Source organism: Acidiphilium sp. JA12-A1 (assembly GCF_000724705.2).
GTDB lineage: Bacteria > Pseudomonadota > Alphaproteobacteria > Acetobacterales > Acetobacteraceae > Acidiphilium > Acidiphilium multivorum.
The window spans coordinates 1-50,387 of the sequence record NZ_JFHO01000034.1; the positions used below are offsets into that span (position 1 = coordinate 1).

A 50,387-nucleotide genomic window follows, 5' to 3' on the forward strand; every position below is an offset into this window, starting at 1 on the left:
GCCCACGTCATCGGGCGGCGCGGAACCCCGCCGTCGCGCTGCCCCGCCGCGCCGCCTGGCTGCTCGCCCCGGTGCCCGAGGCCAGCGCCGTCGCCGGCCGGCTGCGCGACCTGCTCGAAACCCCGGAAGCCCGCGCCCTCATCGCGTCCGAACCGCGCGCCGGCCGCCTGCTTCGCCCGCTCTGCCGCGCGCTCGGCCTCCGGCTGCCCGCCTGCCTGCGTCTGCCGCCCCGATCGAGGCCCGCCGTCGCGCCCGCCAAAGCTCGCGCCGCTGCGCCGACTACCGCCACGCCGCATCCCGCGCCGGCGCCGCGCCTGTCGCCCCGCCGGCCCGTCCGGCCCGGCCCGCTTCACACCCGCGCGCCGCCGGTCCCGTCCTGATCGCCTTCAGGTCGCGGCGATACCGCCGCGCTCCCCGGACATCGCGGCGAAACCGCCGCCCGGCTGCATCCCTCGGGGCGCGGCCCGCATCCGCCTGCCGGGCCGGAACGCCGCCCGGTCAGTCGTTCGACCCGCCGAGGCTCGTGCCGCTGGCCGGCCCATTCTGCCCGGCATCGGGGTTCGGCAAAGGCTGCGCGCTGATGCCCTGGTCGGGGCTGTAGTGCGGCGCCGCCATGCCGCCCACCTCGCCGGCGGGCGAATAGGCGAGCCAGTCGGGCAGGCTCCTCTGGATCTGGTATTGCAGCTCGACATTCATGCTGCTCATCATCGTCTTGGTCAGGTCGTAGAGCGCGGCGCGCATCCGGTCCGGCGACTCGTTCGTCGGCGCCGTCTCGCTGCGCGAGACGGTCGCCTCGGCATAGCCGACGCGCTGGCCGTTGCTGGTCCGCACGTTGAGATCGACCGTCATGGTGCCCACCAGCGTGTCGCCCACCTGGTGCAGCGAGGCCTGCCGGATGACGAACGAGGCCGAGCCGGGGCTGCCATTCGCCACCAGCCGCTCATGCGCCATGCGCTCCAGCACGCGCGCCGGCGGCTCGGGGGCGAGGTCGATCATCTTCGCCGCGTCCGGTCCGGGCCGGTAATCGTCGCGGATGCGGATGCTGGCGACCTTCAGGGTGATCGGCGGGAGGTAGGAATAGTCGAGCCGGGCGAAGGTCGTCGGCGCCGGCGCCTCGGTGGCGCAGGCCGACAGCGCCAGCGGCGCCAGCACGATCCCGGCGAGGGCGAGGCGCCTCATGACGCGCCTCCCGGCTCGCCGGCCGAGGCGGCAGCGGCGATCTCGCCGCGCGGGAAGCGGAAATCGACATTGCAGAATTCGCACGTCATCGTGATGTCCCCGTCGATGGTCATGTGATCGAGATCGTCTCCGGAAAACCCGCCCAGCACGTCCGAGAGCCGGGCGCGCGAGCAGCGGCAGCCATAGGCGAGCGGCCGCGGCCGGTCCACCGCGACGCCCTCGCCGTGAAACAGCCGGTAGAGCACGCGCTCCGGCGGCAGCGTGTCGTCCAGCAGTTCCTCGTCGGTGATCGTCGCGGCGAGGATCTTCGCGGTGCGCCAGGCTTCCTCCTGCTCGGCCTCGCTCACCGCGGGGTCGATGCCGCCGGCGCCGGCGATCCGCTCGATCACCAGCGCCGCGGCGCGCCAGCCCGCCGGCGTCTCGGCGGCGGCGAGGTGGATCTGGCAGGGCAGCTGCTCGGAGGTCTCGAAATAATGATGCGCCATGTCCGCGAGGCTCTCGCCCTCGAGCGAGACGATGCCCTGGTGGCGCTCCATGTCCGGCCCCTGGTCCACCGTGAAGGCGAGGTAGCCGTCGCCCATCATCGCCCGCGCGGTGGCCTCTTCCGGCAGCGCGATCTCGTCGGACAGGCGGGCATAGCCGCGCAGCGCCCCGCCATCGGTGCAGTCGGCGAGCAGCAGCGGCACGGCGCCGTCGCCCTTGGCCTGGAGCGAGAAACTGCCGGTGAATTTCAGCGCGGTGGCGAGGCTGGCGACCAGCGCCAGCGCCTGGCCGAGCAGGGCGCGCACGTCGGGCGCGTGGTCATGCCGGGTCAGCAGCGCGTCGGCGAGCGGGCCGAGCCGCACCAGCCGGCCGCGAACCGGCTGATTCGGGAGGAAAAACGGCGTGACACCGCGGGGCACGGCAATATCGGGCACGTCGGGCCGGGTGCGATCGAGAAAGGGCGGCAATTCGGTCATGGCCGTTAAATAGAGGCACTGCGCCCGTTTTGCCATCGCCGGCGGCGCGGCGCGCGATGCTGCGATGCAAAATCGCCGGCGGCGCGGCGGGTCGACCTCACGAAACCGCTTGCCCGACGCCGCCGCGCAAGCTAGCGAGGCAGCATGGCTGAGCATGATGATGGCGATCTGATCGCCGCGATCCGGGGGCTGGCGCGGGCGAACGTTCTTGTGGTGGGCGACCTGATGCTCGACCGCTACGCCTATGGGCGCGTCGAACGGATCAGCCCGGAGGCGCCGGTGCCGATCCTGACCGTGACGCGCGAGATCGCGATGCCGGGCGGGGCGGGCAACGTGGTGCGCAACCTCACCGCGCTCGATGCGGCGGCCGCCTTCGTCTCGGTGGTGGGCGACGACCAGGAAGGCTCCGACCTCACCGCGCTGATCGGCGGCCAGCCGAATGTCGAGCCCTGGCTGCTGGTGGAAACCGGCCGGGCGACGACGGTGAAGACGCGCTACATCGCCGCCGGCCAGCACCTGATCCGCGCCGACCGCGAACTGGTGATGCCGCTGACCGACAAGCTCGGCGAACGCCTGCTCAAGATCGCCTCCGACGCGATGGCGGCGACCTCCGTCACCGTGCTGTCGGATTATCGCAAGGGCGTGCTGGCGCCCACGATCGCGCGCAACCTGATCGCCAGCGCCCGCTCGATCGGCCGCACCGTGATCGTCGATCCCAAGGGGGCGGACTGGTCGCACTATGCCGAGGCCGACGTGATCACGCCGAACCGCCGCGAACTCGCCGAAGCGGTCGGGCGCGACCTGCCGGACGAGGCCGCCATCGTCGGGGCGGCGCGCGAGGTGATCGGCCGGTTCGGCTTCGGCGCGGTGCTCTGCACCCGCTCCGAGGACGGGATGAGCCTCGTGACCGTCGATACGGTCCGGCATTATCCGGCCGAGGCCGCGGAAGTCTACGACGTCTCCGGCGCCGGCGACACGGTGGTCGCGGTGCTCGCGGCGGGGCTGGCGAGCGGCCTGCCGCTCGAGATCGCGGCGCGGCTGTCGAACATCGCCGGCGGCCTCGTGGTGGGCAAGGTCGGCACCGCCGTCGCCCGGCCGGACGACCTGGTCGACGCGGTGAAGCCGGCCTCCGGCGCGCTGCGCAAGGTCGTCACCAGGCAGGCCGCCGCCGAGGCCGCCGAGCGCTGGCGCCAGCGCGGCTGGCGCATCGGCTTCACCAATGGCTGTTTCGACCTGCTGCACCCCGGCCATGTGCACCTGCTCGAACAGGCGCGCGCCGGGTGCGACCGTCTCGTCGTCGGCCTGAACGCCGACAGTTCGGTGCGCCGGCTCAAGGGCGCGACGCGCCCCGTCCAGCCCGAGGCGGCGCGCGCCGCCGTGCTCGCCTCGCTCGCCAGCGTCGACCTCGTCGTGATCTTCGAGGAGGACACGCCGCTCGACCTGCTCTCGGCGATCCGGCCCGATGTCCTGGTCAAGGGCGCGGACTACACGCACGATACCGTGGTCGGCGCGCGCGAGGTCGAGTCCTGGGGCGGGCGCGTCATGCTCGCCGAGCTGCTGCCCGGCCATTCCACCACGGCAACGGTCACCCGCCTGCGCAGCTGAACGGCGCCGGCGCGCTTGCATCCCGCGCCGTCCCGCCCCCATATCGGTGTCTGGTCCTGTTAACCGGGCGCCGTTCCCGGAACGATCCGGCGGACACGGACATGTGCCGGCTTTGCCGAAAGCCCGCGCTGCGGTGGTCCCGTCCGGTCGCGTCGCGGCGCCGCATTCCGGAGTGTCGCCATGGCCGTCAATTCCCGGCAGTTCCGCATTCACCCGAGCGTTCCCGTCGACCTGTCGTCCTGGCCGACAGCCATCGACCCGCTCTTCGATTCGAAGCACGACTACCGCGCGGAACTGGATGACCACATCAAGCGGCTCAGCGAGATGCAGCAGCTGCTCTACGCCTCGAACCGCCATGCCGTGCTGATCATCTTCCAGGCGATGGACGCGGCCGGCAAGGATGGCGCGATCAAGCATGTGATGTCCGGCGTCAATCCGCAGGGCTGCCAGGTCTTCAGCTTCAGGCACCCGAGTGCCATGGAACTCCAGCACGACTTCCTCTGGCGCACGACGCGCAACCTGCCCGAGCGGGGGCGGATCGGCATCTTCAACCGGTCCTATTACGAGGAGGTGCTGATCGCGCGCGTGCATCCCGAGATCCTCGCCAACGAGGGCGTGCCGGAACCGCCGTCGGGGGTCGGCTCGATCTGGGAGCACCGCTACCGCTCGATCAACGATCTCGAACGCCACCTCTCCGGGAACGGCACGAAGATCGTCAAGATCTTCCTGCACATCTCGAAGGAGGAGCAGTTGCGCCGGCTGATCGCCCGGATCGACGATCCCTCGAAGAACTGGAAGTTCAGCACCGCCGACGTCGAGGAGCGGAAATTCTGGAACGACTACATGGCGGCGTATCAGGACTGCCTGAACGCGACCAGCACGGTCGAGGCGCCCTGGTACGCGGTGCCGGCGGATGACAAGCGCAACGCCCGCCTCATCATCTCGAACATCCTGCTGGATACGATGCAGGAGCTCGACATGAACTATCCCGAGGTGAGCAGCAAGCGGAAGAAGGAGCTCGCCCGCATCCGCGAGGATCTCGCGAAATCCTGACGCGCCGTCAGGCCTTCCTGCGCTCGCCACCCAGATAGGCGGCCTGCACCTCGGGCGAGGTCAGCAGCGTCTTCGCGTCGTCCTCGATGACGAAGCGGCCGACCTCGAGCACATAGCCGCGATCGGCGAGTTTCAGCGCGCTGCGGGCGTTCTGCTCGACGATCAGGATGGTGACGCCGCTGTTGGCGATCTCGCGCAGGGTGCGGAAAATGCCCTGGACGATGATCGGCGCGAGGCCGAGGCTCGGCTCGTCGAGCAGCAGCAGGCGGGGCTTCGCCATCAGCGCCCGGCCGATCGCCAGCATCTGCTGCTCGCCGCCGGACATCGTGCCGGCGAGCTGGCCGCGGCGCTCGGCGAGGCGGGGGAACATCTGCAGCACGAAGTCGAGCGAGCCGGCAACCTCGCCCGCCGGGCGGGTGAAGGCGCCGAGGCGGAGATTCTCCATCACGCTCAGCGTGCCGAACACGCGCCGCCCCTCGGGCGACTGGGCGATGCCGAGGCGCACGATCCTGTCCGCCCCCAGGCGGGTGATGTCGGTCCCCTCGAAGACGATCGAGCCGCCGCGCGGCGTCAGCAGCCCCGAGATCGTGCGCATCAGCGTGGTCTTGCCGGCGCCGTTGGCGCCGAGGATCGCCACGATCTCGCGCGTTTCCACCCGCAGCGAGACGCCCTTCAGCGCCTCGATCTGACCGTAATTGACCTTGAGGTCGGCGATTTCGAGCAGGCTCACGATACGCCCTCCTCCTCGTCGTCATCGCGCCCGAGATAGGCCTCGATCACCTGCGCGTCGTTGCGGATGTCGTCCGGCCCGCCCTCGGCGATCTTCTGGCCGAAATTGATCACCACGATCTTGTCGGCGACGCTCATCACCACGTTCATGTCGTGCTCGACCAGCAGTACGGTGATGCCGCTGTCGCGGATGCCGAAGATCGTCTCGCTGAGAGCGGCCGATTCATTGTCGTTCAGGCCGGCGGCCGGCTCGTCGAGAATGATCATCTTGGGATCGGCCGCCAGCGTGCGGGCAAGTTCGACGCGGCGCTGCACGCCGTAGGGCAGCGAGACCGCGCGGTCATGCGCGAACCGGTCGAGATCGAGCCGGCGCAGGATCTCGTGCGCGCGCTCGGCCAGTTCAGCCTCCTCCCGCCGCTGCGACGGCAGGCTGAGCAGCCCCTGCCACCATTGCTGGCGCACCCGCAAATGGCAGCCGGCGCGGACGTTTTCCAGCACCGACATTTCGGGAAACAGCCTGATCGTCTGGAAGGTCCGCATGATGCCGGCGGCGGCGACGAGATGCGGGCGGCGGGCGGTGATGTCCTGCCCCTCGAAGCGGATGCTGCCCTCGGTCGGCCGGTAGACGCCGGTGATCATGTTGAACACGGTCGTCTTGCCGGCGCCGTTCGGCCCGATCAGGGCGACGATCTGCCCCTTGTCGACGGTGAAGGAGAGCCTGTCGACCGCGCGCAGCCCGCCGAAGCGGATGCCGACCCCATGGAGTTCGAGCAGCGCGCTCATGCCCGCGCCCCCCGCCGCGGCCACAGGCCCTGCGGGCGCAGCACCATCACCAGGATCATCGCGAAGCCGAAGACCAGGTAGCGGTATTGCGCGAAGTCGCGGAAGACCTGGGGCAGCACGAACATCAGCGCGGTGCCGAGCAGCACGCCGGGAATCGAGCCCTGGCCGCCGACGATGACGATGGCGAACAGCGTCACCGATTCGGTGAACTTGAAGGAGGACGGGCTGACCGTGGAGAGCTGCACGGCAAACAGCGTGCCGGCGAGCCCGGCGAGCCCGGCGCCGATGGCGAAGGCGAGCGTCTTCACCTTGCGCGGATTGACGCCGATCGTCGTCGCGGCGAGTTCGTCCTGCTTGAGATAGCGCAGCGCGCGGCCGAATTCCGAGCCGTCGAGATTGCGCATCAGCACCAGCACGATGCCGAGCACCACCCAGTCGAGCCAGTACATCGCGCTCTGGCTCTCGATCGGCAGGCCGAACAGCGAGGGCACGCCGATGCCGGTGATGCCGTCCGACCCGCCGGTGAGGCCGAACAGGTCGTTCTGCATCGCCAGCACGAAGATCGCGTTGAAGCCGATGCTGGCGACCAGCAGATAGTCGCCGCGCAGGCGGATCAGCGGGGCGGCGAGCAGGGCGCCAAAGGCGGCGGCGAGCAGGATGGCGAAGGGGATGGTGAAGAAGATCGGCCAGTTGAAGGTGACGTTCAGGATCGCCGTGACATAGGCGCCGATGCCGAAATAGACGGCGTGGCCCATGTCGAACATGCCGGCGCGGCCGAGAATGATGTCTTCCGACAAGGCGACGATGCCATAGATCGCGAAGATCGCGGCGACCGAGACCCAGGCGCTGTTCAGCGCGAGCGGCAGGAACAGGCCGAGGATCCAGACCGCGATGCCGGTGTTGCGGGTTGCGGACGCGCTCATCACACCTTCTCCGCGACGCGTTCGCCCAGGATGCCCGAAGGCCGGACCAGCAGGATTCCGATCAGCAGCGCGAAGGTGATCGCGTCCTGCCAGGAGCTGGAGATGTAGCCGGCGGCGAAGGCGTTGAAAAGGCCGAGCAGGATGCCGCCCAGCATCGCCCCCGGAATGTTGCCGATGCCGCCGAGAATGGCGGCGATGAAGGCGTAGAGCCCGTAGGTCCAGCCCATCGTGAAATAGACTTCGCGGTAATAGACGCCGATGAACAGCCCGCCCACCGCGCCGAGCGCCGGGCCGATGACGAAGACGCTGGCGATCACTCGGTTGACATTGATGCCCATCAGCCGCGCGGCGTCCTGGTCGATCGCCGCGGCGCGGATCGCGGTGCCGAAGCGGGTGTGGTTCACGAACAGGTAGAGCGCCGCCATCAGCAGGAAGGAGACGATGATGATCATCACCTGCACGAAGCTGATCGAGGCGCCGGCGATGTGATAGGTCGTCGTCGGCAGCAGGCCCGAGGGGAACACGCTGACCTGGGGGCTCCAGATCAGCATGATTCCGTTCTCGATCAGCAATGACGCGCCAAGTGCCGAGACCACGGCGGCGAGGCGATCCGCCTTGCGCAGCGGCCGGTAGGCGGCGAGTTCGAGCACGACGCCGGCCACCGCCACCACCACGATCGCCGCGACGAAGGCGAGGATCAGCAGGGCGGCGCCGGGATGGCCGGCACCGCCGAGCGAGGTGAGGAAGGTGAGGCCGATGAAGGCGCCGAGGATGCAGAGATCGCCATGGGCGAAATTGATCAGGCGCATCACGCCATAAACCATCGTGTAGCCCAGCGCGATGAGCGCGTAGATGCCCCCGACCGTCAGGCCGTTGAAGACCTGCTGGATGAACGTTCCCATGACGAAACCTCCCCCCGGCGCGACCGGCCCGTCAGCCGGCCTTGGGCGCCGGATAGACGATCTTGTAGCTGCCGTCGGCCTGCACCTCGAAGGCGGTGAACGGGCTGCCGACGCGCTCGCCCTTGTCGTTCCAGCGGAACTGGCCGGTCAGGCCGTCGAAGCTCTTCATCGTGTGCAGGTAGTGCTCGAGCTTCGCCGGCTTGACGCTCTTGGTCTGCTCGATCGCCTGCATCACCGCGCGCATGCCGTCGGCGTTGGTGAGGGTGAAGACCGAGGGCGGGCTCTGGTGATATTTCGCCTTGTAGGCGGCGACGAAGGCCTTGGCGGTGGGGTAGGGGAGCTGTTCCGGACCGGGCACGTTGACGATGATGGCGCCCTTCGCCGCGGAGCCGGCGATCTTGCCGAAGGCGACGTTCTGGTTGGCGTCGCCGCCGACGAAGGTCGCGGTGATGCCGAGCTGGGCCATCTGCGCCTTGATCAGGCCGCCATCCGAATAGTAGCCCGAGAAATAGATCGCATCCGGCTTCAGCGCCTTCAGCTTGGTCAGCACCGGGGTGAAGTTCTGCGAGCCGGCGGTGATGTAGGCCTTGTCGATCACCTTGCCATGGTCGGCCTTGATGTTCTTGATGACCGCATCGGCGAGGCCGGTGGCGAAGCTCGAATGGTCGGTCAGCACGGCGATGCGCTTGAAGTGGCGGACATCGATCAGGTATTTCGCGGTGAACTTCGCCTCCGCGCTGTTCGGCGCCGCGTTGCCGAACCAGGTCTTGTAGCCGCGCGAGAGCAGCTTGTTGCTGGTGCCGTCCGAGGTCTGGATGACGTTCGAGCGCGCATAGATCGGCTCGGCCGCGAGTGCCGCGCCGCTGGTGTAGGAGCCGATCACGGCGATCACGCCGTCATTCACGAGCTGGCGCGCGCAGATGGCGGCCTGGGAGGCCTTGCCCTCGTCGTCGCAGACCTTGACCTCGATCTTGCGGCCCAGCAGGCCGCCCTTGGCGTTCTGCTGGTCGGCGAGGAGCTTCACGGCCTTCTCGATGCCCTGGCCCTCATCGGCATAGGTGCCGGTGATGGGCGCCTGCACGCCGATCTTGATCGGCCCGGAGGCCGCGTGGGCAATGCCATACGGCGCCGCCAGAGCAACGGCCGCCGCGAGCCCGATCCCCATCTTACGAATCATCCTGATCTCCTTTTTTGATTGATTGGTCCGAGCCTGTCGCAACAGGATCGGCTTGGCAACCTTCCAGCCACGGATCGACCGCCCGGTCGGCCGCCAATCCGGCGGCCGGGCGCAAGCGGCCCGACGGCCTTCCAGCAGGAAATGCCGGTTCGACGCAACCGGCGATGCCGTAAGTGCCGCCCGGGAGCCACCACAAGCCGGCGAGGGACGGAAACCCGATCCACATCCTGCGGGCGAGGCGGAAGATTTTTCACGAATCCGCGATGTCGGCAAATCTGCGCGAAAGGTCGAGAAGTTTCTCATGGTTAAATATAATCGGCCAAACTTGGACGCGACCCAGCCGCCCGATTTTGATGGAGGGGACCGCTTGCCAAGCCGAACGAACCTGAGTAATAGCGCCTTCACGGAGCGCGGGCGTAGCTCAGGGGTAGAGCACAACCTTGCCAAGGTTGGGGTCGAGGGTTCGAATCCCTTCGCCCGCTCCAGTTTTCAAACATATTTCCGGTATCCGAAGCGAACGAGTTGCGATGATGTCGCTCGTCGTTTTCGCGCGCCGTCACATCCTGGCGCTGTCACCTGCCCGTGGGACAGTTTCATCACGTCGGCAGAATGCCCGGCGCGCGGCGGGGCGGCCGCGCGCCAAGGGGCGATGCCTGTAACCCCGGCGCCGGGGCGGCGCGTCAGCCGCGCAGCGTCGCCCCGGTTGCCTTGGCCACCGCCGCGACGATCCTCGCCGAAACGGCCTCGATCTCCGCGTCCGTGAGGCTTGCCTCGCGCGGTTGCAGGGTGACCGCGACGGCGAGCGACACCTTCCCCTCCGGCAGTTTCTCGCCGGCGTAGCGGTCGAATAACGCGACGTTGGCGATCAGCGTGCGCTCGGCGCCCTTCGCCGCGCGCAGCACGGCCTCGGCCGTTACCGTGGCATCGGCGATGAAGGCGAAGTCGCGGCGGAGCGGCTGGAACTGCGGCAGCGACGGCACGGCCTTGCGCCGCCGCTTCGGATCGGCGATCGCGCCCAGATCCAGCTCGAACGCCACGCTGCCTTCCGGCAGGTCGAGCGCGGCGCATAGCGACGGGTGCAGCGCGCCGAACCAGCCGAGCCGGGTCTTCGGCCCCTGGCGCAGCGTGCCGGAGCGGCCCGGATGATAATGCGCCGGCGCGTCGGCCGTCACCGTCACCGCGTCGAGCGGGACGCCGAGTTCGCCGAGCACGGCGATGGCGTCCGCCTTGGCATCCCACAGATCGGCCGGGCGCGCCGGCTCGACCCAGGACAGCGGGGTCCGTCCGGCGCGCAGCCCCGCGGCGACGAGATCCTGCCCGTCTGGCGAGACGTCGCGATAGGCCGGGCCGATCTCGAAGAGCGCGAGGTCGCCATGGCCGCGGGCGGCATTGCGCGCGGCGGCGAGGGCGATGGTCGCCAGCGGGGTCGGCCGCATCTGGTCGAGATCGGCGGCGATCGGGTTCTTCAGCGCAAGCGTGGCGGGGGTTCCGCCGAATCGCCCGGCGGTCGCGCGGTCGAGGAAGCTGAAGGTCACGCATTCGGCCATGCCGCGCGCGGCGAGAACGCGGCGGGCGCGCACCGTGCGGGCCTGGCGCGGGGTGAGCGAGGCGGAGGGCACCGGTGCCGCGCCGGGCAGCGAGACCGGCTCGATCCGGTCCAGCCCATCGATCCGCAGCACTTCCTCGATCAGGTCGACTTCCGGCTCGATCGTCCGTGCGCCGAGGCGCGCGGCCTCGGCGGTCGCCGTGGCGAGGCCACCATGCTGGTCGAGCGCGCTGCCGCCGGGCAGGTCGGCCGCCGCGATATCGTTGCGCCAGCTCGGCACCGCGACGGTGATCGACGCCGCATCGCGGGCGACGCCGGTAAAGCCGAGCCGGTCGAGGATGTCCGCGGCGCGGTCGGGTGTGACGGTCGAGTGGCCGAAACTGGCGAGGCGCTCGAAGCGCATCGTCGCGGTGCGGTGCCAGTCGGGCTTCGCCCCCGCCTCGGTGATCTCCGAGGCGGTGCCGCCGCACAGCTCGATCACCATCGCGGTCGCCGCATCGAGGGCGGCGGGCAGCAGCGCGAAATCGATGCCGCGCTCGAAGCGCTGCCGCGCGTCGGAATGGATGCCGGTGCGCTGGCCGGTGAGGGCGATCCGCACCCGGTCGAACAGGGCGCATTCGATGAACACGTCCCGCGTGGTCTCGTCGCACCCCGTCGCCTCGCCGCCGACGATCCCGGCGAGCGACTGCGCGCCCGCCGCATCGGCGATGACGCAGTCATCCGCCGTCGCGGTCACGTCCCTGCCGTGCAGGCCGCGGAAGCTTTCCCCCGCGCCGCGCCGCAGGGTGAGTGCGTCGCCGGCAATCTTGCCGACGTCGAACACATGCAGCGGCCGGCCGAGATCGAGGGTGAAGAAATTGGTGATGTCGACCAGCGCGTTGATCGGCCGCAGCCCGACCGATTCGAGGCGACGCTTCAGCCAGTCCGGGCTTTCGCCGTTGCGCACGCCGCGCACGGTGCGCCCGAGCACCCAGGGGCAGGCTTCCGGATAGGCGTTCTGCCAGGCAATCGCGCTCGCCCCGGCTGCGGCGATAGGCGGCGGCGCCCAGGGCTTCAGCGTGCCGAGCCCGGCGGCGGCGAGATCGCGCGCGACGCCGCGCACCGCGAAGGCATCGCCGCGATTGGGTGTGACGCCGATCTCGATCACCGGATCGTCGAGCCCGGCCCAGCTGGCATAGGGCGTGCCCACCGGCGCGTCGTCCGGCAGGTCGATGATGCCGTCATGGCTGTCGCCGAGGCCGAGTTCGCGCTCGGAGACCAGCATCCCGGCCGAGGGAACGCCGCGGATCTCGCCGACCTTGAGCGTGATGCCGGTACCCGGCACGAAACTGCCCGGCGGCGCGAAGACGGCGCGCATGCCGGTGCGCGCGTTCGGCGCGCCGCAGACCACGCTGACCTCGGTGCCGTCGCCGGGATCGACGCGGCAGACCCGCAGTCGGTCGGCGTTCGGGTGCTGCGTCGCCTCGATCACGCGGGCGATGCGAAACGGCGCGAGGCTGGCGCCGCGATCGGCGATGCTCTCCACCTCCAGCCCGATGGCCGACAGCGTTTCGGCGATGGCATCGAGCGAGGCATCGGTGTCGAGATGCGTCTTGAGCCAGGAGAGGGTGAATTTCATCGTGCGTCCCCTTCGTGCAGGGTCACCGGCGCCAGCGGCGAGGTGCCGTAATGCGCGAGCCAGCGCACGTCGCTCTCATAAAAAGTACGGAGGTCGGGGATACCGTGCTTGAGCATGGTGATGCGCTCGACCCCCATGCCGAAGGCGAAGCCCTGGAATTCCCGCGGGTCGAGCCCGCAATTCGCCAGCACGTTGGGATGGATCATGCCGGCGCCGAGGATTTCCAGCCAGTCGCTGCCGCCGCCGATCTCGCCCGACTTGCGGTCCCAGGCGATGTCGACCTCCATCGAGGGTTCGGTGAAGGGGAAATAGCTGGAGCGGAAGCGGGCTTTGAGGTCCGGCCGCTCGAAGAAGGCGCGCAGGAAGTCGATCAGGCAGCCCTTGAGATGGGCGAGGGTGATCCCGCGGTCGATCACCAGCCCCTCGCATTGGTGGAACATCGGGCTGTGCGTGGCGTCGTGGTCCGAACGGTAGGTGCGGCCCGGCACGATCACGCGGATCGGCGGCGTCTCGGCCAGCATGGTGCGGATCTGCAGCGGCGAGGTGTGGGTGCGCAGCACGACGGGGCGGCTGCCGGCCGCAGCGTCGAGATAGAACGTGTCCATCATCGCGCGGGCCGGGTGGTGCGAGGGGATGTTGAGGGCGCCGAAATTGTGCCAGTCATCCTCGATGTCCGGTCCTTCCTTCACGCCGAAGCCCATGGCGCCGAACAGGGCGGTGAGTTCCTCCATGGTGCGCGAGATCGGGTGGATCGTGCCGGCGCGGTCGGGCCGGCCGGGAAGCGTGACGTCGATGCGCTCGGCGGCGAGCCGCGCGGCGAGGGCTTCCGCCTCCAGCACCGCCCGGCGCGCATCGAGCGCGGCCGAGATGGCGGTCTTGAGCGCGTTCACCTCGGCGCCGACGCGCTTGCGTTCGTCCGGCGTCAGGCTGCCGAGCGTCTTGAGCAGCGCTGTGACCTGCCCGGTCTTGCCGAGCAGGGCGATACGGACGGCGTCGAGCGCAGCCGGATCGCCGGCGGCGGCGATGGCTGTGCGGGCTTGGGATTCGATGGTCGGCAGATCGTCGGACATGGCCGCGCAGGGAGCGTGAAGCGGGCGAAATGTCAAGCAAACGCGGCGCATGGCGCGGGCGGCAAGAAAAAACCTCCGGACGAGGCCCGGAGGTTTTCAGCAACTGATAAAATCGCGATTAAAAAAGAACTGAAAGCATTGAAACCTGTTTTGCAAGCAGCGGAAGTCGCGGTCACCGATCGGACCAGGGATATTCCCTGATGTGTGCCAGAGGTTGCAACCCCTGCGCGTATCGAAAAACATCCGGTTCGGGACGGAGTCCGCGGTAATTTGTTGTTAAGGAGGTGGATAGAACGTTAATTGCGATCAATCTATATATCAAAGGTAGAAAACTCGGCGACAGGCAGTTTTATTTTCTCTAAATTATATCAAAATATGAGGCAGAATTTTATTTAAAAAACGAGCGTGACCGGTTAGAACGCGGTCACGCTCGAAGTTCGAGCCGGCAGATTTCGCCAGCTTTCAGGGAGGAAACGGAGACCAACGGCCTCTCTTTCCGTTTAGTGTTCAAAAGTTAATAATAAGTTTTCAGGGCGGAATATTTCATGTCCTTCTGTCATCAAAGATGCAGTTTTGCTGACAGGCTGTGTCAAAAAAGTCGCGTTGCCGGGAAATGACATCCAATCACGGGCGGATGATCGGCTTTGCCCCGAAAGCCCGCTTGAACGGTCTTCGCAATGTGAATAGATGATTGTTACGCGAAATGGTCAGGCCGAAATATCGGTCCGGACGTTTGCGCCGGTTGGTTCAACCGGTTGACGGGGCTTGGTCCGGCAGCGGATCAGGTTGCGCTGTCGGCCGGCGAACCAGCGTCTCGGCTACCAGTTTCCACGTATCGGCATGACGCCGGTGCGTCAAATCACAGGCACCCAACATCGGGACGGTACACATGAATATCAAAGCTCTGGGCGCACTCGCGGCTGTTGCCCTGCTTGCGGCGTGCTCCAACGCCCCCAAGACCACTGCCATGGCGACTGGTTCCGGCGCGACCGCCGCGCAGTCCGGGCCGGCTCCGGGCAGCGAGCAGCAGCTTGTGGCCGACGTGGGCGACCGCGCCTTCTTCGGCTTCAACAAGTCCAACCTGACCGGCGCCGACAAGGCGACGCTCGACCGCCAGGCGAGCTGGCTCGCGAAATACCCGAATGTCGACGTGCTGATCGCCGGCAATGCCGACCCGCGCGGCACCGAGGCCTACAACCTCGCGCTCGGCGCGCGCCGCGCCCATGCCGCGCGTGATTACCTGGTCGCCAAGGGCGTCGCCGCGTCGCGCATCCAGACCGTTTCCTACGGCAAGTCGTGCCTGGTTTCGCCGGGCAACACCGAGCAGGACTACGCGCAGGACCGCGTGGCCATCACCTCGGTGCAGGGTTTCAACCCGCAGCACTGCCACTGACCATTCCGCCGGGGCACAAGCTCCGGACGGCGTGACGGAATCGATCGGCGGCCCGGCTCATCCGGGCCGCCGATTTGCTTTCCGTGGCCCCGGTGCTTCAATGCCGCCGCCGGTTGCACTACATACGCGCGGGGCGCATTCCGGCGCGCCCGCAGAACGAGGAAACCGATGCGCCGTCCCATGCTGAAGACCCTGTACGCCGCCGGTGTCGCCGTGGCGATCCTTCTCCCCGCCGCGGCCCGGGCCCAGATGATCACGAGTCGCGAGGGGATCGCCCTCGAAAACCAGATCCTGGAACTGAAGCACCAGATCCGGACCATGCAGACGGGGGGCGGGAATGGCAGCTCGGTGCTCGGCGCGCCCGCGCCCTCCGCGCCGGAGCGTTCGGGCCAGGCGCCATCGAGCGATCTCGTGGCCTCGCTTCTCGATCGCGTCCATACGCTGAACGGCGAGGTTCAGGACCTGCGCGGCCGGGTCGACACGCTGGAGCACGAGGTCGCCACCCAGCATGACGAGATCAAGCAGGAAATCGGCAACCTGAAGTTCCAGCTCGAGCAGGGCGGCAAGCCGGGCTTCCAGACGCCGGCGAATGCCGCGGAGGGCGCGCCCCCGGCCGCGCCGTCATCGGCGCAAGAGCCGCACACCCTTGGCACGTTGCCGCGGGAGCCGGCCCGACCGACGCCGGAGACGGCCGCGCCCGCGCGCGCCGAGGCCTCGCTCGGAGCGGCGAGGGCGGCCCTGTCCCATCACGACTACAGGGCGGCGGAAGCCGATGCCCATGCCGTGATCGCCAAACAGGGCAAGCAGGCCGGCCATGGCGAGGCCTCGCTCATTCTCGCGCAGTCGCTGTTCCATCAGGGGCGGCATCAGGAGGCCGCGATCGCCTTCGACGATGCCTATAATGCCGATCGGGCCGGGCCGCACGCGCCCGATGCGCTGCTCGGCCTCGCGAATTCGCTCACCGCGATCCATCAGAATCAGGAAGCGTGCGACACGCTCGATTCGCTGACCAGCCAGTTCTCGTCGCCGTCGCCGTCGCTCAAGGCCCGGGTCGAGGCGGCGCGGCGAAGGGCCGCCTGCCACTGACCGCAGCCGAGGCCGACGGCCTGGGCCGCCATTTCGCCCGCGTGATGGCCGCGCTCGGGCCGTTCGGCGCGGCGCCGCGCGTGGCGGTCGGCGTGTCCGGCGGCGCGGACAGCATGGCCCTGACTTTGCTCGCCGCCTCCTGGGCACGGGAGCGCGGCGGCGACTGTCTCGGGCTCATCGCCGATCATGGCTTGCGTCCGGAATCGGCGGACGAAGCCTCCCTGACCGGGCGGCGACTGGCCGCGCTCGGCATCGGCTACCGGATCCTCCGCCTTCAGCTCGGTCCAGGCCCGGCCCTGCAGGCCCGCGCCCGCGACGCCCGCCACGCGTCCCTTGCGGCGGCGGCGCGCGGCGCGGGGATCGTGCATCTCCTGCTCGGCCATCATGCCGGCGATCAGGATGAATTGCGGGCGATGCGGGCGGCGCGCGGCCCGCGCGGGTTGGCGGGAATGGCTGGGTTTGCCGCGCGCGACGACATCGTGATCCTGCGCCCGCTGCTCGGGACGGACCCCGCCGTGCTGCGGGAATTCCTGAGTGGACGGGGCATCGGCTGGGTCGAGGATCCGTCCAATGCCGATGCGCGTTTCGAGCGAGTCCGGGTCCGGGCCACGCGGCGGCAAGCGGCCTTGGTGCCTCCGTCGCTCGATGCGGATCGCCGGGCCGCCGCCGAACGCGATGTGGCGGAAACCCTCGCCCGGGACGTTTCCCTCCGCCCGGAAGGCTGGGCGATCGTCCGCGCGGCGTCGCTCCCGGTGGAGGCGCTGGCCGTGCTGTTCCGCGTTCTCGGCGGCGCGGCCTATCCGCCGGCCCGGGCCGCGCTGGAACGCCTCACGCCGGCATTGCGCCCGGCGACGCTGGGTGGCGTGCGGATCATGGCCGCCGGCCGCCATGGTCCCGGCTGGCTGCTGGTGCGGGAGGCGGCGGCCTGCGCGCCGCCGGTCGCCGCCGTCCGCGGGGCGGTCTGGGACGGGCGGTTTCGGGTGCGTGACGTGCCGCCGGGCGCGCGCACGATCGGCGCGCTGGGTGATTCGGCCGCGGAAATCGGGCGCCGGTCGGGCCTTCCCGCCGCGCTGCGGCGCACGCTGCCGGCCTTCTTCGGCGGGGATGGCGTGCTGTCCGTGCCGCATCTGGCGGGCGGCCCGGCATCGGCGGTCGTGTTCGCGCCGCAGGGGCCGGCCGCGGCCGCCCCGTTCGAGCCGGTGCCCTGTGGCTGACAGATCTGCACGTGGCGCTCACCGGCAGGATAGGAAAATTCGGCGGCATACCCATTTCCGATTAGGAGTGGCGAACTGTCCGCCGCCGTGCCAGAATGGACGGTGGTAAGGGTTGGCCTGAAATTTCGGCCGGTTTCCGCCGGCCCCCCGGTCTTGCGTGCCGGGGCGAACAGGACTGGATGAAGCTTGATGAACAATCTGGGGCGCAATCTGCTGGTATGGGTGATCATCGCACTGTTCTTCGTGCTGCTGTTCAACATGTTCCAGCCCACGACCGCAGAGAGCAACCACGGCACCCAGGTCGCCTATTCGACATTCGTGTCGGAGGTCAACGCGGGCAAGGTCGATCACGTCACCATCCGCGGACATGACATCACGGGCGCCCTCAAATCGGGGTCCACTTTCGAAACCTATGCGCCGGATGATCCGGGCCTGGTCAACACGTTGATCTCGAAGAAGGTCAGCGTCGTCGCCAAGCCGCTGAACCCGCCGGAGAACCCGCTGCTGCACTATCTCGTGTCGTGGGCGCCGATGATCCTGCTGGTGGGCGTATGGATCTACTTCATGCGCCAGATGCAGGGGGGCGGCGGCCGCGCCATGGGCTTCGGCAAGTCACGCGCGCGCCTGCTGACCGAGAAGCAGGGGAGGGTGACGTTCGAGGACGTCGCCGGCATCGAGGAAGCCAAGGGCGAGTTGCAGGAAATCGTCGACTTCCTGCGTGATCCGCAGAAATTCCAGCGATTGGGTGGCAAGATTCCGAAAGGGGTTCTGCTGGTCGGCCCGCCCGGCACCGGCAAGACGCTGCTCGCCCGCGCCATCGCCGGCGAGGCCAACGTGCCGTTCTTCACCATCTCGGGCTCCGATTTCGTCGAGATGTTCGTCGGCGTCGGCGCGAGCCGCGTGCGCGACATGTTCGAGCAGGGCAAGAAGAACGCCCCCTGCATCATCTTCATCGACGAGATCGACGCCGTCGGCCGCCATCGCGGCGCCGGGCTTGGCGGCGGCAACGACGAGCGTGAGCAGACGCTGAACCAGATGCTCGTCGAGATGGACGGGTTCGAGAGCAACGAGGGCGTCATCCTCATCGCCGCCACCAACCGGCCCGACGTGCTCGACCCGGCGCTGCTGCGCCCGGGCCGGTTCGACCGCCAGGTGGTGGTGCCGAACCCGGACGTGAACGGCCGTGAGCGCATCCTCAAGGTCCACATGCGCAAGGTGCCGCTGGCCGCCGATGTCGATCCCAAGGTGATCGCCCGCGGCACGCCCGGCTTCTCCGGCGCCGATCTCGCCAACCTGGTGAACGAGGCCGCACTGCTCGCCGCCCGCATGGGCAAGCGCGTCGTCGCCATGGCCGAGTTCGAATACGCCAAGGACAAGGTCATGATGGGCGCCGAGCGGCGCTCGATGGTGATGAGCGAGGACGAGAAGAAGATGACGGCCTATCACGAGGCCGGCCACGCGCTCTGCTCGATCTCGCAGAAGCACTGCGACCCCGTGCACAAGGCGACGATCATTCCGCGCGGCCGCGCGCTCGGCATGGTGATGAGCCTGCCGGAAGGCGACCGCTACTCGATGAGCAAGGCCAAGCTGCTCTCCGAACTGGTCAAGGCGATGGGCGGGCGCGCCGCCGAGGAGATCATCTTCGGGCCGGACAACGTGTCCAACGGCGCGTCGGGCGACATCAAGCAGGCGACCGACATTACCCGCCGGATGATCACCGAATGGGGCATGAGCGACAAGCTCGGCATGATCGCCTATGGCGACAACGGCCAAGAGCTGTTCCTCGGCCATTCGGTGACCCAGCACAAGAACGTGTCGGAGGCGACCGCGCAGGAGATCGACCGCGAGATCAAGCTGGTCATCGACCACGCCTACTCCGAGGCGCGGCGAATCCTGACCGAGCGTCTCGACGACCTGCACCGCCTGGCCAAGGGGCTGCTGGAATACGAGACGCTCAACGGCGACGAGATCCAGATCGTGCTGCGCGGCGAGCCGGTGGTCCGTCAGGTGGTGGACGAGCCGGCCCCGGACAGCCGCCGCGCCTCCGTGCCCACCGCGCAGAAGCCGGAAGTGCCGAAATCCGGCGGGCTCGGGCCGCTGCCGGCGCCGGGCTGAGCGGCCCGGCCGGCAGGGCCGCGGGTTGACGGAAAAAGCCGGAGGCGGTCGCCTCCGGCTTTTTTCATGGTGCCCAGCCGCCCATATGCGGTTCCGAACCTATTTCGAACAGGAGCACGGGTATGAGTCTGAAGATTGGCGTGATCGGTCTTGGCCGGATGGGAGCTGCGATGGCGGCGCGGTTGATCGAGCGCGGCCATCAGGTCTGCGGCTGGAACCGGACGGCGGCGCGGGCCGAAGCGATCCAGGGGCTCGCGGCCAAGGCGTCGCCGGCGGAGGTGGCCATGTCGGCCGATTACGTTATCGTGATGCTGCTGGACGAGACGGCCTCGCGCGCGGCCTATCATGGCGAGGGCGGGCTGCTGAGCGCCAATCTGCAGCAGGCCCTCGTGATCGACATGAGCACGCTGAAGCCCGCCGACATGCAGGCCAATGCCGAGGCGGTCACCGCGCATGGCGGGCGTTTCGTGGCCTGCCCCGTGGGCGGCACGGTCGGCCCGGCGCGGTCGGGCAAGCTGCTCGGCCTTGCCGGCGGCGATGCCGCGACGATCGACGCCGCGAAGCCGGTTCTCGACGAGCTGTGCGACCGGATGGAGCGGTTCGACACGCCGCAGGCCGCGGCGGCGATGAAGCTCGCGGTCAACCTGCCGTTGCTGGCCGCGTTCCAGGCGCTGGGCGAGGCCGCGTTGATCACCCGCGATTACGGGATTTCGCCGGAACGGCTGCTCGGCATCATCGGCAAGAGTTCCGGCGGCGCACCTGCCTTTGCCACTCGCAGCGCCGCGATCATCACCGAGATGGGCGGCACGCGCAGCGAGTCGGTCGGCTTCTCGCTCGAGGCGGTCGAGAAGGATCTCCGCTTGATGGACGAGGCGGGCGATGCCGCCGGCTTCAACCTGAAACTGGTCGAATCGGTCCGCCGCGCGGCGCATGACGCCGTGCGCGAAGGCTGGGGCGACCGCGACCTCGCGGCGCTGGCGGCCTTCAACCTCCGCGCCTGAAGCTCAGCCGCCGCGCTTCTTCGCCCGCAGCGCCCCCATGGCCTCGATGAAGGCCGGGTCGCGGTGCGCGGCGTCGAGGCCGGCGGCGAACGATTCGCCATCCAGCGTGCCGGCTGCGAGCCTGGCGATCGCCGCCTTCATGCCGCGCACGGCGAGGGGCGCATTGGCTTCCAGCCGGGCGGCGAGGGCGTCGACCGCCGCATCCAGCCCGTCCGCGGCTGCCAGCTGGGTCAGGTAGCCGATCCGCAGCAGGGTTGCCGCATCGATCGCCTGCGCCGAGACGAAGAGCAGGCGTGTCGCGTCCGGCCCGATCCGCTCGACCGCGCGGGCGAGCCCCGAGCGGTAATAATGCAGGCCGATCCGCGCCGCCGGCATCAGCAGTTCCATGCCGGTCACACCGATGCGGAAATCGCAGGCGAGGGCGAGATCGACCGCGCCGCCATAGAGATTGCCGTGCAGCCGGGCGATGACCGGCTGGGGCAGGGCGGCGAGCGCCGTGCCCACGCGGCCGATGCCGCCCGGCCCGTCCTCGGCATCGCCGGTGTCGCCGCGCGAGAGCGCATCGAGATCGAAGCCGGCGCTGAAGACCGGCCCGGCGGCCTCGAACACGACGACGCGGACCGATTCGTCTGCCGCGAGCGTGGCGCAATGGCCGAGCAGGACGGCAAGATCGTCCGCGCCGAGCCGGTTGCGCAGGGCGGGGCGGTTCAGCCGCAGCCGGGCGATGGCGCCGTGGCGTTCGAGAATCGGGGGTGTTTCGGTCATGCAGATCTCCTCCGTGCCCCCGCAGTAGCGGAGCGGCGGCATTTGGACTATAAGACCGCTGTGCGCCGCTGGCGCATCTTCAGCCGGGAGATCGTCTCCCGGTCGTGATCGGAACGGCTCAGATCGTTCGGTTGCGCGCAACGCCGGGGTCTCTTCGGCGTTTCCGGCCACATGGCCCGTGGCTGTGACGAGACATCGCCCACAGCCCGACCCATGCCGCCCGAGACGCCGCGTCCCGCACCGCGCCGCCGATGATGTGGCCGTCCCGGTCCTGTTGTTGCAAGGACCGAATGATGTTTGACAAGTATTTCCGCAAGGAACTCGACTGGGGCGGGCGCAAGCTCATCCTCGAAACCGGCAAGGTTGCCCGCCAGGCCGATGGCGCCGTCGTCGCCTCCTATGGCGACACCGTGGTGCTCGCCACCGTGGTCGGCGCCCGCTCGGTGAAGCCGGGGCAGGATTTCTTCCCGCTCACCGTGAACTACCAGGAGAAATTCTACGCCGCCGGCCGGATTCCCGGCGGTTTCTTCAAGCGCGAAGGCCGCCCGACCGAGCGTGAGACGCTGACCTCCCGCCTGATCGACCGGCCGATCCGCCCGCTCTTCCCGCACGGGTTCCGCAACGAGGTGCAGGTCATCGTCAACGTGCTCAGCCACGACCTCGAGAACGAGCCGGACATCGTCTCGCTCGTCGCCGCCTCGGCCGCGCTGACCCTCTCCGGCATTCCGTTCTTCGGCCCGGTCGGCGCCGCCCGCATCGGCTATATCGACGGTGAATACATCCTGAACCCGACCTCCGCGCAGATTGCCGAAAGCCGGCTCGACCTCGTGCTCGCCGGCACGGAAGAGGGCGTGCTGATGGTCGAGTCCGAGGCGCACGAGCTGTCGGAAGAAACCATGCTCGGCGCCGTCACCTTCGGCCATGCGGCGTTCCAGCCGGTGATCCAGGCGATCATCGAGCTCGCCGAGCATGCCGCGAAGGACCCCTGGCCGCTGGTCGAGGAGAGCGACGAGGAGAAGGCGCTGGCCGCCCGCGTCGACGAACTCGCCCGCGAGGGCCTGCGCGCCGCCTATGCCGAGCGCGAGAAGACCGCCCGCCACGAGAAGATCGGCGCGGTGAAGGCCGCGGTGCTGGAGACGCTCGCCGCCGAGGAGCGGTCGGTCGAGAAGGCCAAGGGCATGTTCAAGGAGCTCGAGGCGGACATCGTCCGCAACGCGATCCTCGACAACGGCATCCGCATCGACGGACGCGACACCCGCACCGTCCGCCCGATCCTCGCCGAGGTCGGCGTGCTGCCGCGCACCCATGGCTCCGCCCTGTTCACCCGTGGCGAGACCCAGGCCCTCGTGGTCGCGACCCTCGGCACCGCGCAGGACGAGCAGATCGTCGATGCGATCGAGGGCGAATACCGCGAGCGCTTCCTGCTGCACTACAATTTCCCGCCCTTCTCGGTGGGCGAGACCGGCCGTGTCGGCAGCCCCGGCCGCCGCGAAGTGGGCCACGGCAAGCTCGCCTGGCGCGCCATCCACCCGCTGCTGCCCGGCAAGGACAAGTTCCCCTACACGCTGCGCGTCGTCTCCGAGATCACCGAGAGCAACGGCTCATCCTCGATGGCGACGGTGTGCGGCACCTCGCTCGCGCTGATGGATGCCGGCGTGCCGCTGCCGCGCCCTGTGGCCGGCATCGCCATGGGCCTGATCAAGGAGGACAAGGGCTTCGCCGTGCTCTCCGACATCCTGGGCGATGAGGACCATCTCGGCGACATGGACTTCAAGGTGGCCGGCACCGAGGCGGGCGTCACCAGCCTGCAGATGGACATCAAGATCACCTCGATCACGCCCGAGATCATGAAGATCGCGCTGGATCAGGCGAAGGACGGGCGCCTGCACATCCTTGGCGAGATGTCCAAGGCGCTGACCGGCGCGCGCGAGGGCGTGTCCGCCAACGCGCCGCGCATCACCGTGATCAACGTGCCGAAGGACAAGATCCGCGACGTGATCGGCACCGGCGGCAAGGTGATCCGCGAGATCGTCGAGTATTCGGGCTGCAAGATCGACATCGAGGACGATGGCACGATCAAGATCGCGGCCACCTCGGACGAGCAGGCGCAAAAGGCGATCGACCGCATCCGCTCGCTGACCTCCGAGCCGGAAGTCGGCCAGATCTACACCGGCAAGGTCGTCAAGATCGCCGATTTCGGCGCGTTCGTGAACTTCTTCGGCGCGCGTGACGGCCTGGTCCATATCAGCGAGCTGGCGCAGGGCCGCGTCGCCCGCACCGGCGATGTGGTGAAGGTCGGCGATACCGTGAAGGTGAAGATGATCGGGCTCGACGATCGCGGCAAGGTGAAGCTGTCGATGCGGGTGGTCGATCAGGCGACCGGTGCCGACATCTCCGACCAGGTCGGCGCCAAGGGTGGCCGGCGCGAAGACGCCGCCGAGTAACGCACGGGCAATCCCCGGTCAGGTGGCAGCACCTGGCCGGATGCGCGTTGCGGACCGAGGACAGGAACGGCCCCCGTGCGATCGCGCGGGGGCCGTTTCGCCGTTCGGCCGCAGGGTCAGATCTGGGAGGTCAGAACCGGATCGTGCGCGGCCGCGCGGCCGCGAGGCCGAAGCCGAGCGTGGGCGCCTGCAGGATCACCAGGAACGCGACCGACGGCCACCAGTGGCCGCTGAGCGTGTGGATCACCCCAAGCCCGAGCGGCCCCGCGATCGACACCGCGTAGCCCACCATCTGCGAGAACGCCGACAGCGCCATGGCCTCGGCCGGGCCGCCGGTGCGCAGCACCATCAGCGTCAGCGCCAGGGGAAAACACGCGCCCTGGCCGATGCCGATGAACACCACCCACACCCAGGGGGCGGCGGCCGGCGCCAGCATCAGCCCGACATAGCCGACACTGACGATGGCGAGCAGACTCGCAAGCAGCAGCCGCTGGTCGCGGCTGCGGGTGGCGAGGCTCGGCGTGACCAGCGCCGCCGGAATGGCGACGAGGGTCGTCGTCGAGAGCATGATCCCGGCCATCGTCGGGTTGATTCCGTGGGCGTGCAGGATGGCCGGCAGCCAGGACAGGATCGAGTAGAAGCCGAGCGACTGCAGGCCCATGAACATCGTCACCGCCCAGGCCAGCGGGCTGCGCGCCAGCTTGCGGAACGCGCCCGACGTCGGCGTGTGGCTCAGCCGGTGGGCGCCATGGGCGAGCTGCGGCGCCCAGACCGCCGCCGCGACGATCGCCGGCACCGCCCACAGCCCCAGCGCGCCGCGCCAGGCGAAGGGAGTGGCATCGGCAACCGGCACGCTGACCGCCGCGGCGACCGAGGCGATCGTCGTCATCACCGTGGTGTAGCAGCCGGTGACGAGCCCGACGCGGGTGGGAAAATCGCGCTTGACCAGCCCCGGCAGCAGCACGTTGCCCATCGCGATCGCCGCCCCGCCCATCACCGTGCCGGCGAACAGCGCCGCCGCTCCCCCGAGCACGCGGATCAGCAGGCCGGCGGCGAGCAGCACCAGCACCGTCATCATCGCCGCCTCCAGCCCGATCCGCCGCTGCAGCATGATGCTGACCGGCGCGAGTGCCGCGAAGCAGACGACGGGGATGGTGGCGAGCACGGTGAGCCCGAGCGGCCCGAGGCCGAGGGCCGTGCCGATCGGGGTGAGCAGCGGCGAGACCGAGGCCAGCGCCGCGCGCAGGTTCACCGCGATGAGCAGGATCCCGGCAAAGAGCAGCAGGTTCCGAAAGGGGCTGTCGGCGGCGGCGGTGGCCGTCGTTGTCTTCGTGTCTGGGGCCATGGGTGCGATGCGGCGGCGGGGCCGCAGCCTTTCAGGCGGCTGGCAGGAGGCGCTTGACCAGCGCCGAAACGCGATGCCGGCGCATTTCGTAACGCGCCTTGGCATCGGTCGTCATGTAGTTCATCTGCACCGTGTAGCGCTTGCCGACATAGGTGCGGTGGCCGTGCCAGGTGGTCGGGCCGTTCGGGAAGACGAGCAGCGTGCCGTCGACCGGCGGCACCTCGACCGCGTAATCCTCGAGATCGTCCGGCCCGCGCAGCAGCCGCAGGCATCCATCCTGCCGCGCCCAGGCCTCGCTGGCCGGGTTGAGATAGAGCAGGATGGTCACCCGCTTGGCGATCGAATCGCAATGGATCTTGCCGTCGCGCGCATCGGTGCGGCCGCGGAGCGTCAGCATCACCGGCGCGCCGTCGAGGTCGAGGCCGAATTTGCCGGCGATGATCTGCCGCATCCGCTCGCCCTTCATCTCGTCCATCAGCTGCGCAGCGTTCGGTCCGAGCCTGACGGATTCGATCGGAAAGCTGCCCCGCGCGCCCAGCGGCGGCAGGTCGGCGACCACGCTGGTCAGGCGTTCCGGCCGGACGAAGCCGCGCATCACGAGATGCGGGAAAGGGTCGGCGGAGGTCTCGGTCGCGGCAAGGCCTTCGAAATCGACGACGGGGCTGGCGGTCATGGTGGCGTTCCGTTTAACAAGCGGCGGGGCGACGTGCCCACGGCAATGATAATCTAGAAATCACAACTTACAGGGTCTGGGTCGAAAGAAAACCATGCAGCGCGGCATATCGGATCTGGGAATGCTCGCCGGCAGGCTGGCGCTGGCGCTACTCTACGTGCAGGCGGGGTGGAGCAAGGTCGTGCACTGGCCTGGAATCGTGCATCTGCTCACCCATCTCGACGCCCCGGCGCCGACGCTCGGCGCGGTGATCGCCGTGGTCTGCGAACTCGGGGCCGGCGGCCTCGTGATGCTCGGGCTGCGGACCCGTCCGGCCGCGATCGTGCTGATTCTGTTCACCATTGCCGCCAACTGGCTGGCGCACCGCTTCTGGCTGATGCAGGGCCAGGCCGCGGCGGCGGCGGAAATCCAGTTCTTTCTGGATTTGGCGATCTGTGGCGGCCTGCTGCTGCTGGCCTCCGCCGGGCCGGGGCGCTTCTCGCTGGACCGCCGCTGAAACGACAAAGGGCGCGTGCCCATAAAGGCCGCGCCCCTACTCGTCGCGCTCACGTGGAGCGATCAGAACCCTTCGCGCTCGATCCGCTTGCGCTCCATCTTGCGGGCGCGGCGAACGGCTTCGGCCGCCTCGCGGGCACGGCGCTCGGAGGGCTTTTCATAGTGCCGGCGCAACTTCATCTCGCGGAACACGCCTTCACGCTGAAGCTTCTTCTTGAGCGCCTTCAGCGCCTGATCGACATTGTTGTCACGAACGAGAACTTGCACTTGGCCAGATACTCCAGAACGGTTGAACGGTTTGCGTTTAGTCTAGCAGATGAACGCCAAAAAGCCGCACCATTTCCGGCGCAGCCGTCGCCCATGCCGGGATTGCCCCGTCATTCCCTCGCCTTATAGCAAAATCCTCGCGCTTGCCAACAGTCTTGTCGGGGCTGGCAAGCGCAATCCCGCTTTGCGATCCGGCGGAATTGCGCCATGTGTCGGGCATGGCGCTTCTGAAACTGGCCCGGCTGGGCCATCCCGTGCTGTTCGCGAAGGCCGAGCCGGTCGCGGATCCGGCCGCGCCGGAGATTGCCCGCCTGTTGCACGACATGGCCGAGACGCTGGCGGATGCCGGAGGCGTCGGCCTTGCGGCGCCACAGGTGCATGTGCCGCTGCGGCTCTTCATCTATCGGGTGCCGGAGAGCCGCGCCGGCGGCGGCGAGCATGATGGCCCGCGCGGTCTTTCGGCGGTGATCAATCCGGAACTCGTCCTGCATCCCGGAGAACCGGTCGAGGACTGGGAAGGGTGCCTGTCGATTCCCGGCATGAGCGCGCTGGTGCCCCGCGCCGCCAGACTGACACTGCGCGCCATGGACGCGACCGGCGCGCCGTTCAGCCGGGAGGCCGCGGGGTTTCACGCCCGCGTGATCCAGCACGAGGCCGATCATCTGGACGGCATTCTCTATCCGCAGCGCCTGCGCGACCCGCGGCTGATGGGATTCAACGAGGAAGTGGCGCGGTTCCGCGACGAGATCGCGCGCGCCGCAGGAGAGTTGTGATGAACGAGACGGCGATGACCGGCGAGGACGAGGTCCGCGCGGATGACGATGCGCTTCTGCGCGCCCTGGTCGAGGAGGTGCCGTTCGATGGCTGGACGCGCACCGCCCTGCGGCGGGCGCTGGCGCGGCTCGGCCGCGATCCCGACGAGGCGGAGCTGCTGTTCGAGGGCGGCGCGCCGGCGATGATCGAGGCCTGGACCGCGCTCGTCGACCGGGACATGGAGGATGCGGCCGGCACGATTGCCGAAACCCGGCTTGCGGCGCGGGTGCGGGCGCTCATCCTGCTCCGGCTCGATCGCGTGGCGCCGCATCGCGAGGCGATCCGCCGCGCCCTCGCCATTCTCGCCCTGCCGCGCAACGCGGCGCTGGCGGCGCGGATCACCGGCCGCACGGTGGATGCGATCTGGCATGCGGCGGGCGACCGCTCCGCCGATTTCTCCTGGTATACGAAGCGGGCGATCCTTGCCGCGGTCTATTCGACGACGCTGCTCTACTGGCTGCGCGATGCCTCGGAGAACGGGGAGGACACCAGGGCGTTCCTCGACCGGCGGCTGGCCGGCGTCGCGCTGATCACCCGCACCCGCAAGCGCCTCGAATCGCGGCTTGCCGGGCTGCGGCGCGGCCCTATGCGCGAAGACCCATCGCCGTCCGCATGAAGCGGCGCTTGAGCCGGGGCATCCGGTTCACTGCGGCGAGCCCGAGATCCCGCGCAAGCCGCACCGGCGGCAGATCAGTGGAAAACAGCCGGTCGAGCGCATCGGTCGCGGCCAGCATCGTCACATTGGCCGGCCGGCGGATGCGCTGGTAGCGCGCGAGCAACTCCGTGCTGCCGGGGTCGGCCGCCCCCTCGATCAGCCCGGCCAGGGCGATGCCGTCCTGCAAGCCGAGATTGAGCCCCTGGCCCGCGATCGGGTGCACCCCATGCGCCGAATCGCCGACGAGAACCAGCCGGGTCACATGATAGCGGTGGGCGTGCAGCGCCGAGAGCGGATAGGTCCAGCGCCGCCCCACCAGCCGGATGCGGCCGAGATGCGCGCCGAGCCGCCGCGCGACCTCGATGGTGAATCGCGGATCGTCCATTGCCGCGAGGCGCGCGGCATTGGCGTGGCTTTCGGTGAAGACGATGGCGGACAGGTGGGCGCCATCGGCATCGCTCATCGGCAGTTGCGCGAAGGGCCCGCCCGGCAGGAAGTGCTCGAGCGCCACGTTGTGGTGCGGCCGTTCGTGTTCCACGGCACAGACCACGGCGCTCTGACGATAGGGATAGCGGGTGACGGCGATGCCGGCCTCGGCGCGCAGCGTGCTGCCCCGACCGTCGGCGGCGACCACCAGGTTCACGCGATAGCTCGGCCCGTCGGCGATCGCGACCGTGGCGCCATCGGCATCGCGGGTGACGCGCGCGGTGGCCGGGGCGTGCAGGATCACCGCCGAGTCGGCGAGGGCGCGGTTGATCGCCATGCGCAGCGAGCGGGCTTCGACAATCCAGCCGAACGGCTCGTCGCCGACATCGCGATGATCGAAATCGAGAAACAGCGGCGAGGGCGGGCGGCCCGGCTTGCCGTCCGAGACGCGGATGCGTTCGATCGGGCAGGGCGGAAAGGGCAAGCGGTCCCATAGCCCGGCACGGTCGAGCAGGTCGCGGGAGCCGTAGGCGATGGCATAGGCGCGGCCATCGAAATCCGGATGTTCCATCGGCGGCAGCGCCGCCCGGTCGACGAGCACGACCCGCTGCCCGCCGGCAGCGAGGCGCAGGGCAAGCGCCGCCCCGACCGGCCCCGCCCCGATGATTGCGACATCCGCTGTGTCGTTCGTCATGTCCGGCCTCCTGTGATGGCCGGAATGTCGCATCTGCGGGGAATCCTGCAAGCCATGCCCGCGCTGGCCTGCCGGCGTGTTGGGTCATGACCGAGGCTGGTTCTCAATACGATGAAATTTTAGGCAAAAATTGCATCATTTGAAAACTGATCCATCCGGTCATGATTAAACATGCCGATTATTCGCGCTTTCGGGTGTTGGCACAGTCCGTGCATTCCTGCCTGCATCGCTATAACGCACATCGCAGAGCAGGAAGGACATCGGCGAATGAAGAGACGATTGCTCATAGGGAGCATGGGCACTTTCCTCGGGATCATGGGCTGGAACGCCGCGGCCTTCGCGGATACGGCGCCGAAGCTGGATTCGGGGGACACGGCCTGGATGCTGACGTCCTCGGTCCTGGTGCTGATGATGACGGTGCCCGGCCTTGCCCTTTATTATGGCGGCCTGCTGCGCCGGAAGAACATCCTGGCGATGCTGATGCAGTGCTTCTTCGCCACCGCGCTGATTTCGGTGCTCTGGGTGGTGATCGGCTACTCGCTCGCCTTCACGAAGGGCAATCCGTTCATCGGCGGCCTGTCGCAGGTGATGCTGATGGGGGATGGCACGGGCACGCTGTCGGGCACGATTCCGGAGACGGTGTTCTGCATGTTCCAGGGCACCTTCGCGATCATCACGCCGGTGCTCATCCTCGGCGGGCCGGCCGACCGGCTCAAGTTCTCCTCGGCCATGGTCTTTCTCGGCGTATGGCTGATCGCGGTCTATGCGCCGATCGCGCACATGGTGTGGGGGCCGGGCGGATTCCTCGGCGGCCAGGGAGTGCTCGACTTCGCTGGCGGCACGGTGGTGCACATCAATTCGGCAACGGCGGGACTGATTGCGGCCATCATGGTCGGCAAGCGGACGGGATATGGCAGCGTCAACATGGCGCCGGCCGATCTCGGCTACACGCTGGTCGGCGCCTCGCTGCTCTGGGTCGGCTGGTTCGGGTTCAATGCCGGCTCGGCGCTCACCTCGGGCGGCCAGGCGGGCTATGCGATGATCAATACTCATCTCGCGACCGCCGCGGCGGTTCTCTCGTGGACGCTCGTGGAGTGGATGATCAAGGGCAAGCCGAGCCTGCTCGGCGCCGTTTCGGGCGCGGTGGCCGGCCTCGTCGCCATCACCCCGGCCTGCGGCTTCGTGCCGGTCGGCGGGGCGCTGGTCATCGGCCTTGTCGCCGGCGTCGTCTGCTTCTGGGGGGTGACAGGGTTCAAGCGCATGTTCGGATACGACGACGCGCTCGATGTCTGGGGCGTGCACGGTCTCGGCGGCATTGCCGGCGCGCTGCTCACCGGTGTTTTCGCGGTGAAGTCGATTGGCGGCACCAACGGCCTGCTGGCCGGCAATCCGCACCAGATGGTGCTGCAGGCGGAGGGGATCGTCGTCACGCTGCTCTACAGCGGCATCGTCTCCTATGTGATCCTGAAGATCATCGACGTCACGATGGGTCTGCGCGTGTCGCCGGACGCCGAGCGCGAGGGGCTCGACATTTCCGAGCACGGCGAGGTGCTGCAGCACGGCTACTGATTTCGCCGCGCTGCGGGATCGCGGAAATGGCCGGAGCGGTGCTTCCGGCCATTTTCTTTGTCAGATCAGGGTGATTCGGGTTATAGTTCACGCCACGCCGCATTTCCGGAGCCTGACCGAAGCATGTCCGCGACCACCGAATCCCGCCAGTTCCTCTCGCCGGCCCTGAAGGCGCGCTTCGTTCGGCACCTCGCCGAACTCGGGGCGCTCTGCGCTGTCCTGGCCGGCCTGACGGTGCTGGTGTCGCTGGTCTCGTATCATGCCGGCGATCCGTCGCTCGACACGGCCTCCAGCCTGCCGCCGCAGAATCTCGCGGGAAGGTTCGGCGCGATCCTGGCGGACCTGCTGCTTCAGGGCTTCGGCGTGGCCGGCGCGCTGCCGGCGCTGGTGCTGCTGGCCTGGGGATTCGTGCTGGTGAATCGCGGCGAGATCACGCGCTGGCGGCTGCGCGCGCTGGCCGCCCTGCTCGCCATGCCGTGCCTGGCGAGCATGTTCGGCGTGTTTCATGCGCTGAATGCCGCCTTCGCGCCCGCATGGCCGGTGGCGGCCGGCCCCGGCGGTGCGATCGGCGCGCTGCTCGGCGGTTACGGCGCCGTCGTCGCGCATTCCGCGCTCGGGGTGATCGGGCGCGTGCTGCTGCTTGGCCTTTCGGCTTTGATCGGCATCGCGGTGTCGGCCTTCGCGTTCGGCCTGACATCCGGCGAGTGGCGACTGGCCGGCCGGCGCGCCGCCGCCGCCGCCGCCGCTTCCGCCAAGCACGGCCAGCGCGCCGTCCGTGGCGCCGGTAACATGTCGGTCTGGCTGAGGGAGATTGTCGCCTCGCCGCCGATGAGCGACCCGCCGGCGGCAGACGACCGCTCCGCCCTGGCCATTCCCCGTGCGCCGGATGAGGCGATGGACCCATATGCCGATGAGGCCGGGCCGGCGACGATGCGCCGGGACGATCTTGTCGCGCAGCCCGCCGCTTCGGCGTCCGCCCCGCGGCTGACCCGCACGGCGCCGACGCGCAAGGCGCCGCCGCGCCAGGAACGCCTGCCGCTGCCCGACAGCCTCTGGCGGCTGCCGCCGCTCGAACTGCTCAAGCAGGCGCCGCCGCACGCCGCGACCGGACCCAATACCGAGTCGCTGCAGGCGAATGCGCGGCTGCTCGAGACCGTGCTTGGTGATTACGGGGTGCAGGGGCGCATCGTCGAGATCCGGCCTGGACCCGTCGTCACGCTCTACGAGCTGGAACCGGCCCCCGGCATCCGCTCCGCCCGCGTCATCGGCCTCGCCGACGACATCGCGCGGAGCCTGTCCGTGCTTGCGGTGCGCATCGCCACCGTTCAGGGCCGCAACGTGATCGGCATCGAGGTGCCGAACGCGAGGCGCGAGACCGTCTTCCTCTCCGAGCTTCTCGAATCGGCCGACTGGAACGCCACCACCGGCCGCCTCGGCCTCGCGCTCGGCAAGGATATCGGCGGCAAGCCTGTCATCGCCGATCTCGCGCGGATGCCGCACCTGCTGATCGCCGGCACCACCGGGTCGGGCAAGTCGGTCGGGGTCAATGCGATGATCCTGAGCCTGCTCTACCGGCTCTCGCCGGAGGAATGCCGGCTGATCCTGATCGATCCGAAGATGCTCGAACTGTCGGTCTACGAGGGGATTCCGCATCTGCTCGCGCCGGTGGTGACCGAGCCGGCCAAGGCGGTTGCCGCGCTCAAATGGGTGGTCCGCGAGATGGAGCGCCGCTATCGCGCGATGAGCGGCCTCTCGGTGCGCAACATCGCCGGCTACAACGAGCGGGTGAATGAGGCGCTCGCCCGCGGCGAGGTCGTCACCCGCCGGGTGCAGACCGGCTTCGATTCGGAAACCGGCCGGCCGATTTTCGAGGACCAGCCGCTGGCCCTCGAACCGTTGCCGCTCATTGTCGTCGTCATCGACGAGATGGCCGACCTGATGATGGTCGCCGGCAAGGAGATCGAGGCCGCGGTGCAGCGCCTGGCACAGATGGCCCGCGCCGCCGGCATCCATGTCATCATGGCGACGCAGCGCCCCTCGGTGGACGTCATCACCGGCACGATCAAGGCGAATTTCCCGACGCGGATCTCCTTCCAGGTGATCTCGAAATTCGACAGCCGCACCATCCTCGGCGAGCAGGGGGCGGAACAGCTTCTGGGCATGGGCGACATGCTCTACATGGCTGGCGGCGGCCGCATCACCCGCGTGCACGGCCCCTTCGTCTCCGACCGCGAGGTGGAGGATGTCGTCGCCTATCTGCGCGAGCAGGGCGAGCCCGACTACGTCGAGGCGGTGACCGAGGCGGTTGAGGACGATGCGCCGGCGATGCCCGGCCTTGCCGCCGCCGAGGGCGGGGAGGGCGGTCTTTACCAGCAGGCCGTGGCCCTGGTCGCGCGCGAGGGCAAGGCCAGTACCTCGTTCATCCAGCGCCATCTGCAGATCGGCTACAACCGCGCCGCCAAGCTGATCGAACAGATGGAGAAGGAGGGCGTGGTCGGCCCGGCCAACCATGTCGGCAAGCGCGAGGTGCTGATTGCCGGCGACCGCGACTGAACGCCTGCCGCCCGCCCTGATCGTGCATGATGCCGAGCATGTCGCCCGCGCTCTGGCGCCGGGCCGGCCGGTCACGCTGCTCTCGCCGCCCGGTTTCGCGCTTTATGCCGGCTGCCTGTGGTGGCGGAGCCTGCTGGCTTCGGAGCTGTTCACCGGCCCGGCGCTGCTCGATTGCGCCGACGCCGCCGGCCGCGCGCTCGAGGCGCTGCGAATCGGCCTGCGCGGCCTCGTTCTCGACCCTGCGACGCCGGCCTTTCCCCGCATCGCGGCTCTCGCGGATGAATACCGCGTAACCCTGCTTGATGCGCCGCCGCCGGCGCTCGATCTGGGGAACAGGATTGGCCCGGCCGCGCTCGCCGCCTGGCTGGACGCCGCGGACAATCCGGCTTAACGGCTTCCCGCCTGCCTTCTTTCAGACTGCATTCTTTCAGAGGGAGATCCCAATGCGCGTCACTCAACGGGTCAGGAAGATCCTAAGCTGGTACGAAAGCGACAATCCCGGAACCAAGGCCAACCTCGCCCGCATCCTGGTGCAGGGCAAGCTGGGCGGCACCGGAAAGATGGTCATCCTGCCGGTCGATCAGGGTTTCGAGCACGGCCCGGCGCGCAGCTTCGCCAGCAATCCGGCCGCCTATGACCCGCAATACCATTTCCAGCTCGCCCTCGATGCCGGGCTTTCCGCCTATGCCGCCCCGCTCGGCATGATCGAGGCGGGCGCCGACAGTTTCGCCGGCAGCATCCCCACCATTCTCAAGCTGAACTCCTCCAACTCGCTGGCGACCGAGAAGGATCAGGCCGTGACCGGCTCGGTGTCCGATGCGCTGCGCCTCGGCTGCTCGGCGATCGGGTTCACCATCTATCCGGGCAGCGAGCACCAGTTCGCGATGATGGAGGAGTTCCGCGAACTGGCCGAGGAGGCCAAGGCCGCCGGCCTCGCCGTGGTGCTGTGGTCCTATCCGCGTGGCCCGATGCTCGACAAGAAGGCGGAAACCGCGATCGACATCTGTGCCTATGCCGCACATATGGCCGCGCTGCTCGGTGCGCACATCATCAAGGTCAAGCCGCCGACCGAGCATATCGGGCTCGACGCCGCGCGGAAGGCCTATGAGAAGGTCGACGTCTCGACCCTGGCAAAGCGCATTGAGCATGTCGTCCAGTCCTGCTTCAACGGCCGCCGCCTCGTGGTGTTCTCGGGCGGCGAGGCCACGGACTCGGCGAGCCTGATCGAGACCGTTCGCGCCCTCAACGAGGGCGGCGCCTCCGGCTCGATCATCGGCCGCAACGCCTTTACCCGTCCGCGGGACGAGGCGCTGGCGCTGCTCTCGCAGATCGTCGGTATCTATCAGGGCAAGGCTTGACCGAGCTTTATCTGATCACGCCGCCGCGCCTCGGCCCGGATTTCGCCGATGCGCTGGCGGCGGCGCTGGACGCCGGGCCCGTTGCCTGCATCCAGCTCCGCCTCAAGGAGGCGGGAGCGGACGAGATGCGCCGCGCGATCGACGCGTTGCGTCCGGTCGCGCAGTCGCGCGGGGTGGCCTTCCTGCTCAACGACGACCCGCGTCTCGCCGTCGAAACCGGCTGCGACGGCGCGCATCTCGGCCAGGACGACCTCGCGGCCCATGGCGGCCTCGCGCGGGTGCGGCGCGTGCTCGACGGCCTCAGCCTGGGCATCACCTGCCACGACAGCCGCCACCTCGCGATGGAGGCCGCCGAGCAGGGGGCCGACTACGTCGCCTTCGGGGCCTTCTACCCGACCGGCACGAAGGAGCCTAAAGCCCGTGCGGATGTGGAGATTCTCCGCTGGTGGTCGGAACTGATGGAAGTGCCCTGCGTCGCGATCGGCGGCATTACCCCCGGAAATGCCGCGCCGCTGGTTGAGGCGGGGGCCGATTTCCTCGCCGTTGTGGGCGCCGTCTGGCAGCATCCGGATGGGCCCGCGGCCGGCGTGCGGGCGTTCCGCGCCGAGCTTGCATAAAGGTTCCGGAACGATGGGCTGACGGGTTGCGGCTTTGAGGCCGAACGGACAAAAAGAGACGTATTTGAACATACGGGTATTTCATGTCCGAACCCATTGTCCCGATATGGCGGGAACTCCTTGCGGAGTTTGACGGCGCCGCCGACCCGCAACCTTTTCTTGACCGCCTGATCCAGGAAGCGTTCCGCCGGCCGGGCGAGTTCGAACTCCATCTCATGCTGGCGGAGCGGATGTTTGCGCGGGGGCGGGATGCGCGGGGGCTGGCGATCAATGGTTACGTTCTCGCCTGTGGTGATCCGCATTTCCGCTTCCGCGCGCATCTCCAGCGTGCGGATCATTTCCGGAGGCACGGAGCGTTCCGCGAAGCCGAGGCGGATATCGAAGCTGCCCGCGCGATCGATCCCGGCAGTCACTGGCCGGTTCTCGCGATGGCGGAGAACCTAGCCCAGGAAGGCAGGGTCGGCGAGCGAGGGGACTATATCCGCGCTGAATACGAGGGTTTGCGGCCCGAATCGCGCGCGGAGATCGCCCGCCATTATGCCGGATGGGCGGCTTTCGATCATTTTGACAGGACTCGCGCCTCTCCCGGCTGGCAACCGCGCCGACCGGGACGGGTGCCCGCGCTCGAACGCGCCGGCATGATCCTCCTCGTCAAGGACGAGGAGGATATCATCGGCCAGAACCTGAGCCATCATTACGCGCTCGGCTTCCGCGCCTTCTGCGTTCTCAACAATATGAGCACCGATAATACACGCGAGATCGTGTCGCGGTTTCGGGACTCGCATGACGATTGCTTCGTTCTTCTTGTCGACGATCCGGTCCGCGGTCATTACCAGGCCGACAAGATGAGGGTTTACGCCGAGACGCTTCAACGACATGCTGAAATCGCGGGCCTCAGGTTGGATTGGCTGTTCTTCATCGATGCCGATGAGTTCATCGCGAGCGATACGAGCAGGCCGTCATCCGAACAGCTCTCGGCCCTGGAGCGGAGGCTCAACGATCCCGATACGCGTGTGATGGTGATGCACTGGATACATGCGGCTTCGCCGCAAGTTCTGGAAGAATTCGGCTCTGAAGATGATCCGTTCGAGAAAATCAATGTCATGCGGTACCGGCTTTTGCCGCTGGTACCCAAGGTCGCGTATCGGGTCGGCTTTGATTACAGTTTGAAAAATGGAAATCATTTTATTGAAAAATTGAATGATTCACTCGATTCGGTTGTACCGGTCGGGTGTGATGATTGGTATATTTATCATTTTTCTCTTAGATCACTCTCGCACGTCAGAAAAAAAATCATCAATGGCGGTCGCGCTTTTGTCGGCACCAGGGGGCTGAACGATCACGGTCAACACTGGCGCGAGCGTTACGCGCTTTTCCAGAAATACGGCGACAGAATTATATCAGAAGTGCTGGAAGAACACGTCCGGTTTGTGCCGTCATTGCATCCGCCAAGGATTGACAGCCCGGAGAAACGGCTTCCGACGCGGCGCGTTTCAAGCGATATAGAGCCAATTGATATCAAACGGGCCGTGAACGAAATCAGCGGAATTGAAGCAATCGAAATTGCCAAAGCGTATACTTGCGAGCGGCCTGAACCGGCCTTTGTCAAAGGGCCGGTGACATCGGACATCATGAATGATTTCAGGCGCGAGAGATCCATATGGCCGATTTCCGTTTACAAGATTTCAGATGTTGAAATTCATGGCCCTTGGTTCAATGCCGGTATTATTCTGGTTTCACAACGTCACAGATTTCGGATTGACGAAATCTATCAGCCAGCCGGAGAACAACCGCAAGATATCTGTCTCGAAAAATCTCTGCATGAACTTCAATTCGAGAACAAAAGATTTTTAGAAATAAATGAAGATTGCGTTCTTCTCGCGACCAATGGCCATAACATATATGGTCACTGGCTTGTTGATTTTCTGCCAAAAATTTACCTTCTGGATTACATTGGAATAGACGTATCAAAGATAAAATTCTTGATGCCGTCGGATGTTGGTCATTGGGCTATTGATCTTATGAATCTCGTCGGTATCAAAAAAGAAAATCTGATTATTTATGATCAGAACGAGATTGTGCCCCTGTGCAGATCGTTGTTTGTACCAACCCTGCTGAGAATGAGCGGCCGTACATCGCCATTGTTTTTGAATGCGACAGAATTCATCAATAAAAGAATTGACAAAAATATCCAGACGAAAAATGATGTGTCCAATACGTTTCTCTATTTCGATAGAGAGCAGGAATTCACCTGGAGAAAAATAGATGGCCACGACAAAATTATTAAGTTGTTTAATGATTTGAATTTTCATATCGTAAGGCCGGAAAAGTTGTCGATCTCTGAGCAAATTCGACTTGTCCGGGGCGCCAAGGTGATCGCGGGCCAGCATGGATCCGCGCTTCATTCGACGATATTTTGTCAGGATCCCGTTTTTGCCGTCGTTCTGCATGAGAACAGGCGCAACTGGTTTGCTGGCCTGCAGGCCGGCATTGGGGAGTATCTCGGCCATCAGACAGGCTATATCTTTGGTGAAACATCGTCTCATGAAAATATATTCAGCACGAGATTCGAGGCGTCCGATATCCGAATGGGAGTCGATTTCGCGCGCATGGCATGAACTTCAAACACGGCGAGCACGGTTCGTCGGCGCGCAAGATTTCACCCAAGCAGTTGTCGAGGCACACAAAGAAGACCGGGCAACCCGCGCCCTCGTTGTTTCTTTGCATGGGCTGATCGCTGCGCTAACATGAACGATATTTCAGTTTTCTTTTCATGGAGCATTCAATGATTCGGCCGCGCATTTGTCTCAGCATGATTGTGCGGAATGAGGCGCCTGTTATTCGTCGCTGTCTCGCCTCGGTCCTGCCACTGATCGATCATTGGGCTATTTGCGACACCGGATCGACGGACGGCACCCAGGATATCATAAGAAGCTTCTTCGAAGAGCATGCTGTGCCGGGTGAACTGCGCGAGAGCCCATGGCGCGATTTTGCTCATAATCGCAACGAGGCGCTCGAACTCGCGAGGCCTCACGGCGATTACGTATTGATTATCGATGCCGACGACGCGCTCGAATTGCCCCCCGGCTTTGCCCGGCCTGAATTGGCGGCTGATGGCTATACGTTCGATATTCATGACGTGAACATCGCGTATCGGCGCATCCAGATTGTGCGGAGTGCTCTTCCTTGGCGCTGGCGCGGCGTGCTCCACGAGTTTCTGCACTGCGATGCGCCGGCCTCCGAAGAGCATCTGCCGATCGTCATGCGCCGGAATCACGACGGCGCCCGGCGGCGCGATCCGTCCACCTATGCGCGCGATGCGTCAATTCTCGAGGCCGCGATTTTCGTCGAAGAAGATCCCTGGCTTCGGGCCCGCTATGTCTTTTATCACGCGCAGAGCCTCAGGGACATGGGTGAGCAGGAGCGCGCGATGATCGCCTATCTGATGCGTGCGGAGATGGGCTTCTGGCAGGAGGAAGTCTACTGGAGTCTTTACCAGGCGGCGCTCATGATGGAACGGCTCGGGCGCGACGAGGAGACGGTTCTCGCCGCATATCGCCGTGCGGCAGCGGCCGCGCCGCATCGGATCGAGGCGTTGTTTGCGGCCTCTCGCTACTGCTTCGCGAAGGGGCGTAACGAGGAGGGGTTCCGGATCGCGGAGAATGGGATCGGGAAGCCGGCCCCTGAGGGCGGCTTGTTCGTGGAGACGTGGATTCACGATTATGGCCTGCTCGATCAATACGCGGCGAACGGATACTGGGCAGGCCATTATCCCGAAAGTTTCAATGCCGCTCTTGAGGTTCTTGCGTCAGGCAAGGTGCCCGCGCACGAGCTTCCGCGGTTGGCGCGCAATTTCAGGGCATTGCTCGAAAAGGTCAGGCCCGCATCCGCGCCGGATTATGGGCGCCTCGGGCAGGAAAGCTACCCTGACCAACACGTCCTCAAACCGGAACGCCGGTTGCGGAGCGGGACGACAGCCGCGCCGCGCGTGCTGATTGCCATCCTTGCCAAGCAAAAGGAGGAATTCCTCCCGCTCTATCTCGACTGCATAGAAGCGCTCGATTACCCGAAGTCGTCGATTGTTCTGTATATTCGCACGAACAACAATACCGACCGGACCGAGGAGATCCTGCGCGAGTGGATTGCCCGGGTCGGCCATTCATATGCCGCCGTCGAGTTCGATCCATCGGATGTCGACGAAAGGGTCGAACAGTTCGGCGCGCACGAATGGAACGCGATCCGATTCCGCGTTCTCGGCCGCATCCGGAACGAGAGCCTCAGGAAAACGCGTGAACATGGCTGCGACTGGTATTTCGTCGCCGACATCGACAATTTCATCAGGCGCTGCACGCTGCGCGAACTTGTCGCCACGGGGTTGCCGATCGTCGCTCCGTTGCTGCGGGATGCCGAGCCATCGAGCTATTATTCGAACCTCCACGCGGAGATTGATGACAACGGCTATTTCCGGGACTGCGCGCAATATGAATTGATCATGTCGCGCCGCATCCAGGGGCTGATCGAAGTCCCCCTGGTTCATTGCACCTATGCCGTTCGAGCGGATGTCATCGAGCACCTGAACTACGACGACGGCAGCGGACGGCATGAATATGTCATCCTGTCAGATTCCGCGCGCAAGGCGTCGATACCGCAGTATTTCGATAACCGGCAGGTTTATGGCTACATCACCTTCAGCAAGAACCCCGACCAGTACGATGAAAATTCGGCGGCGCGTGTCGAGCGGAATATGTGGGCAGTCCGCAAATTCATGAGTGAGGATCGGCATGGCTGAAATAGGGACGGAATGAGCGCCGGCGCCGAGGTGCCCTCCGCAACCGGGCGACCGTCCTGAAAGGCAGGTCAAGCGGGGGCGTTTGTGGCCATATCAGGGCATTCGTTCAGAGAAAGGCGTATTTTCAGCAGGTTGAACGAAAAACCGTTCGTCTCCATGCCGCAGTCCTGCCCGCTGGGGGGCATCGTGCTGACAAATCGCGGGTCCACTCTTCTGCTCATGGTTGAAGGAGAACAAGACCATGCGTAGCAACAAATCCATGATCCGCACCACCGCTGCCGCACTCGCGATTGGCCTCGGCCTCGCGGCATTCGGCGGCACCGCGCTGGCCGATCCGGGTTATCAAGCGCAGGGCGGCTGGCACCGCCAGGGTCAGCAGCAGGGGTGGCAACAGCCCCGGCGGCAGAACAACTGGCAGCGGCATGGCTGGCAGAACCGGGGGAATTACCAGCACAGCCGGTATCATGGTGGCTGGGGCAACAACGGCTGGCAGCATCAGCGCTGGGGCCACCCACACTATGACCGCGAGGGATACCATGTGATGGGGACGCAGGGCTATTACGCGCCGCCCGCCCTTTCGTTCAGCATCAATCTCCCGCTGGCGGGCGGCCAGTACGGGCATTGATCCCGGACCGGTCGGGGGCGATGGCGCCGACCCGCACACAGGCATGCGGGCCGGCGCTCAGGCTCTCGGGTGTCGCCCGTTTCCCCCTTGCTCCGGGCGCGGGCATGTTCCCCGCTTATTCGCGCGCCGCACGCGCCGATTGTCGGGGCGGGCGATTCGGGTCATCATCGGGCATGACGAGTCGTTTTCTCCCCATTTTCCGCCGCGGATACGAAGCGGGCGCACGCCGCCGGGCGGGCGCGGGCCTGCTGTTGCTGGCGATGAGCACAGCGCCTGGCTTTGCCGCGACGCCGCGGCTCTTGCCGGACCGCGATGCCAGCGCGATCTACCAGGTCAGCCAGCCGGGCAAGCCGGAGCAGACGTGGCGGATCCGCTTCGATGCCGCTGCCGGGCTGGTGCGGGCCACGAGCCTTTCCGGCACGCCGATGCCGATGACGGCGCTGCTCGACCTTCATTCGGGCCGGGCGCAGCTTGTGCTGCCGCAGATGCACGCGCTGGTGAACGTTCCCGGCCTGTCGGGTGCCATGGGACAGGTGATGGCGATGCGGGGCGCGCATTTCACCCCGCTCGGCACCGCGACGATCGCAGGCTATCGATGCACCCGCTACCTGGTGCTGCGGCGAAACGCCTCGGGCACGGCCTGCCTGACGCCGGACGGATTTGCCCTCGCGGCTTCCGGCAGCGACCCGCACGGGCGGGTGAGCGTGCAGGCGCTTTCGCTCCATATCGGCCCGCAGCCCGCGGGCGATTTCGAGCCGCCGATGGGTTATTCGGAGGTTACCCTCCCGCCGCAGATGTTGGCGAGCCTGCTGGGGCAATGAGGCATGAGGGTCTGATCCGGCGTATTTTTGCGACTTCCTGCCAGTTTTCATTTTCATAAAATATTGATCGATCATGTCAAAGTACAGATTTTCAATTGTTGCTTGCGCCCGTTGGGAAGAAAATTATATACAAGAGTGGGTTTTATATTACAAAACCCTGGGCTTTGATCACATATATTTATACTGTAATGATGATTTTCCATACACATTACTTGAAAAATTAAGCCCTTTTTTGATAGGACAAAATCCTTTCGTTACTTTTTATCATCACAAACAAATTGGCCAACAATTTGATATGTATTTACATTTTATAATAAATCATATAAATGAAACAGAATATGTAAGCTTTTTTGATATTGACGAGTTCTTGTGGTTATCTAATGGAAGGAATATTTCTGAATTTATCAATGACATTAACGTAAAATGTGATAGAATTGTAGATGTTATCTATTTCAATTGGCTTTTTTTTGGGAATAATGGAAATCAAACGCGTCCCCCAGGGTTGGTATTAGAAAATTATTATAGGAGAGAATCTGGTTTTTCAAATTTCATGACAAAACATATTACTCGATCTGAAAAAATTAAAAATAAATACATCGAGAAGGGAGCTATGACTGATTTTTGGCATTATTGGAATGGTGTAAAAAATTTCAAAGATTTTGATATTGTGAATGCTCTGGGTGAAGATGCTAGAAGTTATTATTCTGATATAGAACAAACAAAAATTAATATAAGTGATAATAAATATTTTGATAATATTATAAAAAATGCCGTTTTGTGCCATTTTGCATTTAAATCAAAAGAAGACTTTTTGCGTCGTGCACGTAGAAGTGTTTCAGATGTATTCGCTCAACAGGCCGACCATGAAAAGGCATATTACGATGGCCGAGCTGATGCAATGTTGGCCCATATGAACGCCGTTGATGATTATCGATTTAGATATTATTGGAAATCATTTTACTTTAGAGTTTGTAATAAAACCGAAATTGATTTGAGGAATTATGAGTCTGGCTCATTGATAAGTAATCATTGTCGAGCTATTCAAAGTACCACATCTGAATGGTCTTGCGTCAGGGATCTGGAGCAGGATGCGTCCGGTGCACTGAATGGCGTGATTGATGGCCGGGCCAAATTTCACACCGATCTTGAAGATGCGCCCTGGTGGCGGGTCGATCTCGGCGTGGTGCACGGCATCCGCGAGGTGAGGCTGTTCAACCGGATGGATCAGCCGGCGGTCGCGGAACGGGCGAACCGGATCGCCATCGATATCGGTTTTGATCCCGAGCATTTCATCGAGGTATTCCGCCGCGAAAGCGATGAACCGTTTGGCGGTGTGGACGGAAATCCGCTCGTCTTCGCGCCCTCCATTCCCATCCCCGGCCGGTTCGTGCGGGTGCGCCTGCTGGAGAGAAACTATCTGCACCTCGATCAGGTGGAGGTTTATGGCGATGTGCTCGCCCAGTTCGGTTAAGTCCGGCGCGACAGCCTGATCATCGACCCGTCTTCCGCGTTTGGATGGCGAGCGCTGCCGCGCGGAAGGCGGACATTTCCCTGGGCAGGCCGGGAAACCGGGGGATGGCCCGGTCCCGCGTACGTCAGGTCGTGCTGCCCGAAATCAGGAATGTGGCTTTGCGATGCGCCCCTTGTCCCGCGCCAATCTCCCAGGAGAGGACGATGACGGATGGCACGTTGAACGGCGCCTGATCGGGCCGCAGGGCGCGCCATCCGCCATCGTCAATGTCCTGATTGAGGTCCCGCGCCGGCTCAAGGTCATTGGTCACCAGCAGCAGTCTTGCCTTGCTGCGGAGATGATCAAGGAAGTAGGCGACCTTGTCATTCGACAGATGCTGGAACACATCCTTGCAGATCACCAGATCGACTTGCGGCAGTTTCGAGACGTCCTCGAATAAACTGAAATGAATATCGGGTGTGCTGTAGCGCTGGTTATTGGCATCGATTACCGAAGTGACCAGATCATAGCCATGATATTCAATTCCTGACCAGTCGATCAGATGGGTAAAACCCCAGTCGCCGCAGCCGAAATCAATGACGGAGCGGATGGCGTTGTCGCGGAGGAATGACTGCAGGAAGCGTCTATAGTCCTCCGTCGTTTCCGGCTTCGAACCGCTGCCGCTTCCGCCGCCCCAGACGTTGTTGGCGTAGATGGACTCGAATGTCGCCCGAGACTGCCGCAGGCGGGCCGTCCGTTCGGCGGCCGCGATGGCCTGGAGGTGTTCGGCGTCGTCGTGAATGAAGCGGCGGGCGATACGGTTATAGGCGGTATCGATCCTCGTGACCTGATCATAATCAAGTTGCGACAGATATCGCCACGACAAGGACTCCCACAAATGGATCGAGTAGGCGTGCGGAAAGGCACCGTCATCCACGAACAGGGATTTGAGCCCTTCTTCATGATAAATGGGCCAGAAAAAGGACTCCGGTGGCTCGACCCGCACAAGATCCGGGTATTGCCGTGCCAGACGCACGGGCAGGATGACGGAATGTTCATTCCATTTAGTACCGTCGAAACTCCGGTATTGATCGAGCCAGATTTTCAGGAATTCTGCGCCGGGCGGCGCGATCATTGTCGCATTGCAGAGACCGATTGCCGCGTTACTGTCCCACTGGGCGATACCAGGCTGAGCCGATTCAATGCCGAGGACCGTCTTGCCGCAGAGAATGGGTTCGAACGAGCGTTGGCAGATCGTGTCCATATCGAGATAGACGCCGCCATGCTCGATCAGCGCCTGCAACCTGATGACGTCCGCCTTGTGGGCGAAGTGGGTCACGGGATTGCCGAATATCTCGCTGGGAGCGGTCGTCTCCACGGTTGTCACGAAGGGTTTGATCAGATCCCAATAAGGTCCCGTCGGCTCGTATTGGTAATATACCAATGTATTGAAACCGGGATTGACCGCCATGGCGGAGTGAATTGCCATGTAATGCGCGAAATTGAATGGCTTTCCTCCGAAATCGGCGGCGAGGCCGGTAACGAAAATCAAATTTTTCATTTTAATAATCCCGTCTGAAATGCATTCGTGGCGGATTGTTAACCGTCTATCAGATAATCTTATCCCAGTTCCGCGCCTGCCGGAAGATCGAACGATGCGGTGGCCGCCATCGCAGGCGATGGCGGCCCAAGGCTTGATCATCAATGGCAGCGACCAATGCGGGGCGGTGGCGACCGTTCCCGCCGCCTCGTGAGGCAACACTTGCCATCGGGGCGGGTTTGCGTCATGGAGAAAGAATCAATGGGTTGATCCGCGGAGCAAAAATCCGTGTGGCCCCTATCCACTGATAGATGGGCGCCGAAGGGTCTGGTTTGACGGGCCGCGAGGTGCCGAAACGCCTCGGCCGGGGTGCGGAGATGCCGCAGCCGGCCTACGAGACAAGGACCGATGACCGCGCTTTCCGTCGCATATCTTCACAGCAGCGCCTTTCCATCCGGCGTGTCCCGCGACCAGCGCACCGGCCTTTGACGATGATCAGAACGACCACACGCCAACATCCGCGCCCGCAGGCAGGGGACCCGACGGTCCCGCCGCTGGCGCGCAGGAGTTATTCCCCCCATGACCAAGACCATGCTCATCGACGCCAGCCACGCGGAAGAAACCCGCGTTGTGGTGTTGGACAACAACCGCCTCGATGATTTCGATATCGAGGCTGCCGACAGGAAGCAGATCAAGGGCAACATCTACCTCGCGAAAGTTATCCGGGTAGAGCCCAGCCTACAGGCCGCCTTCGTCGAATACGGCGGCAACCGGCACGGGTTTCTCGCCTTCGCCGAGATTCATCCCGACTATTATCAGATCCCTGTCGCCGACCGGCAGAAGCTGCTGGAACTCGAGGCGGAGGAGGCGAGGCGCCGCGTCGAGGCCGAGGATGCTGAGGACGAGCAGGAGGCGGCGCTCGCGGCGCCGCGGCCGCCGCGGGTGACGGAAATCGCGATCGGCGACGCGCCGCCGGATGCCGAGGGCCAGGTTGACGCCGAGGCCGCCGCCGCGCCGGCTGAGGCCGGTGAGGCCGAGGCGGACTCCGGACCTGAAGCCAGTGGCGCCGGCGCGGGCGAGGACCGGGCGGGTGAGGGCGCAGAGGCGACGGCGACCCCGCCTGAGCAGGTCGGCGGGGATGACGGCGTCGACGGCGCGGAGGAGGCGCAGGAGCGCCGCCGGCTGCGCGCCCTGCGCTCGTACAAGATTCAGGAAGTGATCCATCGCCGGCAGATCATGCTGGTGCAGGTGGTGAAGGAGGAGCGCGGCTCGAAAGGCGCGGCGCTGACCACCTATATTTCGCTTGCCGGCCGCTTTTCGGTGCTGATGCCGAATTCGCCGAATGGCGGGGGCGTGTCGCGCAAGATCACCTCGCTGGCTGATCGTCGCCGGCTGAAGGAGGCGATCGCCGAGCTCGAGATTCCGCAGGGCATGGGCATGATCGTCCGCACCGCCGGCGCGAACCGGCCGAAGCCGGAAATCAAGCGCGACTGCGAATATCTGCTGCGGTTGTGGGACGATATCCGCGAGCGTACCCTGGCCTCGATCGCGCCGGCGTTGGTGTATGAGGAGGCCTCGCTGATCAAGCGGACCATCCGCGACGTTTATACCCGCGACGTGGACCAGGTGCTGATCGAGGGCGAGGACGGATTCCGCTCGGCGCGCGACTTCATGCGGATGCTGATGCCGACGCATGTGAAGAAGGTCCAGCAATGGACCGAGCGGCAGCCGCTGTTCGCCAAGCACAATGTCGAGCAGATGCTCGACCAGATGTTCCAGCCGACGGTGCAACTGAAGTCCGGCGGGTATCTGGTGATCAACCAGACCGAGGCGCTGGTTGCGATCGACGTGAACTCGGGTCGGGCAACGCGGGAGCGGAATATCGAGGATACCGCGCTGCGGACCAATCTGGAGGCGGCGGAGGAAGTGGCGCGGCAGTTGCGCCTGCGCGACCTCGCGGGGCTGATCGTGGTCGATTTCATCGACATGGAGACCCGCAAGCACAACGCGATGGTCGAGCGGCGGCTGAAGGATGCGCTGAAAAACGACCGCGCGCGCATTCAGGTGGGCAGTATCAGCCATTTCGGCCTGCTGGAAATGAGCCGCCAGAGGCTGCGGCCGTCGCTGGCCGAGACCATGCTGATCGCCTGCCCGCATTGCCAGGGCGTGGGGCATGTGCGGAGCACGGCGAGCACCGCGCTCGCGGTGTTGCGCGCGATCGAGGACGAGGCGGCGCGCCAGGCCGCCGAGTTGCTGGTGCACCTGACTCCGGATGTCGCGCTCTATATCTTCAATCACAAGCGTGCGCAGATTGCCGCCACCGAGGCGCGGTTCGGCATGAAGGTCGTCTTCGTCGCGGATGGCACCGTTCCGGCCACCTTCAAGATCGAGAAGGTGAAGGCGCATGCGGCGCGGCCGCAGGAAACGCCGGCGCCGACATTCCGTGCGCCGGCCGAGACGGAGGAGGTCGAGGGAGAGCAGCAAGGTGACGAGGTCGCGACGGAGGACGCCGCCGGCAACGCAGGAAAGGCGGCCGATGAGGTCGAACGCCGCCGCCGCCGCCGCCGCCGCCGCCGTGGCGGCCGTCGGGAGGACCTGGTGTCCGCGCCCACTGGCGAGCAGCCGGAGATCGCCGGAATACCGGCCGAGTTCGAATCGCGCATGAACGACGTGTTGCCGACCGCCGCCCGTGCCGATGCGGCTGAAGCGCCGGCACCGGAAGTCACGAAGGAGCCGGCCGTCGCCGACACTGCGCCGGCCGTTCCTGAGCCCGCAAAGGAACCCGAGGTCGTGGAGACGGCACCGGCCGCCACGGAGGCCGCTCCGTCCCTTGCCGGCGAAGTGCCGGCGCCGGAAGCGGAGGCAGAGACAAAGCCGAAGCGTCGAGCGCCCGCCCGCCCGCGTAGCCCGACGACCCGGCGGCGGCGCGCCGCTGCGTCGCAGGCCGCCGAGCCTGAGGTTCAGCAACCGGTCTTCACCGATATCGCGGATATTTTTGAGGCTGCCGAACAGGCGGAAGCCCTCGCGCCCAAGCCCCGCCGGACCCGTCGGCCGAAGGCAAGGCCCATGGAAGCGGAGACTGCGGTGGCTGACGCGCCTGCAACCACCGAACCAGTCGCCGAGGTGAGCGCCGCGCCGCAGGATGGCTCGGCGTCTGCCGGGAATGTCGCTGGCGCCGAAGCGCCTGTTGCCAATGAAGGGCAGGCAGCACCAGGGGCGGCGGTGCAACCCGTTCTGATTGGTGCCAGCGAAACGCCGACCGCCGCGCGCAAACGCGGCTGGTGGAAGCGCCCAGCCTGACTTGACCCTGATATTCCGGTTGCATGTTGAGGGGGAACTCTGATTCGACAGGCATGGCCAGGAGGCTGCGGGAGATCCCGGTCTCTGGCGCCGGCAGGCCAATTTGGGCTGCGGAAGATGGGATGCGGAGGCGTTTCCCGACATCGTGCGCGACTATGTCTGGAGAACTTTGCGACACCTGAAGGCGTGCCGGTTGTCGATGTGACCGGCGTCCTGAAGATGGGCAAGACATCACGTGGTGTCGCGCGACAATATGCCGGCTCGGCGGGCAAGATTGCCAACGGCCGGGTCGGCATGCTCGCCGCCTATGTGTCGGCTCATGCCATGCCTTTATCGATCGGGCTCTCTATCTGCTGAAGCGTTGGAGCGGCGATCCTGCAGGGCTTGCCGCAACCTGCGTTCCTGACACTGTCGCTTTCCTCACGAAGCCCGCCTTGGCGATCGACATGATCCAGCGTTCGCTGGCAACAGATGTTCCATTCACGGGTAGCCGCCGATGCCGTCTGCTGCGTGGGCGACATCGAGGGCACGAATGGCGCCCGGCTTCACGATCGGGCCTGGTGCGGACACGCAAATCCCGATGCTGAAGATCATGATGAGACAAAGACGGATCTTTGGGCCCGAGGCCTCCTGATGCGTCGCAACATCAGCGACGGCGATCTTGCATTCTTGCCGATCTGGTGCTCGGTCGGCGCGAGTATACAGGTGCCCGGTTGTCTCGAAGGCCATCCCTGGGCGATCAAAACAACTTCTAGACCGCGAAGAACGAATTCTGCCTTGACCACAACGAGACCCGGTCCTGGCACGAGTGGCATCGCCACGTCTCGCTCGTGATGCCCGCTTCGCCGTGATGGCCGTGGTCCGATATCGCGCCGACGATACGACGCCCCCCAAAAAGCCGAGTATGACGACCCGCAGAAGCGGATCCGCTGGTCTGTTCAGGGAGTCCGCCGCATCGCCAACAAGCGCGCTCAGAGACGGGTCGAACCCGCCGACGTCATCGCTTGGTCGTGCTTGCGACCGACCCACCAAGCCGCGCCCGAACGGACTTATCAAAAATCCAAAATGCAACCGTAATGCTGGAACGGCTTCAGGCCGCGCGGGGCGGATGTCCGGCCCGGCGCATTAGGAGGTGCCGTCCGCGTCGTGAGGGCGGACGTCGAGGAACCGGCTCAGCAGCCAGTCCCCGTCGATCTTCTGTTCAGTGAGAGCCATGGCCAGAACCTCGCCGCCAAAGACCGGGGCGGCGAGGATCATGTCGGGATGAACCCGACGCACCCGTTCCAGGTTCTTGCGCGTGCTGACCGCAGCAACCTTTTTGGCATCGGTGCCCAGTTCGCGGACAGCGAGAATCACGAATGCGTTTTCAGAGTCATCATCCGAAAGAGCGAGAATCGCCCGCGCATGCTCGCCTCCGGCCTTGCGCAGCGTATCGAGATCCGTCGGGTCGCCGATGACGGTCTCGGCATCGCTGAAGCCAGCATCCTCGGTTTCGGTGATGAAGACCACCGCCTCGCCGCGATGGTGGAGTTCGCGCGCCGTGTTCCTGGCAAGGACGCCATGCCCCGAAATGATGAAGTGGTTCACGCGTTTCATCTTCTGTCTCCGTGGACCGATCGTCCGGTTGATGCGATTCTGGAGAACCGGGCCGATCACCGCAGTGAGCGCCGTCGCAAATACCGTCAGCCCAAGGACGATCAGCGAGACGACGAAGAGCCTTGCATCCTCGCTTTTGGGCAGAATATCGCCGTATCCGACGGTCGACATTGTAACGATAACAAAATAAACTGCCGCGGGCAGATTCGTGATCGGCGGGCTGAATCCCGCTCCAAGAAGCAAGGAGCCCAATACGCCATAGACCATCAGCACGAGCACGGACGCCACCGCGAATAGCGTTCCGGCGGCGAGTGACGAGCGCGAGAAGTGATTGCGCGCCAGCAGGAGCGATGCCAGGAGGACGAGGATATAGATTGTCTCGCCATCGAGCCGCGTTGCAGCTCCCAGATGCACGGTCAGCAGAAGTTGGGCCAGCGCGATGCCGATGGCCGATAGCCAGGCGATTCTCGACCGCCCGAGCAATCCCAAGGCGATCAAGATCTGTAGGGCGCCGACGACCACGTTCGGCACACCGTTGAGAATCAGGCCGGGAATGTTTCCCGAAATCGGGTGGATCGCACTGACCAGGTTCGCCAGATCGAGGTGGAGATATGTATCTGCTCAACCCGGTAGGGGGGCGATGGGCAGTGATGCTCCGGTGACGGCGTTTTTGATAGCGGTGTAGGCATCAAGGCCGTGCCGCGCGGCGGTCCCGACGACGGATCGGACGTTGGCGAAGAAATCGGCGCCCCAGTTGGATCGGAACCCTCCGGTGACCTTGCGATATGTCGCGGTAGGCCGGAGTTCGCGCTCGGAGCCGTTGTTGTCCGCGGCGATATCCGGGTGGTCGAGGAAGGTGAAGAGATGATCACGAACCTTGCCGTATCGTCGGCGCAATCGTCTGCCGTGGTGGTTGATCGGGGCGAGCGCCATGACGGCGTCGAGATCATGGTCGAGGCGCCGCCGCCAGGCGCGTCTTGTAGCGTCCGCGAGCGTGCGATGGCGCCGCGCCAGCACGACGGCGCGGAGCAGCAGGGCCTTCATTCTGGGTGCGAAGATCGTATCACCCGCCTCGATCGCGAATTTGCAGTCCCGGAGTTGGTGGGCGAGGCAAATCTGCCAGTCATCGGCATGACCGCGCTGGGCGCCATAGAGATCGGAGATCCAGATAGCGGGGCGATGGCCGTCCATTACCTCCGCGACGACGTTGGCGCCCCGGCTTGGCCGGATCACATGGAT

Annotated in this window: 41 protein-coding genes, 1 tRNA gene and 1 pseudogene; 26 read left to right on the forward strand and 17 right to left on the reverse strand. The window is 65.8% G+C overall.

The window, feature by feature from the left end; translation table 11 throughout:
- The coding region (locus RT91_RS06705) for a hypothetical protein (protein WP_035186356.1) at nucleotides 1–380 on the forward strand (380 nt) is incomplete at its 5' end.
- Between the two features lie 118 nt (nucleotides 381–498).
- On the opposite strand, the gene RT91_RS06710 is transcribed toward RT91_RS06705, so the two are convergent.
- Nucleotides 499–1,179, reverse strand: a complete 681-nt coding sequence (locus RT91_RS06710) for a hypothetical protein (RefSeq protein ID WP_007422736.1) — start codon at nucleotides 1,177–1,179, stop codon at nucleotides 499–501.
- Complete coding sequence (locus tag RT91_RS06715) at nucleotides 1,176–2,174, reverse strand: Hsp33 family molecular chaperone HslO (RefSeq protein ID WP_011941470.1); 999 nt, start codon at nucleotides 2,172–2,174, stop codon at nucleotides 1,176–1,178. Before RT91_RS06715 ends, RT91_RS06710 begins: the two co-directional genes overlap by 4 nt.
- Before the next feature lie 108 nt (nucleotides 2,175–2,282).
- Between RT91_RS06715 and rfaE1 the strand changes: the two genes are divergently transcribed.
- Nucleotides 2,283–3,743 (forward strand): D-glycero-beta-D-manno-heptose-7-phosphate kinase, encoded by a 1,461-nt coding sequence (rfaE1, locus tag RT91_RS06720; protein ID WP_007422737.1) that lies wholly within the window; start codon nucleotides 2,283–2,285, stop codon nucleotides 3,741–3,743.
- A gap of 180 nt (nucleotides 3,744–3,923) precedes the next feature.
- Nucleotides 3,924–4,796 carry an ADP-polyphosphate phosphotransferase gene (locus RT91_RS06725; RefSeq protein ID WP_035186359.1) on the forward strand — a complete coding sequence of 291 codons (873 nt, stop codon included), beginning with the start codon at nucleotides 3,924–3,926 and terminating at the stop codon, nucleotides 4,794–4,796.
- A gap of 7 nt (nucleotides 4,797–4,803) precedes the next feature.
- Here RT91_RS06725 and RT91_RS06730 read toward each other — a convergent pair whose 3' ends face one another.
- The 5 genes from RT91_RS06730 to RT91_RS06750 are packed head-to-tail and all read right to left on the reverse strand — an operon-like array spanning nucleotide 4,804 to nucleotide 9,310.
- On the reverse strand, nucleotides 4,804–5,529 hold the full coding sequence (locus RT91_RS06730; protein WP_408735332.1) for an ABC transporter ATP-binding protein: 726 nt from the start codon (nucleotides 5,527–5,529) through the stop codon (nucleotides 4,804–4,806).
- Nucleotides 5,523–6,308, reverse strand: coding sequence for an ABC transporter ATP-binding protein (locus tag RT91_RS06735; RefSeq protein ID WP_011941472.1), 786 nt, complete (start codon nucleotides 6,306–6,308; stop codon nucleotides 5,523–5,525). Before RT91_RS06735 ends, RT91_RS06730 begins: the two co-directional genes overlap by 7 nt.
- Complete coding sequence (locus RT91_RS06740; protein ID WP_035186361.1) at nucleotides 6,305–7,231, reverse strand: branched-chain amino acid ABC transporter permease; 927 nt, start codon at nucleotides 7,229–7,231, stop codon at nucleotides 6,305–6,307. Before RT91_RS06740 ends, RT91_RS06735 begins: the two co-directional genes overlap by 4 nt.
- Nucleotides 7,231–8,133 (reverse strand): branched-chain amino acid ABC transporter permease, encoded by a 903-nt coding sequence (locus RT91_RS06745; protein ID WP_035186364.1) that lies wholly within the window; start codon nucleotides 8,131–8,133, stop codon nucleotides 7,231–7,233. The genes RT91_RS06740 and RT91_RS06745 overlap by 1 nt, the downstream gene beginning before the upstream one ends.
- Nucleotides 8,134–8,164: 31 nt before the next feature.
- Nucleotides 8,165–9,310 (reverse strand): branched-chain amino acid ABC transporter substrate-binding protein, encoded by a 1,146-nt coding sequence (locus tag RT91_RS06750; RefSeq protein ID WP_035186367.1) that lies wholly within the window; start codon nucleotides 9,308–9,310, stop codon nucleotides 8,165–8,167.
- Nucleotides 9,311–9,720: 410 nt separating this feature from the next.
- Between RT91_RS06750 and RT91_RS06755 the strand changes: the two genes are divergently transcribed.
- Nucleotides 9,721–9,795: transfer RNA gene (locus RT91_RS06755), tRNA-Gly, on the forward strand.
- A gap of 195 nt (nucleotides 9,796–9,990) precedes the next feature.
- Here the strand turns inward: RT91_RS06755 and pheT are convergent.
- Together pheT and pheS are read right to left on the reverse strand one after the other, a co-directional pair.
- Entirely contained in the window at nucleotides 9,991–12,474 is a 2,484-nt protein-coding gene (pheT, locus tag RT91_RS06760) for a phenylalanine--tRNA ligase subunit beta (RefSeq protein ID WP_035186369.1), read from the reverse strand.
- A complete protein-coding gene (pheS, locus tag RT91_RS06765; RefSeq protein ID WP_007422748.1) occupies nucleotides 12,471–13,544 on the reverse strand; it encodes a phenylalanine--tRNA ligase subunit alpha in 1,074 nt (357 codons plus the stop codon). Before pheS ends, pheT begins: the two co-directional genes overlap by 4 nt.
- Nucleotides 13,545–13,559: 15 nt before the next feature.
- Between pheS and RT91_RS21395 the strand changes: the two genes are divergently transcribed.
- The 6 genes from RT91_RS21395 (at nucleotide 13,560) to RT91_RS06790 (ending at nucleotide 20,353) form a co-directional block, all read left to right on the forward strand.
- On the forward strand, nucleotides 13,560–13,745 hold the full coding sequence (locus tag RT91_RS21395) for a hypothetical protein (protein WP_152982803.1): 186 nt from the start codon (nucleotides 13,560–13,562) through the stop codon (nucleotides 13,743–13,745).
- Between the two features lie 688 nt (nucleotides 13,746–14,433).
- Nucleotides 14,434–14,937: an OmpA family protein gene (locus tag RT91_RS06770; protein ID WP_007422749.1), complete on the forward strand. Its 504-nt coding sequence runs from the start codon at nucleotides 14,434–14,436 to the stop codon at nucleotides 14,935–14,937.
- A 180-nt stretch (nucleotides 14,938–15,117) separates the two neighbouring features.
- The gene (locus RT91_RS06775; RefSeq protein ID WP_013639418.1) at nucleotides 15,118–16,023 is read left to right on the forward strand and encodes a tetratricopeptide repeat protein; all 906 of its coding nucleotides are present in this window, start codon (nucleotides 15,118–15,120) and stop codon (nucleotides 16,021–16,023) included.
- Nucleotides 15,924–17,237 (forward strand): tRNA lysidine(34) synthetase TilS, encoded by a 1,314-nt coding sequence (gene tilS / locus RT91_RS06780; RefSeq protein ID WP_240314222.1) that lies wholly within the window; start codon nucleotides 15,924–15,926, stop codon nucleotides 17,235–17,237. Before RT91_RS06775 ends, tilS begins: the two co-directional genes overlap by 100 nt.
- A gap of 189 nt (nucleotides 17,238–17,426) precedes the next feature.
- On the forward strand, nucleotides 17,427–19,352 hold the full coding sequence (gene ftsH, locus RT91_RS06785; protein WP_007421550.1) for an ATP-dependent zinc metalloprotease FtsH: 1,926 nt from the start codon (nucleotides 17,427–17,429) through the stop codon (nucleotides 19,350–19,352).
- 122 nt (nucleotides 19,353–19,474) lie between these two features.
- Entirely contained in the window at nucleotides 19,475–20,353 is an 879-nt protein-coding gene (locus tag RT91_RS06790; RefSeq protein ID WP_007421551.1) for an NAD(P)-dependent oxidoreductase, read from the forward strand.
- Between the two features lie 3 nt (nucleotides 20,354–20,356).
- On the opposite strand, the gene RT91_RS06795 is transcribed toward RT91_RS06790, so the two are convergent.
- Nucleotides 20,357–21,118, reverse strand: a complete 762-nt coding sequence (locus RT91_RS06795; protein ID WP_035186390.1) for an enoyl-CoA hydratase/isomerase family protein — start codon at nucleotides 21,116–21,118, stop codon at nucleotides 20,357–20,359.
- A 293-nt stretch (nucleotides 21,119–21,411) separates the two neighbouring features.
- Here RT91_RS06795 and pnp point away from each other — a divergent pair, with 293 nt between their 5' ends.
- On the forward strand, nucleotides 21,412–23,562 hold the full coding sequence (gene pnp, locus RT91_RS06800) for a polyribonucleotide nucleotidyltransferase (RefSeq protein ID WP_007421553.1): 2,151 nt from the start codon (nucleotides 21,412–21,414) through the stop codon (nucleotides 23,560–23,562).
- Between the two features lie 130 nt (nucleotides 23,563–23,692).
- On the opposite strand, the gene RT91_RS06805 is transcribed toward pnp, so the two are convergent.
- Together RT91_RS06805 and RT91_RS06810 are read right to left on the reverse strand one after the other, a co-directional pair.
- Nucleotides 23,693–24,907 carry an MFS transporter gene (locus tag RT91_RS06805; RefSeq protein WP_035186370.1) on the reverse strand — a complete coding sequence of 405 codons (1,215 nt, stop codon included), beginning with the start codon at nucleotides 24,905–24,907 and terminating at the stop codon, nucleotides 23,693–23,695.
- A 31-nt stretch (nucleotides 24,908–24,938) separates the two neighbouring features.
- A complete protein-coding gene (locus tag RT91_RS06810; RefSeq protein WP_007421555.1) occupies nucleotides 24,939–25,580 on the reverse strand; it encodes a 2OG-Fe(II) oxygenase in 642 nt (213 codons plus the stop codon).
- A 121-nt stretch (nucleotides 25,581–25,701) separates the two neighbouring features.
- On the opposite strand from RT91_RS06810, the gene RT91_RS06815 reads away from it, so the two are divergent.
- Nucleotides 25,702–26,076, forward strand: a complete 375-nt coding sequence (locus RT91_RS06815; RefSeq protein WP_013639423.1) for a DoxX family protein — start codon at nucleotides 25,702–25,704, stop codon at nucleotides 26,074–26,076.
- Between the two features lie 62 nt (nucleotides 26,077–26,138).
- Here the strand turns inward: RT91_RS06815 and rpsU are convergent, their stop codons facing one another.
- Nucleotides 26,139–26,342: a 30S ribosomal protein S21 gene (rpsU, locus tag RT91_RS06820; RefSeq protein ID WP_007421557.1), complete on the reverse strand. Its 204-nt coding sequence runs from the start codon at nucleotides 26,340–26,342 to the stop codon at nucleotides 26,139–26,141.
- A 218-nt stretch (nucleotides 26,343–26,560) separates the two neighbouring features.
- Here rpsU and def point away from each other — a divergent pair, with 218 nt between their 5' ends.
- Nucleotides 26,561–27,115, forward strand: coding sequence for a peptide deformylase (gene def / locus RT91_RS06825; protein ID WP_013639424.1), 555 nt, complete (start codon nucleotides 26,561–26,563; stop codon nucleotides 27,113–27,115).
- Entirely contained in the window at nucleotides 27,115–27,771 is a 657-nt protein-coding gene (locus tag RT91_RS06830) for a COQ9 family protein (protein ID WP_035186372.1), read from the forward strand. The genes def and RT91_RS06830 overlap by 1 nt, the downstream gene beginning before the upstream one ends.
- Here RT91_RS06830 and RT91_RS06835 read toward each other — a convergent pair.
- A complete protein-coding gene (locus RT91_RS06835) occupies nucleotides 27,740–28,930 on the reverse strand; it encodes a UbiH/UbiF/VisC/COQ6 family ubiquinone biosynthesis hydroxylase (RefSeq protein ID WP_035186373.1) in 1,191 nt (396 codons plus the stop codon). The two genes, RT91_RS06830 and RT91_RS06835, sit on opposite strands and share 32 nt — an antisense overlap.
- 294 nt (nucleotides 28,931–29,224) lie before the next feature.
- Here RT91_RS06835 and RT91_RS06840 point away from each other — a divergent pair, with 294 nt between their 5' ends.
- The 10 genes from RT91_RS06840 to RT91_RS20395 all read left to right on the forward strand — a co-directional run bounded on the left by RT91_RS06840 (nucleotide 29,225) and on the right by RT91_RS20395 (nucleotide 42,733).
- Nucleotides 29,225–30,499 (forward strand): ammonium transporter, encoded by a 1,275-nt coding sequence (locus RT91_RS06840; RefSeq protein WP_240314223.1) that lies wholly within the window; start codon nucleotides 29,225–29,227, stop codon nucleotides 30,497–30,499.
- A 123-nt stretch (nucleotides 30,500–30,622) separates the two neighbouring features.
- Nucleotides 30,623–33,052 carry a DNA translocase FtsK gene (locus RT91_RS06845; protein WP_011941487.1) on the forward strand — a complete coding sequence of 810 codons (2,430 nt, stop codon included), beginning with the start codon at nucleotides 30,623–30,625 and terminating at the stop codon, nucleotides 33,050–33,052.
- The gene (locus RT91_RS06850) at nucleotides 33,033–33,443 is read left to right on the forward strand and encodes a hypothetical protein (protein ID WP_035186377.1); all 411 of its coding nucleotides are present in this window, start codon (nucleotides 33,033–33,035) and stop codon (nucleotides 33,441–33,443) included. The genes RT91_RS06845 and RT91_RS06850 overlap by 20 nt, the downstream gene beginning before the upstream one ends.
- 52 nt (nucleotides 33,444–33,495) lie before the next feature.
- Nucleotides 33,496–34,410 carry a class I fructose-bisphosphate aldolase gene (locus RT91_RS06855; RefSeq protein WP_035186379.1) on the forward strand — a complete coding sequence of 305 codons (915 nt, stop codon included), beginning with the start codon at nucleotides 33,496–33,498 and terminating at the stop codon, nucleotides 34,408–34,410.
- Nucleotides 34,407–35,027 carry a thiamine phosphate synthase gene (gene thiE / locus RT91_RS06860; protein WP_013639429.1) on the forward strand — a complete coding sequence of 207 codons (621 nt, stop codon included), beginning with the start codon at nucleotides 34,407–34,409 and terminating at the stop codon, nucleotides 35,025–35,027. Before RT91_RS06855 ends, thiE begins: the two co-directional genes overlap by 4 nt.
- Nucleotides 35,028–35,110: 83 nt before the next feature.
- Nucleotides 35,111–37,645 carry a glycosyltransferase 61 family protein gene (locus tag RT91_RS06865; protein WP_035186381.1) on the forward strand — a complete coding sequence of 845 codons (2,535 nt, stop codon included), beginning with the start codon at nucleotides 35,111–35,113 and terminating at the stop codon, nucleotides 37,643–37,645.
- Between the two features lie 167 nt (nucleotides 37,646–37,812).
- Entirely contained in the window at nucleotides 37,813–39,816 is a 2,004-nt protein-coding gene (locus RT91_RS06870) for a glycosyltransferase family 2 protein (protein ID WP_035186391.1), read from the forward strand.
- A gap of 241 nt (nucleotides 39,817–40,057) precedes the next feature.
- Nucleotides 40,058–40,441, forward strand: coding sequence for a hypothetical protein (locus tag RT91_RS06875; protein ID WP_007422344.1), 384 nt, complete (start codon nucleotides 40,058–40,060; stop codon nucleotides 40,439–40,441).
- 260 nt (nucleotides 40,442–40,701) lie between these two features.
- On the forward strand, nucleotides 40,702–41,262 hold the full coding sequence (locus tag RT91_RS06880; RefSeq protein ID WP_231295335.1) for a hypothetical protein: 561 nt from the start codon (nucleotides 40,702–40,704) through the stop codon (nucleotides 41,260–41,262).
- A gap of 73 nt (nucleotides 41,263–41,335) precedes the next feature.
- Nucleotides 41,336–42,733, forward strand: a complete 1,398-nt coding sequence (locus RT91_RS20395) for a glycosyltransferase family 2 protein (protein ID WP_082468556.1) — start codon at nucleotides 41,336–41,338, stop codon at nucleotides 42,731–42,733.
- A 124-nt stretch (nucleotides 42,734–42,857) separates the two neighbouring features.
- Here RT91_RS20395 and RT91_RS06890 read toward each other — a convergent pair whose 3' ends face one another.
- Nucleotides 42,858–44,474, reverse strand: coding sequence for a glycosyltransferase (locus RT91_RS06890; protein ID WP_051788206.1), 1,617 nt, complete (start codon nucleotides 44,472–44,474; stop codon nucleotides 42,858–42,860).
- Nucleotides 44,475–44,831: 357 nt separating this feature from the next.
- On the opposite strand from RT91_RS06890, the gene RT91_RS06895 reads away from it, so the two are divergent.
- On the forward strand, nucleotides 44,832–47,552 hold the full coding sequence (locus RT91_RS06895) for a ribonuclease E/G (RefSeq protein WP_035186386.1): 2,721 nt from the start codon (nucleotides 44,832–44,834) through the stop codon (nucleotides 47,550–47,552).
- Nucleotides 47,553–47,613: 61 nt separating this feature from the next.
- Nucleotides 47,614–48,474, forward strand: a pseudogene (locus RT91_RS22485) (transposase); the annotation flags it as partial.
- Nucleotides 48,475–48,677: 203 nt separating this feature from the next.
- On the opposite strand, the gene kch reads toward RT91_RS22485, so the two are convergent.
- Together kch and RT91_RS06905 are read right to left on the reverse strand one after the other, a co-directional pair.
- Entirely contained in the window at nucleotides 48,678–49,745 is a 1,068-nt protein-coding gene (gene kch, locus RT91_RS06900; RefSeq protein ID WP_082468557.1) for a voltage-gated potassium channel protein, read from the reverse strand.
- A 24-nt stretch (nucleotides 49,746–49,769) separates the two neighbouring features.
- Nucleotides 49,770–50,387 (reverse strand): transposase (locus tag RT91_RS06905; RefSeq protein WP_035186394.1); only part of this gene is annotated, 618 nt, incomplete at its 5' end.

Bases quoted from the DNA above. Each gene is read 5' to 3' on its own strand.
- pheT (WP_035186369.1), bottom strand. From the start codon at position 12,474: ATGAAATTCACCCTCTCCTGGCTCAAGACGCATCTCGACACCGATGCC.
- RT91_RS06835 (WP_035186373.1), bottom strand. From the start codon at position 28,930: ATGACGAACGACACAGCGGATGTCGCAATCATCGGGGCGGGGCCGGTC.
- RT91_RS06795 (WP_035186390.1), bottom strand. From the start codon at position 21,118: ATGACCGAAACACCCCCGATTCTCGAACGCCACGGCGCCATCGCCCGG.
- ftsH (WP_007421550.1), top strand. From the start codon at position 17,427: ATGAACAATCTGGGGCGCAATCTGCTGGTATGGGTGATCATCGCACTG.
- RT91_RS06815 (WP_013639423.1), top strand. From the start codon at position 25,702: ATGCTCGCCGGCAGGCTGGCGCTGGCGCTACTCTACGTGCAGGCGGGG.
- RT91_RS06770 (WP_007422749.1), top strand. From the start codon at position 14,434: ATGAATATCAAAGCTCTGGGCGCACTCGCGGCTGTTGCCCTGCTTGCG.
- RT91_RS06870 (WP_035186391.1), top strand. From the start codon at position 37,813: ATGATTCGGCCGCGCATTTGTCTCAGCATGATTGTGCGGAATGAGGCG.
- pnp (WP_007421553.1), top strand. From the start codon at position 21,412: ATGTTTGACAAGTATTTCCGCAAGGAACTCGACTGGGGCGGGCGCAAG.
- RT91_RS06715 (WP_011941470.1), bottom strand. From the start codon at position 2,174: ATGGCAAAACGGGCGCAGTGCCTCTATTTAACGGCCATGACCGAATTG.
- RT91_RS06810 (WP_007421555.1), bottom strand. From the start codon at position 25,580: ATGACCGCCAGCCCCGTCGTCGATTTCGAAGGCCTTGCCGCGACCGAG.
- RT91_RS06855 (WP_035186379.1), top strand. From the start codon at position 33,496: ATGCGCGTCACTCAACGGGTCAGGAAGATCCTAAGCTGGTACGAAAGC.
- RT91_RS06875 (WP_007422344.1), top strand. From the start codon at position 40,058: ATGCGTAGCAACAAATCCATGATCCGCACCACCGCTGCCGCACTCGCG.
- RT91_RS06840 (WP_240314223.1), top strand. From the start codon at position 29,225: ATGGGCACTTTCCTCGGGATCATGGGCTGGAACGCCGCGGCCTTCGCG.
- RT91_RS06845 (WP_011941487.1), top strand. From the start codon at position 30,623: ATGTCCGCGACCACCGAATCCCGCCAGTTCCTCTCGCCGGCCCTGAAG.
- RT91_RS06790 (WP_007421551.1), top strand. From the start codon at position 19,475: ATGAGTCTGAAGATTGGCGTGATCGGTCTTGGCCGGATGGGAGCTGCG.
- pheS (WP_007422748.1), bottom strand. From the start codon at position 13,544: ATGTCCGACGATCTGCCGACCATCGAATCCCAAGCCCGCACAGCCATC.
- RT91_RS06750 (WP_035186367.1), bottom strand. From the start codon at position 9,310: ATGATTCGTAAGATGGGGATCGGGCTCGCGGCGGCCGTTGCTCTGGCG.
- RT91_RS06895 (WP_035186386.1), top strand. From the start codon at position 44,832: ATGACCAAGACCATGCTCATCGACGCCAGCCACGCGGAAGAAACCCGC.
- RT91_RS06745 (WP_035186364.1), bottom strand. From the start codon at position 8,133: ATGGGAACGTTCATCCAGCAGGTCTTCAACGGCCTGACGGTCGGGGGC.
- RT91_RS06740 (WP_035186361.1), bottom strand. From the start codon at position 7,231: ATGAGCGCGTCCGCAACCCGCAACACCGGCATCGCGGTCTGGATCCTC.
- RT91_RS06830 (WP_035186372.1), top strand. From the start codon at position 27,115: ATGAACGAGACGGCGATGACCGGCGAGGACGAGGTCCGCGCGGATGAC.
- rfaE1 (WP_007422737.1), top strand. From the start codon at position 2,283: ATGGCTGAGCATGATGATGGCGATCTGATCGCCGCGATCCGGGGGCTG.
- RT91_RS06805 (WP_035186370.1), bottom strand. From the start codon at position 24,907: ATGGCCCCAGACACGAAGACAACGACGGCCACCGCCGCCGCCGACAGC.
- RT91_RS06865 (WP_035186381.1), top strand. From the start codon at position 35,111: ATGTCCGAACCCATTGTCCCGATATGGCGGGAACTCCTTGCGGAGTTT.
- RT91_RS06775 (WP_013639418.1), top strand. From the start codon at position 15,118: ATGCTGAAGACCCTGTACGCCGCCGGTGTCGCCGTGGCGATCCTTCTC.
- RT91_RS06880 (WP_231295335.1), top strand. From the start codon at position 40,702: ATGAGCACAGCGCCTGGCTTTGCCGCGACGCCGCGGCTCTTGCCGGAC.
- RT91_RS06710 (WP_007422736.1), bottom strand. From the start codon at position 1,179: ATGAGGCGCCTCGCCCTCGCCGGGATCGTGCTGGCGCCGCTGGCGCTG.
- RT91_RS06735 (WP_011941472.1), bottom strand. From the start codon at position 6,308: ATGAGCGCGCTGCTCGAACTCCATGGGGTCGGCATCCGCTTCGGCGGG.
- RT91_RS06725 (WP_035186359.1), top strand. From the start codon at position 3,924: ATGGCCGTCAATTCCCGGCAGTTCCGCATTCACCCGAGCGTTCCCGTC.
- def (WP_013639424.1), top strand. From the start codon at position 26,561: ATGGCGCTTCTGAAACTGGCCCGGCTGGGCCATCCCGTGCTGTTCGCG.
- RT91_RS20395 (WP_082468556.1), top strand. From the start codon at position 41,336: ATGTCAAAGTACAGATTTTCAATTGTTGCTTGCGCCCGTTGGGAAGAA.